This is a genomic window from Aquibium sp. ELW1220, assembly GCF_030398385.1.
Classification (GTDB): Bacteria; Pseudomonadota; Alphaproteobacteria; order Rhizobiales; family Rhizobiaceae; genus Aquibium.
This window is the reverse complement of record NZ_JAOAOQ010000035.1, coordinates 1-57,671: the sequence shown is the minus strand read 5'-3', so window position 1 is coordinate 57,671 and position 57,671 is coordinate 1. Positions and strand designations below refer to the sequence as shown.

At 66.4% G+C, this 57,671-nt stretch carries 43 protein-coding genes and 9 pseudogenes (1 of these 52 running past the window's edge); 21 read left to right on the top strand and 31 right to left on the bottom strand.

Annotation, left to right across the window (positions count from 1 at the left end; translation table 11 throughout):
• The 3 genes and pseudogenes from N1F91_RS23945 to N1F91_RS23935 form a co-directional block, all read left to right on the top strand.
• Positions 1–1,250, top strand: a pseudogene (locus N1F91_RS23945) (IS66 family transposase) (it extends 325 nt beyond the left edge of the window).
• A gap of 71 nt (positions 1,251–1,321) precedes the next feature.
• Positions 1,322–1,852: a UPF0149 family protein gene (locus tag N1F91_RS23940; RefSeq protein ID WP_289995951.1), complete on the top strand. Its 531-nt coding sequence runs from the start codon at positions 1,322–1,324 to the stop codon at positions 1,850–1,852.
• A gap of 52 nt (positions 1,853–1,904) precedes the next feature.
• A pseudogene (locus N1F91_RS23935) lies at positions 1,905–2,087 on the top strand (IS630 family transposase); the annotation flags it as partial.
• Positions 2,088–2,190: 103 nt separating this feature from the next.
• On the opposite strand, the pseudogene N1F91_RS23930 reads toward N1F91_RS23935, so the two are convergent.
• The 7 genes and pseudogenes from N1F91_RS23930 to N1F91_RS23900 all read right to left on the bottom strand — a co-directional run.
• A pseudogene (locus tag N1F91_RS23930) lies at positions 2,191–2,396 on the bottom strand (hypothetical protein); the annotation flags it as partial.
• Positions 2,397–2,475: 79 nt separating this feature from the next.
• The gene (locus N1F91_RS23925; protein ID WP_289995947.1) at positions 2,476–3,660 is read right to left on the bottom strand and encodes an O-antigen ligase family protein; all 1,185 of its coding nucleotides are present in this window, start codon (positions 3,658–3,660) and stop codon (positions 2,476–2,478) included.
• 113 nt (positions 3,661–3,773) lie between these two features.
• On the bottom strand, positions 3,774–4,991 hold the full coding sequence (locus tag N1F91_RS23920; protein ID WP_289995946.1) for a hypothetical protein: 1,218 nt from the start codon (positions 4,989–4,991) through the stop codon (positions 3,774–3,776).
• Positions 4,921–7,290 (bottom strand): polysaccharide biosynthesis tyrosine autokinase, encoded by a 2,370-nt coding sequence (locus N1F91_RS23915; RefSeq protein ID WP_289995944.1) that lies wholly within the window; start codon positions 7,288–7,290, stop codon positions 4,921–4,923. Before N1F91_RS23915 ends, N1F91_RS23920 begins: the two co-directional genes overlap by 71 nt.
• 27 nt (positions 7,291–7,317) lie before the next feature.
• Positions 7,318–8,094 (bottom strand): polysaccharide biosynthesis/export family protein, encoded by a 777-nt coding sequence (locus tag N1F91_RS23910; RefSeq protein ID WP_289995942.1) that lies wholly within the window; start codon positions 8,092–8,094, stop codon positions 7,318–7,320.
• Entirely contained in the window at positions 8,094–8,897 is an 804-nt protein-coding gene (locus tag N1F91_RS23905; RefSeq protein ID WP_289995940.1) for a CpsB/CapC family capsule biosynthesis tyrosine phosphatase, read from the bottom strand. Before N1F91_RS23905 ends, N1F91_RS23910 begins: the two co-directional genes overlap by 1 nt.
• A 114-nt stretch (positions 8,898–9,011) precedes the next feature.
• Entirely contained in the window at positions 9,012–9,485 is a 474-nt protein-coding gene (locus tag N1F91_RS23900; RefSeq protein ID WP_289995939.1) for a hypothetical protein, read from the bottom strand.
• A gap of 437 nt (positions 9,486–9,922) precedes the next feature.
• Here N1F91_RS23900 and N1F91_RS23895 point away from each other — a divergent pair, with 437 nt between their 5' ends.
• Positions 9,923–10,186: a hypothetical protein gene (locus N1F91_RS23895; RefSeq protein ID WP_289995937.1), complete on the top strand. Its 264-nt coding sequence runs from the start codon at positions 9,923–9,925 to the stop codon at positions 10,184–10,186.
• A 732-nt stretch (positions 10,187–10,918) separates the two neighbouring features.
• On the top strand, positions 10,919–11,644 hold the full coding sequence (locus tag N1F91_RS23890; protein ID WP_289995936.1) for a hypothetical protein: 726 nt from the start codon (positions 10,919–10,921) through the stop codon (positions 11,642–11,644).
• Between the two features lie 138 nt (positions 11,645–11,782).
• Here the strand turns inward: N1F91_RS23890 and N1F91_RS23885 are convergent, their stop codons facing one another.
• The 3 genes from N1F91_RS23885 to galE form a co-directional block, all read right to left on the bottom strand.
• Positions 11,783–12,178 (bottom strand): VanZ family protein, encoded by a 396-nt coding sequence (locus N1F91_RS23885; RefSeq protein WP_289995935.1) that lies wholly within the window; start codon positions 12,176–12,178, stop codon positions 11,783–11,785.
• 73 nt (positions 12,179–12,251) lie between these two features.
• Complete coding sequence (locus tag N1F91_RS23880; RefSeq protein ID WP_289995934.1) at positions 12,252–12,803, bottom strand: transcription termination/antitermination NusG family protein; 552 nt, start codon at positions 12,801–12,803, stop codon at positions 12,252–12,254.
• A gap of 1,516 nt (positions 12,804–14,319) precedes the next feature.
• The gene (galE, locus tag N1F91_RS23875) at positions 14,320–15,303 is read right to left on the bottom strand and encodes a UDP-glucose 4-epimerase GalE (RefSeq protein ID WP_289995933.1); all 984 of its coding nucleotides are present in this window, start codon (positions 15,301–15,303) and stop codon (positions 14,320–14,322) included.
• A gap of 328 nt (positions 15,304–15,631) precedes the next feature.
• Here galE and N1F91_RS23870 point away from each other — a divergent pair, with 328 nt between their 5' ends.
• Positions 15,632–16,975 (top strand): UDP-glucose/GDP-mannose dehydrogenase family protein, encoded by a 1,344-nt coding sequence (locus N1F91_RS23870; RefSeq protein WP_289995931.1) that lies wholly within the window; start codon positions 15,632–15,634, stop codon positions 16,973–16,975.
• A gap of 2,154 nt (positions 16,976–19,129) precedes the next feature.
• Here N1F91_RS23870 and N1F91_RS23865 read toward each other — a convergent pair.
• From N1F91_RS23865 to N1F91_RS23855, 3 genes are read right to left on the bottom strand one after another with little or no spacing between them, the layout of a single operon-like run.
• The gene (locus tag N1F91_RS23865; protein WP_289995929.1) at positions 19,130–19,804 is read right to left on the bottom strand and encodes a hypothetical protein; all 675 of its coding nucleotides are present in this window, start codon (positions 19,802–19,804) and stop codon (positions 19,130–19,132) included.
• A 35-nt stretch (positions 19,805–19,839) separates the two neighbouring features.
• Positions 19,840–21,396, bottom strand: a complete 1,557-nt coding sequence (locus tag N1F91_RS23860) for an AAA family ATPase (RefSeq protein WP_289995928.1) — start codon at positions 21,394–21,396, stop codon at positions 19,840–19,842.
• A gap of 12 nt (positions 21,397–21,408) precedes the next feature.
• The gene (locus N1F91_RS23855) at positions 21,409–21,750 is read right to left on the bottom strand and encodes a DUF6634 family protein (protein WP_289995927.1); all 342 of its coding nucleotides are present in this window, start codon (positions 21,748–21,750) and stop codon (positions 21,409–21,411) included.
• A gap of 182 nt (positions 21,751–21,932) precedes the next feature.
• Here N1F91_RS23855 and N1F91_RS23850 point away from each other — a divergent pair, with 182 nt between their 5' ends.
• Positions 21,933–22,193 (top strand): helix-turn-helix transcriptional regulator, encoded by a 261-nt coding sequence (locus N1F91_RS23850; RefSeq protein WP_289995925.1) that lies wholly within the window; start codon positions 21,933–21,935, stop codon positions 22,191–22,193.
• Positions 22,194–25,120: 2,927 nt separating this feature from the next.
• Here N1F91_RS23850 and N1F91_RS23845 read toward each other — a convergent pair.
• The 12 genes and pseudogenes from N1F91_RS23845 to N1F91_RS23795 all read right to left on the bottom strand — a co-directional run bounded on the left by N1F91_RS23845 (position 25,121) and on the right by N1F91_RS23795 (position 36,773).
• On the bottom strand, positions 25,121–25,573 hold the full coding sequence (locus tag N1F91_RS23845; protein WP_289995924.1) for an aldolase/citrate lyase family protein: 453 nt from the start codon (positions 25,571–25,573) through the stop codon (positions 25,121–25,123).
• On the bottom strand, positions 25,537–26,919 hold the full coding sequence (locus N1F91_RS23840) for an aldehyde dehydrogenase family protein (protein WP_289995950.1): 1,383 nt from the start codon (positions 26,917–26,919) through the stop codon (positions 25,537–25,539). Before N1F91_RS23840 ends, N1F91_RS23845 begins: the two co-directional genes overlap by 37 nt.
• Before the next feature lie 19 nt (positions 26,920–26,938).
• A pseudogene (locus tag N1F91_RS31175) lies at positions 26,939–27,124 on the bottom strand (aldehyde dehydrogenase family protein); the annotation flags it as partial.
• A gap of 44 nt (positions 27,125–27,168) precedes the next feature.
• Positions 27,169–28,626, bottom strand: a pseudogene (locus tag N1F91_RS23835) (dihydroxy-acid dehydratase); the annotation flags it as partial.
• A 185-nt stretch (positions 28,627–28,811) separates the two neighbouring features.
• Positions 28,812–29,603, bottom strand: a complete 792-nt coding sequence (locus N1F91_RS23830) for an alpha/beta fold hydrolase (RefSeq protein ID WP_289995923.1) — start codon at positions 29,601–29,603, stop codon at positions 28,812–28,814.
• A 9-nt stretch (positions 29,604–29,612) separates the two neighbouring features.
• Positions 29,613–30,299: a carboxymuconolactone decarboxylase family protein gene (locus N1F91_RS23825; protein ID WP_289995922.1), complete on the bottom strand. Its 687-nt coding sequence runs from the start codon at positions 30,297–30,299 to the stop codon at positions 29,613–29,615.
• An 11-nt stretch (positions 30,300–30,310) separates the two neighbouring features.
• Positions 30,311–31,321 carry an acyl-CoA dehydrogenase family protein gene (locus tag N1F91_RS23820; RefSeq protein ID WP_289995921.1) on the bottom strand — a complete coding sequence of 337 codons (1,011 nt, stop codon included), beginning with the start codon at positions 31,319–31,321 and terminating at the stop codon, positions 30,311–30,313.
• A gap of 2 nt (positions 31,322–31,323) precedes the next feature.
• Positions 31,324–32,490, bottom strand: a complete 1,167-nt coding sequence (locus tag N1F91_RS23815; protein WP_289995919.1) for an acyl-CoA dehydrogenase family protein — start codon at positions 32,488–32,490, stop codon at positions 31,324–31,326.
• A gap of 3 nt (positions 32,491–32,493) precedes the next feature.
• Complete coding sequence (locus tag N1F91_RS23810) at positions 32,494–34,632, bottom strand: acetate--CoA ligase family protein (protein WP_289995918.1); 2,139 nt, start codon at positions 34,630–34,632, stop codon at positions 32,494–32,496.
• Entirely contained in the window at positions 34,629–35,816 is a 1,188-nt protein-coding gene (locus N1F91_RS23805) for a CoA transferase (protein ID WP_289995917.1), read from the bottom strand. The genes N1F91_RS23810 and N1F91_RS23805 overlap by 4 nt, the downstream gene beginning before the upstream one ends.
• Before the next feature lie 51 nt (positions 35,817–35,867).
• Positions 35,868–36,314: a MaoC family dehydratase gene (locus N1F91_RS23800; RefSeq protein ID WP_289995916.1), complete on the bottom strand. Its 447-nt coding sequence runs from the start codon at positions 36,312–36,314 to the stop codon at positions 35,868–35,870.
• Between the two features lie 15 nt (positions 36,315–36,329).
• Complete coding sequence (locus N1F91_RS23795) at positions 36,330–36,773, bottom strand: MaoC family dehydratase N-terminal domain-containing protein (protein ID WP_289995915.1); 444 nt, start codon at positions 36,771–36,773, stop codon at positions 36,330–36,332.
• 158 nt (positions 36,774–36,931) lie between these two features.
• Between N1F91_RS23795 and N1F91_RS23790 the strand changes: the two genes are divergently transcribed.
• Positions 36,932–37,846 (top strand): LysR family transcriptional regulator, encoded by a 915-nt coding sequence (locus tag N1F91_RS23790; protein ID WP_289995914.1) that lies wholly within the window; start codon positions 36,932–36,934, stop codon positions 37,844–37,846.
• Here N1F91_RS23790 and N1F91_RS23785 read toward each other — a convergent pair.
• On the bottom strand, positions 37,843–38,625 hold the full coding sequence (locus N1F91_RS23785; protein ID WP_289995913.1) for an alpha/beta hydrolase: 783 nt from the start codon (positions 38,623–38,625) through the stop codon (positions 37,843–37,845). The genes N1F91_RS23790 and N1F91_RS23785 overlap by 4 nt on opposite strands.
• Positions 38,622–39,500, bottom strand: a complete 879-nt coding sequence (locus tag N1F91_RS23780; RefSeq protein WP_289995912.1) for an MBL fold metallo-hydrolase — start codon at positions 39,498–39,500, stop codon at positions 38,622–38,624. The genes N1F91_RS23785 and N1F91_RS23780 overlap by 4 nt, the downstream gene beginning before the upstream one ends.
• A 237-nt stretch (positions 39,501–39,737) precedes the next feature.
• On the opposite strand from N1F91_RS23780, the gene N1F91_RS23775 reads away from it, so the two are divergent.
• Genes N1F91_RS23775 through N1F91_RS23745 form a run of 7 tightly spaced genes read left to right on the top strand, consistent with a single transcriptional unit; the run spans position 39,738 to position 46,199 of the window.
• Entirely contained in the window at positions 39,738–40,511 is a 774-nt protein-coding gene (locus N1F91_RS23775; protein WP_289995911.1) for an ABC transporter ATP-binding protein, read from the top strand.
• 4 nt (positions 40,512–40,515) lie between these two features.
• Positions 40,516–41,388 (top strand): branched-chain amino acid ABC transporter permease, encoded by an 873-nt coding sequence (locus tag N1F91_RS23770; RefSeq protein WP_289995910.1) that lies wholly within the window; start codon positions 40,516–40,518, stop codon positions 41,386–41,388.
• Positions 41,385–42,428 (top strand): branched-chain amino acid ABC transporter permease, encoded by a 1,044-nt coding sequence (locus N1F91_RS23765; protein ID WP_289995909.1) that lies wholly within the window; start codon positions 41,385–41,387, stop codon positions 42,426–42,428. Before N1F91_RS23770 ends, N1F91_RS23765 begins: the two co-directional genes overlap by 4 nt.
• 43 nt (positions 42,429–42,471) lie before the next feature.
• Entirely contained in the window at positions 42,472–43,671 is a 1,200-nt protein-coding gene (locus N1F91_RS23760) for an ABC transporter substrate-binding protein (protein WP_289995908.1), read from the top strand.
• A 5-nt stretch (positions 43,672–43,676) separates the two neighbouring features.
• Positions 43,677–44,432, top strand: coding sequence for an ABC transporter ATP-binding protein (locus tag N1F91_RS23755; protein WP_289995907.1), 756 nt, complete (start codon positions 43,677–43,679; stop codon positions 44,430–44,432).
• 13 nt (positions 44,433–44,445) lie between these two features.
• Positions 44,446–45,219 carry an enoyl-CoA hydratase/isomerase family protein gene (locus N1F91_RS23750; protein WP_289995905.1) on the top strand — a complete coding sequence of 258 codons (774 nt, stop codon included), beginning with the start codon at positions 44,446–44,448 and terminating at the stop codon, positions 45,217–45,219.
• Between the two features lie 11 nt (positions 45,220–45,230).
• Positions 45,231–46,199: a D-2-hydroxyacid dehydrogenase family protein gene (locus tag N1F91_RS23745; protein ID WP_289995903.1), complete on the top strand. Its 969-nt coding sequence runs from the start codon at positions 45,231–45,233 to the stop codon at positions 46,197–46,199.
• Between the two features lie 111 nt (positions 46,200–46,310).
• Here N1F91_RS23745 and N1F91_RS23740 read toward each other — a convergent pair whose 3' ends face one another.
• The gene (locus N1F91_RS23740) at positions 46,311–48,401 is read right to left on the bottom strand and encodes an ATP-dependent helicase (RefSeq protein ID WP_289995901.1); all 2,091 of its coding nucleotides are present in this window, start codon (positions 48,399–48,401) and stop codon (positions 46,311–46,313) included.
• A 467-nt stretch (positions 48,402–48,868) separates the two neighbouring features.
• Between N1F91_RS23740 and N1F91_RS23735 the strand changes: the two genes are divergently transcribed.
• Entirely contained in the window at positions 48,869–49,795 is a 927-nt protein-coding gene (locus N1F91_RS23735; protein ID WP_289995900.1) for a sensor domain-containing diguanylate cyclase, read from the top strand.
• 294 nt (positions 49,796–50,089) lie between these two features.
• Positions 50,090–51,697, top strand: a complete 1,608-nt coding sequence (locus N1F91_RS23730) for a BCCT family transporter (protein ID WP_289995899.1) — start codon at positions 50,090–50,092, stop codon at positions 51,695–51,697.
• 94 nt (positions 51,698–51,791) lie between these two features.
• Here N1F91_RS23730 and N1F91_RS23725 read toward each other — a convergent pair.
• Positions 51,792–52,066, bottom strand: a pseudogene (locus N1F91_RS23725) (transposase); the annotation flags it as partial.
• A 48-nt stretch (positions 52,067–52,114) separates the two neighbouring features.
• Between N1F91_RS23725 and N1F91_RS23720 the strand changes: the two are divergent.
• From N1F91_RS23720 to N1F91_RS23705, 4 genes and pseudogenes are all read left to right on the top strand, one after another.
• Positions 52,115–52,243, top strand: a pseudogene (locus N1F91_RS23720) (transposase); the annotation flags it as partial.
• Positions 52,244–52,343: 100 nt separating this feature from the next.
• A complete protein-coding gene (locus N1F91_RS23715) occupies positions 52,344–53,759 on the top strand; it encodes an SH3 domain-containing protein (protein ID WP_289995898.1) in 1,416 nt (471 codons plus the stop codon).
• 663 nt (positions 53,760–54,422) lie between these two features.
• Positions 54,423–55,676 (top strand): caspase family protein, encoded by a 1,254-nt coding sequence (locus N1F91_RS23710; protein WP_289995897.1) that lies wholly within the window; start codon positions 54,423–54,425, stop codon positions 55,674–55,676.
• Positions 55,677–55,822: 146 nt separating this feature from the next.
• Positions 55,823–56,422 carry a hypothetical protein gene (locus tag N1F91_RS23705; RefSeq protein ID WP_289995896.1) on the top strand — a complete coding sequence of 200 codons (600 nt, stop codon included), beginning with the start codon at positions 55,823–55,825 and terminating at the stop codon, positions 56,420–56,422.
• A 112-nt stretch (positions 56,423–56,534) separates the two neighbouring features.
• Here the strand turns inward: N1F91_RS23705 and N1F91_RS23700 are convergent.
• Both N1F91_RS23700 and N1F91_RS23695 read right to left on the bottom strand, forming a co-directional pair.
• Positions 56,535–56,783 (bottom strand): annotated as a pseudogene (locus N1F91_RS23700) (ISL3 family transposase); the annotation flags it as partial.
• Between the two features lie 357 nt (positions 56,784–57,140).
• Positions 57,141–57,552 (bottom strand): annotated as a pseudogene (locus N1F91_RS23695) (ATP-binding protein); the annotation flags it as partial.
• Positions 57,553–57,671: the final 119 nt, after the last annotated feature.

Below are 57,671 nucleotides of genomic sequence, written 5' to 3'. Positions count from 1 at the left end.
AGAGCACGACCTGCTCCTGCTGCGGACTTCAACTCCATAGCATCGGCGAGGACGTCAGCGAGGCGCTCGATATCGTTCCTGCCCTTCTGCGGGTGCTCCGCACGATCCGGCCCAGATATGCCTGCCGGGCCTGCGAAGCCAACGTCGTGCAGGCGACGGCGCGCCCGCGGGTGATGGATGGTGGCATGGCGACGACGGCGCTGGTGGCGCATGTGGTCGCCTCCAGGTTCGCCTGGCATCTTCCCCTCTATCGCCAGGCGCAGATCTTCTCGGGTTACGGCGTCGAGATCGACCGTGGAACGCTTGGCGGCTGGGTCGGACGGGCAGCCTGGTGGCTGAAGCCGCTCTACGAGCGGCTGCTGGCCTTCATCCGCTCGCAGCCGCGTGTGTTCTGTGACGAGACGCCTCTGCCGCGGCTCGACCCGGGGCGCAAGCGGACGAAAGTCTGCCAGTTGTGGGCGCAGGCGGTCGATGATCGGCCCTGGCAAGGCCCGGCGCCGCCAGCGGTCGGCTATGTGTTTGCCGAAAGTCGCGGGACGGGAGAAATCGAGACGCAGCTGTCAGCCTTCGGCGGCATTCTCCAGGTCGATGGCTATGCTGCTTACAAGAGCCTGGCCAAGCGGCGGCGCAAGAGCAATGCTGCTCCCTTGCAACTTGCCTTCTGCCTTGCGCATGCGCGCCGCAAGTTCGTCGAGGTGGTCAAGACGACGGGCTCGAGCGAGGCTTTGGCGGTGGTCGCCGCCATCGCCGAGATCTACCGGATCGAGGAACGCATCCGCGGCATGAGTGCTGCCGAACGCCTGTCGGCGCGCAAGGCCGACAGCGCTGCTGTGATGGCGGCCCTGAAGGCGCGGCTCGAGACACTGATCGATGAGGTCTCGGCCAAGTCGTCACTCGGCAAGGCCGTCATCTACGCACTGGCGCACTAGCCGGGACTGACAGCCTTCCTCGACGACGGCCGGATCGAAGTCGACAGCAACATCGTGGAGCGCTCGATCAAGCCGGTCTGCCTGACAAGGAAGAACAGCCTCTTTGCCGGATCGGCCCGCGGCGGCGAGACATGGGCTGTGCTGGCATCGCTGGTCAATTCGGCAAAGCTCAACGGTGTCGATCCCGAGACATGGCTCGCCGATGTGCTGGAGCAGATTGTCTCAGGCGCCGTGCCGGTCAATCGGCTCGACCAGCTTCTCCCGTGGAACTGGAAAGCAAGCCGCGAAAAGCGGGGCCAGGCAGGGATGATGGCGGCATGATCGCACGTCCGCCCAAAGGGCCTGTTGTCGCTGCGCCCGCCGCGGCTTCCCCGCTTCCGCCGTCGCGCCCGATGCTGGACGATGCGGCCTCCGAGGCGTTCCTGCGCAAGCGGCGACCGCATCCGCCGGTCTTCAGCATGTCAGGGCTCGACGGCTATCTGACGGCCCTCATCATTGGACCGCGCTTCATCGACCCGCGCCACTGGATTGGCTTGATTGCGGGCGAGCAGGCGATGATGGCGCTCGAAGGCACGACCGGGGCGCTCGCGGTTCAGACGCTGGTCGCGAACTACAACCGCATCTCGACCGGGCTTGCGGAAACGCCGCAGACATGGCGTCCGCGCCTTGCGCGACGCAAGGACGGAACGTTCGACGCCTTCGCGTGGTCCACTGCCTTCCTGCTCGCCACCGGCTACGCCCAAAGGCTCTGGCGCCCCGTTCTCCACGGCCACCCCAGCACCGGTGACATCATTGCCCCGATCCGGGACACGACCACCGCGGATTCCCGGCTCGACGAAGAAAGTGCCGCCGCCATAGCCAGGGCCGTCGTCGCCATCCGGTCGCACTTCATGCCGAACCGAGCCAAGGCGGCTCGCAGCTGAGCAGGCGCTCCTGTCAACTCGGAAAAACCCTGTGGTGCTAATCCCGCTTACGCTGAACCCGGTCGAGAACGTCTGGCAGTATCTGCGCAGCAACTGGCTGTCGAACCGCGTCTTCGCCGATTACGAGGCCATCATCGAAGCCGCCTGCGACGCCTGGCGCAAGCTCCTCGCCCAGCCGCACACGATCACGTCGATCAGAATGCGGGACTGGGCACTTGTCGGTCAGGGGATATGACAGTTGGTGTAAATGGGTGCCTCGAACTACTGGCTACTCCGGCGCGTGAGGATCGCAGCGATTGCGGCGCGGTGATCGAGCGCGGCGCTGATGAGACCGGCCCCGCCTCCAGGCCGATCCGCGCCATCGCAGTCCCGGGGCGATCAGCGCCTCCGGCTTGCTCAGGACCCTGGCCTCGCGCACGACGCGCCCCGAGGCCTCCACAGCGCACACGCTGGTGCTTTCGAGCGACACGTCCAATCCGGCACAATGTTCCTTGGTCGTCCCTCGATGATGCTTGGCGCGCGCGACAGCACGACGCCGGTTGATGGCCCCATCAATCTGAGGGACAACCGCCACTCCCGCCAAGCTTCTGGCGGGGAAGGCTCGACGGCCGCCCGTTACCCCCCTAAAGACGCGCGATCGGAGCGAGTATGGTTCCGCCATTGTGCCGCACCTCAAGCGCTTCGCTCCGCAACAGGGGCTTGAATAGCGGTATCCGGTGAAAGTAGATGCCGTTCAGGAACGCGAACGTCACTGCGATCGCCATGGTCCGAAGCGGATAGTCGACCGTGGAGTGCAGCAGGACGAAGACAATCGAGAGGAAGGCAGCACGCTGCAGCGGATCGAGCCGATGGCGCATCCGCAGGACAAACAGCAGCACGTACAGCGCCATCAGCGTCATCGCGAGGATGCCGCCCTCGAAGGCGACTTCGAGAAAGTCGTTGTGAACGTGATTGACATATGGACGATAGATCATCTCCTCCCGCTCGTACGGCCCGTACCCGTCCAGGAAGTTTCCGTAGCCGATCCCCCAGACCCAGTTTTCCTTCAGGCCTTCCAGGGTCGTTCGCATGAACTCGATCCGGCCGAAGGCCGGATCGAGGTCGCCGACAAACTTCGTCGTGACGCCGAAACTGTAGATGCCGAGACCCACGAACAGCGCGCCTGACGTCACGGTCCCGGCGCGTGAGCGCCATGCGAGGAAGAGGAACGACAGCATGGTGATCGCAAGGCCGATCAACACCCCTGCCCGCGACCCGGCAGCCAGGAGGATGAGCAGGATAGCCGGGATGGCGAGGCTCATGAGCACGCCGCGCCCGACGAAAAGCCCGTAGTATACGATGAGCGGGATGCTCGCGAAGAGAAGCGTCGAGAAGTGGTTCACGTTCGCAAACAGCCCGGCCGCGATAGTGTAGGGTAGCCAGCTCTGCAGGCTCGTGTCCTGCGCCATGGAAAACTGCATGGCGCCCGCAAGCATGTTGCAGGCCACGCCGATGAAGAAGAAAGGCAGCAGGCCCCGCACCTGCTCGCCGCGGAGCTTCGACACCGCCAATGCGAACAGAAGAGCTGAAATGGCGAAGGCCGTCGCCTCCATCGTTCGCCCGACGCCGAGGCTCACGAAACGGAATGGGCTGTCGCCGTCGGACTGCATGAAGATTTCGGGCCGGCTGCCGGTGAAGAGCCAGGCCGGGAGGGGCAACACCTGCAGAACGCATGCGATGGAAATCAACACGAGGAAGGTCAGCAGCACAGGCGCGGCAGGCAGGGACGTCTGCGCCGTGAGCACGAATGCGACTGCCACGACGATCATCGCCTGCAGGAGTGAATCCGTGAACAGTCCCGGCCCAGCGCCACCGCCGAAGATCAGGGCGAAGAACAGGACGACGCCCAGTCCTATCTTCTGTCGCGTATCTGACGTCGGCATCAGCTGTCGCTCTTGCGGATCTGCAGCCTCTGGACCACGACGCTGCCCGTGTAGCGATCCTTCCAGCTCTCCGCGATGACGGCTGTATGGATCGAGACGTTCTGGAGGGGGCAGTCGTCGGCGGAAAGAACGAACCGTGTCGCTGCCACCTTGTTCCGGTAGCTTCCTTCGGGGATGTCGAGGCGGGCAAATTCCCGGCTCGACGACTGGCAGCGCAACGACCAGTAGAGCCCCTTCGGAAGCTTGGCATTGGCAGCGGTGAGGTCCGCGGAAAGTTCGTACTCGCCTGGCGGAAGATGCAGGACCTGGCTTGCCTGCATGTCCTTTACCGGCGTTCCGTTGAACTGAATGAGGAGCCCGGACTGGACGCTTCCGAAGGAAGGGTGCGGCAGCCTTTCCACAGTATGCCCGGATCGGCTGCGGATCTGCCAGTCGAACGGCTTGTTGCTTTGCCCGCCCTCAAAACCGGAGTCGTGAATGTAGCCGGCGAGCGCCGCCTCTGCGGTCGACTGCGTGCCAAGGAAAAGGCTATATGCTTCCAATGCCCGTCCTTCACGGATTAGTGCCTGGATGACCGTAGACAGTCCCCAGTCTCCGACAGGCGCACCCGCCTTGTGCAGATCCGTCAGAAGCGATGCCCCTGCGGCCAAGCCCGCGGGATCCGCGGCAATCTGCCGAAAGACGGCGGCGCCCCACGGCGGCCCCACCATCAGCCGTCGACGGAGTTCCGCATAGCCGTCCTTCGTCATCACGATCGCGGCGAAGATGCTTCCCAGGTCCCTGATCTTCCAGGGATGGCGGCGCAGCAGAACGTCGATGTTCTCGAGCGCACCAACGACGTCATCGGCTTCGATCGACCAAGCGATGGTTCGTTGCAGTGCGACGCTCTCGGTCTTGGAAAGCTCAAGGGCGCGCCTGAAATCGTTGGCGGCGCCGTCACGGTCCCCGGCACGCAGCAGGATTTCGGCGCGAAGGCTCTGAAGACGGGCATGGCCGGCATTCAGCGGAATCGCTTCGTCGACCAAGTCTTCAGCGATCTCCATATCGGCCCCCGCCTCCTGCCCGTCAAGCAGACGCTCGACAAGGGTGGCCGTCGCGTCGACATTGAAGGGGAAGAGGGCGATCGCCAGGCTTGGATCCGTCTCCTCAACGAGCCTGCTTGACGCGTGCAAGGAAAGCACCAAAACGGCTACGGACGCCGCGAGCCATATCGCCAAGCGTCGGATCCTGACCAACGTCTTCCTCCTCCACGCGACCCGTCGTGCCGGCAAGCCTCGGGGTCTCGGCTCCATACGAGTAGTAGTCGCTGTTGATGTACCTGTAAGCGTAGTTGTAGTCGAGACGGCTCACCGAGAACTTCGAAAGCGTCGTGCCGAGGACGCTCGCGCCCGCAGCGCGCAGCCGCTTCAGGGCATTGGTGGCGGACTTGCGCGTCACCTGGTTCGCGGATACGACCAGCAGCGACCCGTCCGCGAGACGGCTGAGGATCGGCGCGTCGGACAGGCCCACGATCGGCGGGGCATCGATTATGACGAGGTCGTACCGCTTGGAGAAGCCGCTGAGTGCAGCGGCCATTCGCGACGAGGAGAGCAGGTCCGCCGGGTTCGGCGGGATCGTGCCCGACGTCAGGATTGAGACGTTGGGATACTTCGTCTGACGCAGCAGCTTCGGATAGTCTTCCCTGCGGATCGTGTTGGTGAGCAGGTTGCTCAGACCAAGGGTGTTGTCGAGCCCGAAGAGGCGGTGCAGGTTCGGCTTGCGCATGTCGGCGTCCACCAGGAGGACGCTCGTGTTAAGCGAAGCGAAATCCTGGGCCAGCTTGAAGGCCGTCGTCGACTTGCCTTCCGACGGCTCCGAACTCGTCACCAGCAGGGTCCGCGGCATGCCTTCGGTACCGGAGAACTGGAGAGCCGTCCTGAGGGACCGGTAGGCTTCCGAAAGCCCCGACCGCTGGTCGGCCAGCGCTGCCACGATCTCCTTCTCGTCCACCGAAGGCAGGATGCCAAGGACGGGAAGCCCGAGTTCCGTCTCTACCTGTTCAGGGTTGGAGAACGTGTTGTTCAGGAGTTCTAGGATATAAATCAGCGCCGCGCCCAACACCGCGAAAAACGCCAGCGCCAACGCGACGTTCCTTGACATGCTCGGTGAGTAAGGCCCGCCCGGGAGGACGGCCAGATCGACGATCGCCGCATTCTGGTTCTTCAGATCCGCGCCGACGCCGATATCGTTCAGCTTGTCTATCAGGCTCTCGTACTGCGACCGGTAGGACTCGACGTCGCGCTTGAGGATGGTGTACTGGATGTTCTTGTCCTGGTAGGCGGCCTGCTCCGCTTCGAGTTCGGTGAGCTTCGCCCGCAGGTCCGCGACCTTGGTCTGCGTCTCCTCGTGCTTGAGCCGGATCGAATCGGTGATCACTGCAATGCCGTTGTCCGCCTGCTTTCGAAGTTCCTGGATCTGGGACTCCAATTGCTTCATCTCCGGGAAGCCAGGCTTGAACAGCGACAGCTTCTGCTGGTACTCGGCACTCAGGTCGGCGATCCGGCTGCGGATTTTCCCGAGGCCCTCGCTTGCCAGGACCTGCTCCAGGCCATCCCCACGTCCGGCCTCGATCTGCTGCACCAGGCGCCCGTATTCGAGGTTCTCCTCGATGGCCTTGGCGAGGGCTCCGTTGATCGCCGTCATGTTGGCGGAGATCAGCGAGTTCTCGTCGCCGGTCACGGTGATCCCGACTTCCTTGGCGTAGTCGACCAGCGCCTTCTCCGACTGCTGCAGGCGATCCTTCACCTGCACGACCTGCTCCTGGATGAACTGGCGAGCAAGACCGGAAGTCTCGCTGGTCTGGTCGACCCTCTGGTCGATGAAGCTCTGCGCGATCTGGTTCGCCACGGTCTGCGCATAGAGCGGCTGCTGGTCGCTGAAGCTGACCTTCAGCAGGCTGGTGTTGGTGACGAGATCGACCGAAAGGTTCTCCATCACCCGGCCGATGGCGATCGCCTCGCGCTGCTCCGGTGAATAGCTGTTGATGTCGGTCGTGCGGTCGATGCCGAAGGCTCGCGAGAAAAGGTTTACCGGCGAGAAGTCCGGCTTCGGGAACAGGAAATCCTCCCGCTCCGTCAGGCCGAGTTCGTAGACGGCCCGCTGCGCAAGCGCCCGGCTCTTCAGCTTCTCGCGGGCTGTCAGAAAAGAACGAACGTCGGTTCCTTCGGACACCACCTCGATGTCCTGGAATACCTTCGCCGACGGGACCAGCACCTCCAGCTGCGCGGTCGCCCTGTATCGGGGCGTCTGCATCATCGTGAACACTGCCCCGGAGACCAGGCCGACGGCGAGGAGAAATGCGATAAGCCAGCGATACCGCAGGACGTAAAGCAGCAGAGTTAGGGGGTTGAACGAATCAGGCTCCGGCTCCGCCTCGCGATACCCATAAGGCGCATATCGATGCGGCCCGTCGTACAGAAATTCCGACGGCGGCGGATACGCCGCCCCCTGTCCACCGGGCTGGATCTGTCGGTTCATCTCAAGCAACTCTTCGCAAGCGCCAAATCATGGAATGATCGCAAGCCTCGAAGCGCTGGTCGCTATGCCCAGCGCCTCCTTCAGGTTCTGCATAGCGATTTTGGACTGCGAAGTGAACACGATGACAACGTCGCCGCCGTAAATGCGTGGATTGGCCCGCTTTCCCGTCCGGATTTCAGCGACGTCGAAGTTTGCGACCAGCTTCTGGCTGCCGATGTCGCGATACACAAAGACCTTCGACTGGTCCGCGAGCGGGCGAAAACCGCCGGCCAGCGCGACCGTTTCGAGCAGGGTGGAACTGCTGGTAACCGGATAGACGCCAGCCTTCGTCACTTCCCCGTCGATGGTGACCCGCTGCCCGAAGGACTCCTTCAGGAAGATGGTCACGTCCGGGTTCTGCAGGTAGTTCCGGCCATAGGCGGCCTCGATCTCCTGTTCGAGCGTCCTGACGCTTTTGCCCGCCGCGTCCACCGCACCGATCAGCGGCAGGTTTACCCGCCCCGCGGCGTCGATCTGCACCGTCCGGTCCAGCGAATCAGCCTGGAAGACATCGACCTCCAGGACGTCGTTCAGAGCGAGCGGCTGTTCCTGCCCGTTATGGGTGTTGATCGGCGGCGGCAGGTCCCGCACGACCTGCAGTCCTCCGGCCCCGCCTGCCGCGCCCTGAAGCGCCAGCACTCCCTGCGTGGAGGCATCGGTCGAGGAGACGGGCATTTCGGTTGTCGAACAGCCCGACAACACCGCCACGGCGAAGGCCGCGGCTGCGCATCCGAGATATCGAAGATCAAGTCGGGTCGCGCGCATCAGCTATCCGTCCGTCGGAACAGTCTACCTAGGAAACCGCGTTTCTCCGGTTCCCCCGGCCCTGCTTCCAGATGCCGGCCGACCGGCTGTATCAACCTGTCCAGGAGAACCGCGCCGGGCCTCGTCTCGACCATGGCACGGGCCTCGGCTTCCCCGACCCTGAGGGCGATGGCATCCCGAGCGCGCGTAAGCGTGGGGCGTCGTCTCCCGATACCGTGCGCGTCCGAGGCGACGATGTCCACCCTGCCCTCGTCCAACATTTTTTCTGAGTAATACAACGGCACCTTTCCGAATTCGCCCAGCACGGAACCAGCAGTAATCTGCATCAGGCATCCGATTTTGTTCAGGCCCTGGATCACGCTGAACGAGGTCCTGATCCAGTGGAGCCTTTCCGGATGCGTGATTATCGGGATGAAGCCGGCGCCAATAAGGCGCTCTGCGAACTCCTCGAGCCTCGGCGTAAGGATCGTATGCGATGGCTCGAGAAGAAAGTAGCGCGAACCATTCAGCGTCGGAACGACGCCGGCCGTCAGCTTGTCGGCGAGATCGGGTGCGACGTGGACGTCGGCACCGGGAACTATCTCAAGCGGAACAGCCGCGGCAGCAAGCGCCGCACGCAGCCCCGCGATCGCGGCTCGGATACCTCCTGCCGTGTTCTCGTACATGCCGGGCAGGATGTGCGGCGTACAGGCCATGCACGTGATCCCGTCGGCAACCGCGATCCGGGCCATTTCAACCGACGTTGCCATGTCCGGAGCACCGTCATCGATGCCCGGAAGGATATGGGAGTGGATATCGATCACCGGTACGTCGGCACCACCAGCGTCACAACCACCTGCCGCTAACGGAACGATCCAGATGGATCCGAGGACCGAATGACGACTGCACTGGGACAGACTGAGGGCTGGCCGCCCTCGTTACTGTTGGCTGACCGAGATTTTGTCGTCATCCTGGCTGAACACGATCACGCCCCCCACCAGAAGCGCCGTGCCGGCTAGCGCGCCGACGGCAGCCGCTGTGGTGTTTCCGGTCGGAGGCGCCTCGTTCCTTACCGCCGCGCAGATGTTCCCGCTATCCTGGGCAACCAGCGTCATTGACTGATTGGCCCCGAGTTCCACCCGGCAGTCGTTGCCGAGCAGGAGCCTCGTGGAGCTGTTCGCACCCACGATGATCGTCGCACCCTTCTGGAGAGCCGTCTCGTCCTGCACCGGCGAGAAGCCCGCCGCCTGCGAGATCCGCACGTTGCCTTCGACGCTCTCGACCTTGCCGATGATGTTTGCGGTCGCGGAAACGACGCACTTGCACACCTGATCCTGCGCAAAGGCGGCCCCGGCGGCGAATGTCATTCCTGCGGCCATGACTGCAGCATTAAGTGTCGATGTGATCCGCATCACTTCCCTCTGTTGCTAGAAGCATTAGACTGTATGCAACCGCTATCACAGCACTCCCTCACATTCAACCAGCTACGGACCGGACCATTGTCCGTCCGATCAATAATTGTGACGCCTGGAGCGACCATGCCAACAGTCGACAAACAATCGCGCTTGGATGACGAAAAGTGCTTCTGTCAAAACAAACGACCTTGCGTGTTGAATCGGGTGGATGCCCTAAAGGCAGATTTGAGAGTAACTATGAGGGATACGGTTCAAAAGGAGCAAGCGTGCCGGAAAAGTTCCTGCAACTGACATCCTCAGGCGGAGACCCGAAGGCAGCGGCAATAGAGATATCCCGCTGCGATCTAACGGAGCAGGCGCACCAAAGATCATGCCCGCTTGGAGCGACTTCCTTAATACGACATGGAGGCCACTCGGCCGCGACATCTTACCGCGTGAAGCTGACGCTCGGTGGCGCCGATTCGAGCCTGCGGCAAGACGGGCATTGCTTCAATCTCGACAACAACACGGTCTTCGCAGCCAGCGGGCGCGGGCTGCAGCTCTCGCGGGCGATGCCGCGAAAGCTGCCGCGCCTACCGGCCCGCAACCCCTGTGTAGGCGAAGCCCAACCGGTGAAGCAGCTTGAGGACGCCGCCTTCGAGCAGCCGACCGAAAAACGATCCTCGATCAGCTCGACCACCGCCGCCGAGCTGGCTTAGCAGCAGTCTGCGAGCGCGAAGCAAGCGCGCGCTCCTGCGTGCGCGACAGCTTGCTTCGCCATCGCCCCGGCCGAAGACCCGCAGAACGGCCACTCCGGCGGCGGCGAATTGCCGGTGCCGGCCGCCCACAGTGTAGTCGTCGAGCCAAGACCCTTGGTGACGGTTCCGCAAATCATGCTGTCGTCGAGCGGCAGGATCGCGCTCGTCCTCCGAGCCGCGCCATGCTTCTCGCTCGGACGCCACACCAACACTTCGAAACATGCCCGCCCTTCGGCCGAATGGGACCCGCCTCGAATCATGCACCCAGTGGAACAGCGCCGAGCCACCGCGTCATCCCCGTTGTTCCGTTCGCCGGGGAGATGGGGCACACCTTACGGGAGATGTTCACGTCCCCAGGGCCCGCCCGAACCGCGCCGTCGCCGCATGTCCGACATGTCCCGACCGAAAGGCTTCAACCGTGAAGACGCTGAACGGAGAATCTTTGCTGCCCAACCGCAATCGCCGTAGTAGCGATGCTCCGCCGGGACTTGCTTGATGGCAACATGGGAATCGAGGACTGGACACGGAGAACTTCCTGCCGCCTACCGTCTGCATTCAATGGTGACAGGTCTTTCGGCTCGGCCGGCTCCGGCCGAAGGACTTCCGCGGCGGGCTCACCTATGCGTCAGGTTGAAGAGCGGCCGCGGACATAATAGCTATGGACGGCAACCGATGAATCGGGAGACGGGACGGATGAGGTTCCTGCAGCCTGGCCGATCGTCCACCGGCGTGGAGCGATCGGAGACGGCAAGCCTGGCGGCGGCAACGACGCCTGCGACCGCCTCGGCCGACAGTGCGGAGGCAAGGCCTGAACATGCGTCCGCCGGCGGGCGCGTCGATGGCCAACCGCGCCCATCGGAGGGCCTGCGGATCCTTCTCGAGCGGATCGACATGCTGACCTCGAGGCTTCTGGCCTGCGAGGAGACCATCCGGCGGTTGGAGCAGAGCGAGTCCGAACTCATCGAACGCCATGCGGCGGAGAAGCTCGACCTGGAGGAACGTCTGCGCCGGCAGGTCGAGCGGCAGTTCGCCGACCTCGCTGCGGAGACGGAACAGCGCCAGAAGGCCTTCGCCGGGAAGCAGGCGAAGCTTCTGGAACTGCTGGCTTCGGAACTCAGCAAGGTGCGGTCCATTGCCGAAGCCGGTGCCCGGCCCCATACAGGCGAGCCGGCCGGCAGCCGAGCCGAGCCGCAGTCGTATCGGCGGCGGACGCCAGAGACGGCCCCGGAACTTGATTTCTTCGAAATGGAGGCAGGAGCCACCGGACAATCCGGGCGCGGACCGTCGGTGCGTCCTGACCGGTCCCGCGAGGAGTTCGAGTTCTGGGACTGGCTTGAATCGCTTCCGCCTGAGCCCGGCCACAAGCCCGCCGACGACGCCGACATGCTGATCGATCTGGACGAGAACGACCTCAAGTAGGGTAGCGCAGCGCCGAAGCCCGATCCGGTTCGTCCCGCCTTTTCGGCGGACGCCGTGTGCAGTCCAGGCGATGCCCTCGATCTCCCGGGCTGTGAGCCATCGGGAACAGGCCTGTCTCTGCGATACGGGCGGCCGTGTTCAGGTGCGCCTGACACTCCCGAGCAAGATCGGCCAGAGCGCGGCCCCCAGCGCGACGCCCGCCGCGACGCCCGCGACTGAGGCCGCGAAGTCGGCGAAAGAAGCCGTCCGATCCGGCACGAACGACTGGAGTATCTCGATGCCACCGGCCACAGCGCAAAGCCCGGCGGCGGTCGCCGCGGAGGTGCGCAAGGCTAGCGAGGCCGTCATTCCGGCCACACAGAATGCGAGCGCATGAGCCATCTTGTCGCTGAGCATCACGAAGGACTGGATCTGCGTCTGGTATTCTCCGCCGACGGACGCGAACCAGGCGATGCAGCCGAGTTCCGCCAGAAGCGCCAGCCCGGCCCCGACGCGCAGCCGAATGGACGCCACGCGGTCCTGTGGCCGTGTCAAGCCGCCGCCGCATCCATCGCGGGACCGGAGGCGCATGGCGGCGGAAACCTCCGTCCGGGTTCGGTCATTTCCCTCACAATGCTTCCAGATCGTGGCCAGCCATGCTGACGGCTCGCTCGCCGGACATGATTTCCAGGAGCACCTTCGCGCGGCCGGAATTGTCCAGCCGGTCCAGCGTCCCGACGAGATCGGCGAATGGCCCCGTCTTTACCTTGACCTTCTGGCCAGGCCGAAGCGTCGAACGGGTGTCGATCACGCCGTCCGGATCGGCCGCCTCGACCAGCCGCTCTACGAGGCCTCTCGGACAGGCGACGGGTCGCTCGGCCTGCATGATCAGTGACCGGACGCCGCGCGTACCATTGATCGACCGCCACCGGTCAAGATCGACGTCGATCCTGACGAAAAGGTAGCCCGGAAAGAACGCCCTGCTCTTGGTCACCAGTCGGCGCGCGTGGCGGACTGTCCTGATCTCGATCGGATTGAAGGTGTCGAACCCCTGGTTTCGCAGATGGGCATCGGCCTCCTTCTCACGTCCGGTGAACGCGTGGACCACGTACCAGCGTCGGCCGTCCGACCCGATCGGTAGCGCTTCCGGATCACTGCTGATCGCGGCGTGAATTCCCATGTCGCGTAGCCTTCAGTGAATGTGTTCAGGCTGTGCGCATGCGGGCTCCAGGAAGAACCGCGCGCGGACGCGTGCAACGTCGAAGCGATGTATGGGAACCATGCAGCGGAAAAGAGGCAGGGACCGCGAACAGGCCGTCATTTCATCAAACGCGCCCCCGGTGCTCCGGTCCGTCACCGGGGAACAGACAGGACGAACGCCACGCGGCGGCTGCGGGTCAATCGCTTCAAACTTGGCTTGCATGGAATCTCACGGTGAAGTCTCGAAGGAACATAGCACCTTCAGCCAACTGAATCCGGCGCTTCGGTGGCAGCGGCCGTGGATTCCCCATTTCTTTCTCGCGCCTTTGTCACCATCGCGGATCTGCTCCACCAGACGAGATACAGGCCGCCGATCGAAACGACCGGCACCTCCCTTCTTCGTTCGGACTCTCGCAACTCAGGGTACCTTTTCAGCTTCAAGGTCCCACCAGGGAGGCGCATGCGGATGCTCATCGGAGAAATCTCCACAACCATACAGCAAACTGTGACAATCTAGGATAGGAGACAAGTTTCTCCGTTGCAACGCAATATTCTTCAGAGTTGCCTAATGTTCGGTTTTTTCAGCACCCTCCATGAACATGCCGAGATTCAGAAAGCTGTACGGCAAACGATTCATCAATATCGAATGGCCTCTGTGCCATCGCCTCCTTGGTACCCGCAGACTTCGTCCGCCAGTCGGGGTACAAATTAATCCTCACCATATGTTTCAGGCGCAGCTATTTTTAAAGCGACAGTGAGGGCGACAGTTCTCGTCGATCCTCGTCGAACTGCAGATCGGCTCACGCCTTCTTTTCTTGCGTGTCGCCCGGACGCAGCGAACGCGCGACCTCAAGCCACCTCGCCGGGAACTGCCTCATATTGCTTCTGCCGCTGGTGTTCGGGCACGCAGATTGCTGCAATGCAATACAGACCGCGACGACAAATCGGGTGACGCTGATGGTGCGTCCCGGTGAGCTGCAGCATGGCATTGGAGCCTGGAGCATCGGAACCGGCTTCGTCGGCGCCGAGCCTGCCTCAGACCTTGGCTCCTTGACCCGCATGCACGTCCAGGTGACAGCACGGCCGGCACGATCGTCTGACGCGACTTCGTTCGACACCCCAAGACGTGCGAGTGCCTCCCGCGCGGCTCGTCCTTGAGGCATGGCGACCAGGCGGTGGCTGCCTTTCCGTCTCGCATCATCCCGGAAGCTCCCGCAGTCGGCCGGCAGAGCGCGTCCTTGCTGACGACAGCGATGTGAAGTCCATGCCGGGATCCGGTTCGGGACGTGGTCCCCCGGAACCGGGAGTAACGTGGCGCTCAGGCTTGGAACGAGAGTGTTGCGGTGCCTGATCGCGGAAGTGTCGGCACCCGTCACGGGAGGAACATTTTGCGCGAGGGGACAGCGCATCAGGGCTGATCCCTTGCCAGCGGCGACGTTCCTGCACTGTTCGACGACGCGCTGCTACGCATAGGGCCGCTTGGAGCCGAAGCCGCCCTACCCCGTATTGCGGCTTGAATGCCAGCGCCAGGCGCTCGTCACGATGTCCTCGATCGAGCGCTTCGGCTCCCATCCGAGCAGGGCCTTCGCCCGCCGGTTGTCGGCCACGAGCGACGGCGAGTCGCCCGCCCGCCTCGGTCCGCGGGCGACCGGGACATTGCGTCCGCTGACCGTCCGCACGACGTCCAGAAGTTCCAGCAGCGACGTGCCCGTGCCGGTGCCCAGGTTCACCGTCGCGCTCGTCCCGCCGGCCAGCAGGTGTTCCACCGCGCGCGCGTGCGCGTCCGCCAGGTCCATCACGTGGATGAAGTCGCGGATGCAGGTGCCGTCGCGCGTGTCATAGTCGCTGCCGTTGATCGTGAAACCGGCGCGGCGCCCCATGGCCGCCTCGATGGCGACCGGAATCGCATGCGTCTCCGGATCGTGCCACTCCCCGATCCGCCCCCCCTCGTCGGCGCCTGCCGCATTGAAGTAGCGCAGGACGACCGACCGGAAACCGCGCAGTGCGTCGAGGTCGGCCAGGATCTGCTCCACCATCAGCTTGCTGCGGCCGTAAGGATTGATAGGTACCTGCCGGTGGTCCTCCGCCATCGGCGTGGCTTGCGGCACGCCATACGTGGCGCAGGTCGACGAGAAGACGAACTTGTCGATCCCGGCCTCGGACGCCGCCGACACCAGGCCGATCGTTCCGCCCACATTGTTCTGGTAGAAGGAAAGCGGATCGGCCAGCGACAGTCCGACCTCGATCAGCGCCGCGAAGTGGATGATCGCGGCCGGACGGTGTCGGTCCATCACCTCGCGCAGCCGGCTCCGGTCATGCAGGTCGCCGATCTCGAGCGGCCCCCATTGCACGAACGACTCATGCCCGTTGGACAGGTTGTCGTAGACGACCGGGCGATGCCCGCGGCCTGCGAGATCCAGACAGCAATGCGCACCGATGTAGCCTGCGCCTCCCACGACAAGAATCGTCGCCATATGCATGTCCCCTTGCAATGCCGCGGTCCCGCCATGCCTATGAACGGATTCGACCGTTGCGCGTTCTGTCAGGCTCCGCGTCGGAAGTCACGGCGCTACGACGACATCTGGAGGATAGCCGGACCGGCGGGCAAAACAATCCCAACGATGCTGAAGCCGAAGGAAGAGGACGGCCTTTCCGCGAGAGCAACCGCCGGTCGGCCTGCATTGTCGAGTATTCATGGAAACCGGCACCCACAGATCTTGATCGGACTGCCTCGCCCACAAGAAGTTGCGCTTCCTGGCGCGGCGTGGGATATGCGCCGTCGCCACGAACCCACAGGGAACGAAACAAGTGCGGATCACGATTTTCGGAACTGGATATGTCGGTCTGGTCCAGGCGGCGGTCTTCGCCGAGGCGGGATACCAGGTGCTCTGCGTCGACGTCGACGCGGCCAAGGTGGCGAGGCTCGAGCGCGGCGAGATACCGATCTACGAGCCCGACCTGAAGAACCTCGTCGTCGAGAACGGCGCGGCGGGGCGGCTGCGGTTTACCACCGACGCCGCAAGCGGCGTGGCGCATGGCGACATCCAGTTCATCGCCGTCGGAACGCCGCCGGACGAGGACGGGTCGGCCGACCTTTCCTACGTGCTGGCGGTCGCCGACACCATCGCAGCCCACATGGCGTCCGAGCGGCTGGTGGTCGTGAAGTCCACGGTTCCGGTCGGGACTTCCGACAAGGTACGCGCCAAGATGGCGGAGCGGCTGGCGGCGCGGGGCCGCGAGGACATCGCGTTCGATGTCGCGTCGAACCCCGAGTTCCTGAAGGAGGGGTCGGCCGTTGCAGACTGCACCAGGCCCGACCGGATCGTCATCGGCGTAGCGAGCCGACGCGCCGAAGAGCGGCTGCGCGAACTGTACGCGCCCTTCAACCGCAATCGCGAGAAGATCATCGCGATGGACATCCGCAGCGCGGAACTGACGAAGTACGCCGCCAACTGCATGCTGGCCACCAAGATCAGCTTCATGAACGAGATCGCCAACCTCGCCGACCGGCTGGGCGCGGACATCGAGCACGTCCGCCACGGCATCGGCTCGGACCCGCGCATCGGCTACAACTTCATCTATCCAGGGGTCGGCTATGGCGGATCGTGCTTCCCGAAGGACGTCCAGGCGCTGATCCGTACCGCCGACCAGATCGGCTTCGACGCGACGCTGCTCAAGTCGGTCGAGGAGCGAAACAACCGCCAGAAAAGCTTCATCGTCGAGAAGATCAACGGCCATTTCGGCGCAGACCTGCAGGGCCGCACCTTCGCGCTCTGGGGTCTTGCCTTCAAGCCCAACACCGACGACATGCGCGAGGCGCCTGCGCGCGTCATCATGGAGGCGCTCTGGGCAGCGGGCGCCACGGTGCGCGCCCATGACCCCAAGGCCATGGAGGAGTGCCGCCGCATCTATGGCGACCGGCCGGACCTCGTGCTCTGCGCCGGCCGCGACGCCGCGCTCGACGGCGCCGACGCGCTGGTCCTCGTCACCGAATGGAAGGCCTACAACATCATCGACTTCGAGGCGGTGAAGGCGACGCTGAAGCAGCCGGTCATCTTCGACGGCCGCAACGTCTACGACCCGGCCGCAGCGAAGCGCCACGGCATCACGCTCTACGCCGTCGGCCGCGGCACGCGAAACGCCGTCTCCTGATCCGGGTCCTGCCCGCACCGGACAGGGCGGGAGATCGAGACGTCGGGGAAGCGATCGGTCCCTGCCGCATTGACCGGAGAACGCAGGGTGTCGCGCCCCGCCTAGGTAGGGGCAGCAGCGGGCGGTGCTGCTGGGTTCGGAAGCCGCTCGCTCATGAAGGAGGCTTCGGCTGCGCAACGGACTTGTAAGTTATCACGTCCTAAGGACGCCCGGCGACCGGCAGTGCGCCCGCGCGGGCCTGAACGCGCTGAGCTTTGTCTGGGAGACGCGATCGCCACGAGCGGTGAAAGCGCAGGCGGGGAGATCCGTCCATATCTGGCACTCCGGCAGGCCGCACGAACGGACATCGTGTTCCTGTCCGGCGGGCCATCGCGGTAGACCGGCGGCCGGAGCTGGACACGATGGAATGCCCGCTTCATGGAAACGTGACTGTGGAGCTGCCCTTGGGCACCACGTGGACCGCGGACTACCGCGATCTCATTGGCGCCCATTGTTGCTGACGCTCGCCACACACGGCTTCAGCTCGCTCTCCGCAACCGTTCCGGCTCCCCGCCCGTCGCAGGCTGGCAGGTAGAACGTGCGGTCCCGGCTCGTTCCCGGGTTCGCCTGTGTGGACGCCGCCGCCTGGTCATCTTTGCGGCATCGCCGTGCGTCGTCATGCCCGCCCCAGCGGATCGCTCCACGAAAGGTCCCCCTCGATCCCCTTGCGTTCGTTCGCTCTCTCCTCCGCTGTCCGCCGTGGGGCAATTCCTGGTGACGCCAAGGGGGAAGTTCTTCGCGACGCGCGACACGAAGGGGGCCGGCCGTTCCGCGATCGCCTGCATTCATGCCGGACCCCGGCCTGCAGGCCGACCTTCCGCCGGCGCTTGCAACCGGTGCGTTTACGAGGCACCCTTGCATGGAACACTCGCGCGAAAGGCCCTGCAGTGACCTGCAAATCCGATCCCTTTTCCGTCAAGTACCGCCTCCACTCCCAGGGTTCCCGGCGATCGCGCTCCTGCAGTTCCTCGCCTCCTGAAGGAGGGCGAAGTAACTCGCCAAGGCATGGCTACGACTTGGCGAAAGGTCCGGCGGCCGTTCCGGTCGCCATGGCATCGAACTCCTCGCGGCGGACCTGGCGGCGCATTCCCGCCAACCGGACGGTCCGCGGCAGTCATGGATGGCGGCGCGGTGCGGAGTGGCGGACATGACCGAGCACGAGTCCGACGACCGGGAGACGCCGCCGCCACCGTTGCCCGGCGAGACGCCTGCCCAGGCGCTGGCGCGCCGTACCGCATGGATCAGGGATATTCTTGGTCCCGAGTCCGCAGCCAGATACGCTGCGAGGATGTCCAGGGAGCCTGACTGACGGCTTTAGCCGCCAGACGCGGGATCCAGAACTAGCCCGAAAGTGCGCGCAGGCGTGAGCACGCCGGGAAGCTGGCGACGCGAGGCATAGGTCGGGTCTGACGCCGGACCATGGTCGGCTGAAGCCGACCTCATCCGGGCATCGGGCTCCTCTGGCGCACGTCCGCTATTGAATAGACAATACCTTGAGATCGGCTGCCTTGGCCATTGCTCCGCAGCGCCTGGTATCTCTGGCCTCGTTGATCGGACCGGACCCGAACCGGCAGCGAGAAGGCCGCCATGGAGGTGCGAACGAATGGAAGCCCTGCGGAAATGGTAGCATCACCAGGCGGCGGGTATCGGATCGCCCCCGACCTCCGCGGAAATTCGGAAGTCAAGGCAGCGCCTGCAGCCCGCATCGCGACGATACGGGGGGAGGGAGGGCGTGAATACCGATCTTCTGATGTTGCAACTCACTTCCGGACGCGCGACACGGCGGCCGCTGGCACTCGACGCAACAGTTCGTCCAAAGCCTTTCATGCCGGAGGCGAACTTTCGATGGTAGGTATTTGCATTCGGCAGCTGAAGGATGCCCCCGAACCTTCAGCCCGGCCTCGGACTTCCATCAAGCTCGCCTCATGGACCTGGCGTCCCGTTCGCGCTTCCCGAGCACATGGGATGCCCGACGTCGCGCATGTCCTTTCCAGGCCGGCGCCTGCCGCCCGCCTGTTGCAGAGGCCGCGCTGCGACATGGAGGCGGCCTCGGGACGACTGGTCGCTGAAGATGTACCGCGTGTTCGACATGCAGATCGAAGAAACATGGCTTCCTCACTTGCCCAGCCACTTGAGCGCCCGCCTCTCGACCTCTTCAAGAGCCGTCGCGAGCATCGGCCCTTCAAGTATGCGGTGGTTCATGAGGACGTCGGCGAGGTATCGGATGGCCTCCTCCTGCTTCCGGACCATTAGCTTCGCGCCGGCGTAGGCGGACCGAAGGCGTCCGTGTACATGCTCCGCGAGTTCGGGATCGATGGCATAGAGCGTTGCGCGGTCGGTCGCCGGGCGGTAGAGCAGCGGCCATTTCCTGCCGAATCCCAGCACCGTCTCCATGCGGAAAGCGATATCGTTCGCCGCCGCAAGGGCGCTGTCAGTCCCGCCGTCACGATGAACCGCGCAGTCCCCGAGCATCATCTCCTCGGCAGCGCGCCCCGTGAGCAAGGTCCATAGCTCGAGTTCCAACATGAACTCGAGAGGCTCGTCCTGGACGTCGATGCGCCACCGGACGCTGCCGCCCTCCGGGCCGTCGATGGTGATCCTTTCCAGGATTCCCATCTGCAGCTGGTGGCGGATGACCGCATGTCCCGCCTCGTGGACCGCGATCCGGTACAGGAGCTCCGGTGATCGCTCCGGGCCTTGCGGTGGCGACGGAGGCCGGCCGGCCCGAACCCGATCGCGCTTCGCCCGGCTGCGCTGTCCCCTTCGGCGCCCCTTGCCCGACGGAGGCATGCGATTGCCGCCAGAAGGCGGAGATGCAGGTACCTTCATTGCCGTGACCTCTCGTGTTCGCGGGCCTCGATCAGGCCCTCCAGGAGTCTCGTCAGCCCGCGGATCGACCCGCCGCCCCAGGCAGCGGAAAGCGCTTCCACTTCGAATGGCTCGAGCGGAGCGGCCCAGCGCGGATCGTGGCCGGATCGGGCGAAGAGGTCCCGAAGGATAAGCGGTGCAAGCGCCGCCAGGCGTTCCGGACCGGGCACCGGGAAACGGAGGATGCGGCAGCGGTCTCGCAGGACCGCGGGGATCGGCTCGGCGGAGTTCGCCGTCATCAGCCATGTCACTGCGGCGAGGTCGCAGTTCGCCTCCGCATAGGGGTCGAACCAGCGGCTTGCGGTCTCGCACTCCAGCAATCCCAGGAGGACATCGTGCGCATTCCCGTTATGGCGGCTGGTACCGGTCTTCTCGATCTCGTCGAGGATGATGACGGGTCCCGCGCAGCCGTGCTGCCGGATGGCCGCGAGAGGAAGGCTCGGCTCCCCCGTCGTCCAGCGGCGGGGCGTGCCGCCGATCGCGCCGTCGCCCATGCCGCCGCAGGAGACCGGCACGAAGGGTGCCCGCAGTTCCTCCGCAAGCCGCCGGGCGAACCGCGTCTTGCCGCAGGCCGGCGGTCCGAGCAGGATCGTCGGATGGAGCCACACATGTTTCCGTCCGGCCAGGCCGCCAAGAAGGGTATCGACGAGCGCCGGGGCATAGGGGAACTCGCCGGCGAGCGCGGCACGGACCGGCGCCAGGTCCGGCACCTCCCTCAAGGGCAGCGGCCGGTTCAGGACGTCGGCGAACTCCCTGCCGACGCGCTTGCCGTCGGCGGTGACGGGATTGCCGATGGACCTGAGAACCACCACCCCCTTCCTGGAGGATGGCTCTTCCCCAGCGCCATGATCGCCGAGCGAGGAGACAGCGGTTCCGCCTGCCGGATCCTGCCGCCCGGGCGCGGCAGCTTCATCCGGAACCCGCCCCGCTTCGTTGATCGCGCGCTCGAAGAGGTCGCCGATACGCATGGCCTCCTGCGCGAGATGACGGTGGAGAGACCGGGTCGCGTCACGTCCGGGACGGGCGAGAACCTCCTGGTCACATGTGGCCGCTGCCCAGCCGAGCGAGAGGGACATCGTGTCGGGGCGCGCCCCGTTCATGATGTCGTCCAGCGCCAGCCGCGCCATCTCGCCCGCCAGCCGGCAGCCGGCGACGGTGAAGTCGAGATGGGCGAGATAGATGCCGCACCGCATCCGGCAGGCGTCGACCGGGAACGCCTTGCCGCGGGGCAGCGTGTCGAGCAGGGATTCGAGCAGCATGATCCCTTCCGCGTCGGCATCTACGGTAAGCTTGTCGAGGCATTGCACGACGGCGCCGAGATCGGGAAGCCTTCGCTTCTTCGCGCGGCTGCCGAGCCTCTTGGCGAACTCGCGGATGTCCGCCGCCAGCGATTCCCGGAAGAACGGCATGCCGCGCAGCAGTTCCTCCTCGCTGGGAAGACGCAGGCCCTGCACCACCGCCTCGCGGCGTCGCTGGAAATGGCGGGTGGGCGAAGGCGGGCGGTTCGCGCTCAAGGATTCGTCCCCTCAGGACTGAAGATCGGCTTCGCCGAAGGGGCGGCCGAGCCGGTACCAGCGCGACAGCGTCCGCGCCCAGGTGCGGTCCTCCGACATCATCCACACGGCGGAGGTGCCGATCATCCTGTTCTGGCCGGGCAGGAGCGGGTGCCCGGTCGAAAGGCCAGCCAGAGATGGCGTCGCCTTCAGCCCGAGCATCCAGCGGTCAAGGATGGGGGCGTCGCCGCCCGCCAGCCGGTCCGGCGGGATTCCCTGGCGGATCCCTTCCATGTCGGCCAGCAGCCGGGCGAGGTGTTTAACCTCTGTTTCATACTCGGAACCTAGTTTCTTGCGGGGATCGAACGTCAGCATCGTCAGGCTCCATCTCGCTGCTGAAGGATTCCGGCGGGTGGCGGCGATCCCCGGTGATTCGGCAGGCTGGTAACCTGCATACGGCGCCGGATGTGCGGCGTCCATCCGACCACGGTGGCGTCGCGACGCCTTTGCGTGATCGCATGCTGGACCGCGCTGCGGGCGCTCGCTAGAACCTGCGCATGCAGGCTCCGTACGACCTCCTCCGCGCCGCCCGGGTGGCGCTCGACATTCCCGCGGCCGAGCTTGCCAGGCGCGCGGGCATCAGCAACCGTTCGCTCGTCCGCATCGAAGCTTGCCAGCCAGTCACCCTCGAGGTCAGCCTGAGGGTGCAGAAGGCGCTGGAGCAGGCGGGCGTCACGTTCCTGCCGGAGAACGACACTGCGGGGCCGGGGATACGGATCCCGAAGGACGCCGTCAGGAAGGTCGGCTTCCAGATCTGATCGCCTGCCGCGGATGACCGGAAAGGCAGCGGGCTTCCGGGCGCCTTCGTCGCGTACGCAGCCGGATGGCTGCCATCATCCCTGCGCTCGCCGCGAGGCTTTGGGAGGGACCGGAAGTTCCGGTCGACGAACTCCCGTCCCCCGACGCGGCAGCAGCGTCACCGCAAGCCGGTGTCCGGGTACCCTCATGGCGCCCGGCGGAGGGACGCTGCCATCTCGCCACGTATCCGCGCCCGGTACGCGGCCGGTGAAGCCGCGGCGGCCAGCGGAGGAACATCGCGGCCGGAGCGAACAGGAGCAGCGCCCGACCTTCGCCGCGCCACGTTGGCTGTCTGCCGGCGGCGGCGCCGAAACCAGGCTCCGGCGGTTGCCGGGAGACAGCCCGGATCCCGCCTCAATCGCCATGCGTGCCGTCCGTCCGCATCACCCGGCCGGACCCAGGCGGGCTGGACCGCACCAGCTGCGAAAGCGTGGACGGCAATGACATGAGCCCGGCTGCGCCGTTCCCCGCGTCGGCTGTCGCTCCTCATGGAAAACTGCCGCCGCGGCGCCAAGAGGAACTGCCCCCCTTGGAAAACCGAGGAGAGAGCAGATGAACGGGGAACGAACCACGGCAAGCCCCGTCGTGGAGTGATCCACGGGGGGCAGGTGATGGAGACGCCGGACGACGTGGCCGGGATGCTGCGCGCGAAGGCGTGCGGGTGCGGCTCGGCCGGCCGACGCGATCCGGGCAGCCAGCCCTTCGCTTTCCCGCCCCGCCTGGCCGCTAGCGCCGAGGGCAGCCGGGCAGCCGATGACCGGCTCCGAGCAGACTGAGCAGGCGGCCGGACCGGAAGGAAGCGCGGGATGGCTTCGTCTCCGGCAACCATTGTGTCGCGTCCGTTCTGCCCGGCCCCGAGCCGGCCGTCGGCGCGGGGTCCGTCGCCGTCGGCCAATGATGGCCACGGCCTGCCTTGGCCTCTGCCTCGAGGGACCCTACCGCTCGTTGCGACCTGCCGGTCCCCGGCACGTAGCGCGCTGCTGCGGAGGCCGCTGCCCTTGCACGGCGTCCCGGCCGTCCCGCCCGGCACCGTGGCGCCTGAACCGGTGGGGACAGGCCTGCGACGCGGCATCGACGCTCGCCTCTCCCGCGATGGGGAACCGGGGGGCGCCGGCTGCAAACGGGGTTTGATGAAGTAATGGGGAGAGAAGGGCAGGAGATGTGCAAACGGTGTTTGCCAAAAGGCGCAATCCGGGAGAGCCCGCAAGCCGTCCTTCATCAGGCCCCGGCACCGCAGAGGGGCGCCCGAAAGAGGCGCCGCGTCGGCAGGCGCGGCTGCGTTCCTGGCGGTCGGAGGTGCCGTTGAGGCGCGGCCAGGGCCTGGCTCGGAAACTCTACGCATGGCCGGCTTCCTCGTGATGGTGGAGACGGCGCGCACGATGGCCGGTTCCTCATCGCGGGCGCGGTCTCAGGCCGAACGGATGGTCCCGCCGGACACGGCCGGCGCCGCCGCCCGCCCACAGCGCATGCCCGTCTCAATGGCGCGGAGCCGTTTCCAGCGGTTGCGCAGCCTTCCCGCACGGGAAAGCTCCCGTTCTACCCCGAAGCCGCCCGCGCGACCCGGAAGCCGCGGCGGCCAAACGGCCTCCTCTCCCTGTGAACATGCGCCCTTGCCTGCCGTGGCCGGTCGCCGCCGCCGTGCCGGGCGCCTCAGGCTCCCGCCACGTCGGCGTTCCCGCCGTCGACGGGCTGCGCCGGGAGGACCGTCCCCTTCCGGTGCCCCGGCCCGCTCGCCGCACCGGCGAATCGCCTGCCCGCAGTTCTGAATCGGCGTCGCAGGATCCGGAATCGGATCTCCCGTATCCTGAATCGTCTTCCCCGATCCATGAATCGGATTACCGCAAATCGAGATGATGCACTCCAGGTTGCGGGCACGCCGAAACGGATGGCGCGCACGTCACCGACACGGCAGATCACGCCTTCAGGCCCTTGATTCCGCGCATGCCGATGAATCGGTCGGTCATGTCGTGCCCGCACCATGCCGTGGCCTGTGCCCTCCCACGGAATTGGCCCGGCCGGCACGAGCGGCAACCGGCCTCCGTTCGGAGTTCGCCCCATCCCCCGTTCCTGGCGCGACCTCGGACCGGCCGGCTCCGCGTCCCCGCCCATCTCCGGCGGCGTCCGCTGCCCGACCGGCGCGTGCGTGCGCCAGTCCCGGCCGGGGAACCTCGTTTCAGCCGGATGGCAGGCAGGGAAAGCGGCAGCGCCGGTCGACAGGGACACGAAGGGTTTCTTGCGGGAGCCTGCCGGAGCCGGCGCCTGCTGTTTCGGCATTGATCATGCCGACGAGAACATCCGCGCGGTCCCGCCGGTTGCCCAAGGCGTCGTCGGCTTCTGGCGGGTCAGGGTGACCGGCCCCTGGATGCCGGAAGGTTCTCCCGAAGCGGCCATGGACCGCAATCGTTGCCCCGGGCGTTCCCGTCGACGGCCTGGCCGACGCTGCCGGGGCAGCGCGGTTTCCGCTACGACGCCTGACGTAGCGGAAGGATGCTCCCTGCGTGGAAGCGCAAGCCCCGGCCCTCGGCGCCTTGCCCGGCAGCGCGCTTCCGCAGGTCTCGAGGCACGGTGCGAGCATGCGCCGCGTCCCCGGTCCTTCCGCTTCGCGGCGACGGGACCGTCGTTCCGCGCGGGGCTCGTGCCAGGGCTCCGTTCCCCGGTCTGGGCGCCGCATGGCGCCGTATTTCAAGCGAACGGCGACACGCTACTCCGTCCGCTGGCGAAACGCGGAAAGGGAGGCCTTCGCCCCCGCCTCGATGAACCTGGCATCGGAAACCGATCGTGGCCAGCGCGAAGCCCTGTTCTCCCATCCGGCGCGCGTAGCCCGGTTCGCCGCAGTGGATGCAGGCGGCGATCCCGTTGGCCGCGCAGGCAAGACGGATGCGCTCGATCATGGCCAGCATCTCCGGCTCCCCCTGTCGAAGGCAGGCGCGAAGCCATGCGCGAGCGACAGGTCCGCGGGACCGACATAGAGGCCGGCGAGGCCGGGCGTCGCGGCGATCGCGTCGAGGCTGTCCATGGCCGCGCGCGTCTCGATCATCGCGATGGGCAGGATCTCGCGGTTGGCGGCGGCGGCGTAGCCGTCCCCCCAGGCAAGGCGGGCGCGCACCGGGCCGAAGCTGCGTCCGCCGTCGGGCGGATAGAGGCAGGCGGAAACCAGCCGGCGGGCGTCCGCCGCAGTCTCGATCATCGGCGCGATGACGCCGAGCGCCCCCGCGTCGAGCGCCCGCATGACGGCGCCCTCGTCCAGCCAGGGCACGCGCACGAGCGCAGCGGCGCCGCTGCGCTCGATCACGGGGAGCAGCGTCAGGAGGGCAGCGTAGTCGGCCGTGCCGTGCTGCATGTCGACGGTGACGGAATCCCAGCCTGCAGCGACCAGCGCCTCGGCCGACCGGACCGAGGGGCAGGCAAGCCCGGGCGTTGGCGGCGGTCCGGCCCTGCGACCAGGTCCGGCGCAGCGGGTTGACGAACCCGTCCATCGTCACTCGGCCACGAAGTGGGCGAGCTTGACGTCCAGGTAATCGTTTGTCGCCTGCCTGCCCCCTTCCCTGCCATGCCCGAATGGCCGATCCCGCCGAAGGGCGCCTCCGCATGGGCGATCATGAAGGTGTTGATCCCGGCCATCCCCGCACGCAGGCCGCGGCTCAGCGCCTCGGCTTTCTTCTGGCTGGCGGTGAAGCCGTAGGCGGCAAGCCCGTAAGGGGTCGAATTGGCGCGTTCGAGCGCGTCGTCCAGGTCGCAAAACACGGCGATGGGCGCCAGGGGCCCGAACGGCTCATCGCGCATGATCCGCGCCGTGTCGGGCACGTCGGCGAGCGCCGTCGGCTCGAAGAAGAAGCCCTTGTTGCGGTGGGCGGGCCTTCTGCCGCCGGCAAGGCAGCGCGCGCCGTCCGCGACGGTCTCCGCGCACAGCGCCTCGACCCGGTCGCGCTGCGAGGCAAGCGTCAGCGGCCCCATGGTCGTCCCCGCGTCCTGGCTGTCGCCCAGCACGAGCGCGCAGGCGGCCTCGACCATCCGTTCGGTGAAGCGGGACGCGACGTCCGCGTGGACGTAGAAGCGGTTGGGCGCGATGCAGACCTGCCCCGCGTTGCGGTACTTGAAGACCGCGCACTGGGCGGCCGCCGCGTCGACGTCGGCGTCCTCGCAGACGACCACCGGCGCGCGGCCGCCGAGCTCCATCGACGCCCGCTTTGCCGTCTGCGCCGCCTGCGCGAGCAGCAGCTTGCCGACGCGCGTCGATCCGGTCAGCGAGATCTTGCGCACCTCTTCGGCCGCCATCAGCAGCGGGGTGACCAAGTCGGCCGGACCGTGCAGCATCTGGACCACGCCGGCGGGAGCGCCGCCCTCCATGCAGGCGTGCGCGATCAGCATCGAGGTGAGCGGCGTCTGCTCGGACGGCCGGCAGATGACCGGGCACCCCGCCGCCAGCGCGGGCGCGATCTTGCGGGCGATCAGTTTGACCGGAAAGTTCCAGGCGGTGAAGGCCGCGACGATCCCGACCGGCTCCGGAACGGCCTGGAGCCGTCCGCTCTGCCGCGAGGGGATGGTCTCGCCGAAGAGCCGCTCCGCCTCGCCCGCGAACCATTCGAACTGCTCGATCGCGATCGCCACCTCGCCGTCGGACTGCGCGATCGGTCGGCCGATCTCCAGCGAGAGCGCGCGGGCGATCGCGGCCTTCCGCCGCTCCAGGGTGCTGCTCGATGCCGCGCAGCACCCTGGCGCGTTCCCATCCGTGGACGGCGGCCCATTCCGGCAGAGCTTCCCGCGCGTGGCAGAGCGCCTCCGCGACCTCCTCCGGCCCCGCCGCCGGCGCGGTCCAGAGTTCCTCCTCGGTGCACGGGCTGACCACGCGCGTGCGCTGGCGGGACGTTTCGCTGCGGAACGTGCCGCCCATCAGCAACGCCGGTACCGTTTCGGTCATGTCTTCCCCTCCGCCAGTCAAAGGATTGCCGGTTCGCCCGGGCTGGGTCCGAACCCGGTTTCCAGGAAATCGAAGTCGCAGCCCTCGTCGGCCTGGCCGATATGGCGCGAGAACATCCATCCGTAGCCGCGGCCGAAACGGGTTTCCGGCGCCTGCCAGGCCGCGCGGCGGGCCTCGAGTTCGGCTTCGTCCACGAGCATGTCGATGCGGCGCGCGGAAACGTCCACGGCGATGGCGTCGCCGGTGCGCACCAGCGCCAGCGGCCTGCCGACATGGGCTTCCGGCGAGACGTGCAGCACGCACGCGCCGTAGCTCGTGCCGCTCATGCGCGCGTCCGAGATGCGCAGCATGTCGCGCACCCCCTGCCCGAGCAGTTTCCGCGGGATAGGCAGCATGCCCCATTCCGGCATGTCCGGACCGCCCTGCGGGCCCGTCCCGCGCATGACCAGGACCGTGTCAGGCGTCACGTCGAGGTCGGGATCGTCGATCCGCTGCTTCATCTCTGCGTAGGAATCGAACACCAGCGCCGGGCCGGCGTGCTTCAGGAGCCTCGGATCGGCGGCCGACGGCTTCATCACGCAGCCCCGCGGGGCGGTGCTGCCGTAGAGGACGGCCATCGCGGGCTCGGTCGAGACCGGACGGCCGAGCGGCCGGATGACGTCGTCGTTCCACACCGGCGCGCCCGCGTAGCCCTCGCCGATCGGCCTGCCCGACACGGTCAGTGGCGCCGGGTCGAGGAAGCCGGACAGCCGCTCCATCGGGCCGAGGATCCCGCCCGCGTAGAAGAAGTCCTCCATCAGCTAGCGGTCGCCCGGCGGCCTGACGTTCGCCAGCGCCGGAACCTGCCTTCTGGCCGCCTCGAAGTCCGCAAGCCCGATGTCATGGCCGGCCCGCCTTGCGAGCGCTATCAGGTGGATGACGGCGTTCGTCGAGCATCCCATGGCCATGGCTACGACGATGGCATTCCGGAAGGCTGCGCGCGACAGGATGGCCGACGGCCTGAAGTCCTCGGCCACCATCTCCACGATGCGGCGGCCGCACGCGCTCGCAAGCCGGATGTGCCCGGCGTCCGCTGCCGGAACCGACGACGCGCCCGGAAGCGTCATGCCCATCGCCTCGGCGATGGCGGTCATGGTGCTCGCCGTGCCCATGGTCATGCCGTGGCCGCAGGAGCGCGCGATGCCGCCTTCGACCGCCTGCCATTCCGCCGCGTCGATCCTGCCCGCGCGGCGTTCGTCCCAGTACTTCCATGCGTCGGAGCCCGAACCCAGCACATGCCCGCGCAGGTTGCCGCGCAGCATGGCGCCAGCCGGGAGGAAGACCGCGGGCAGGTCCATGCTGGTCGCGCAGAGAAGAGGTCCCGGCGTGGTCTTGTCGCAGCCGCCCATCAGCACTGCCCCGTCGACCGGATGCGATCGCAGCAGTTCCTCGGTCTCCATCGCCAGCATGTTGCGGTAGAGCATCGTCGTCGGCTTGACGTGCGCGAGGGGCCCTTGCGCCCGGAACAGCTCTGCCCTTCGGGCTGCCTCGCCGTCAGCTACATCGGAGCGCTCTGCGAAATCATCGCCGGCCCGGCGCTCACCGAAGACAAGCGCTGGCCGGTGCTCGGGGCGCCAGTCGCCGAAGCGGCTGCAGCGGACGCCGCGAAGGGTCCCCGGCCTCAGTCCCCGAGGAACGGGACGAGGGCGTCGGCCACCACCCGCGGCGACTGGATGGACATGAAGTGACCGCCCTCCAGCGTCGCGAACGACCGCTGCGGCAGCGCCGACGTCCCGGCATCGAGTGCCTCGGGCGTGCCGAAGGGATCGTGCCGGCCAGCCAGGACGAGCGTCGGGCAGGCGACGCGCGCCAGTTCGGGGCGCAGGTCCTGGTCGATGAGGATGCGGTAGTTGGCGGCATAGCCTTCCGGATCCGCGCCGAGCCAGCGCGCCGTCGCGAGCGACCTGGCTTCGGCCGACGGCCAGAGCCCGTCCGGGAAGGCGCGCGGCAGGACGGCCTCGGACAGGGCGCGCATGCCGTCGGTCTCGATCCGGTCCGTCAGGGCACGCGCGGCCTCGCGCCGCTCCGCCGGCACGCCGAGCGCGGGGCCGACGAGCGCGAGCTTTCCGACCCGGGCCGGGAACCTCGTCGCCAGGCGGACGGCGACGGCAGCCCCCATCGCCGCGCCGACGGCGACCGCCGGGCCGTCGATGCCGAGAAGGTCGAGCAGGGCCGCGACGTCGTCCGCAAGCACGTCGAGGTCGTTCGAGCCGCGCACCTTCTCCGACATGCCGGCGCCGCGGAGGTCGTGGCGGACGATGCGCCATCCCCGGGGCAGGAGCGGCACGAGGCCGGTCCAGCTGTCGAGGCTGCCGCCGAGCTCGTGTACGAGGACCAGGGCGCGCGGCCCCTCGCCGTCGACGGCGAAGCGGCAGGCCGCGCCGTTGATCTCGGCGAACGTTACACCGGTCATGTCAGCCTCCTATTCGACGAACTTGCCATCGAGCACGTCCTGGAAGCCGGGAATGCCGATGGTGCAGGTGTGGATCGAAAGCGCGGCCGAAAGCTGCAGGACCGCATGGATCTCGCGCGGGGTCGCCCCCTGCGCGAGCGCGCCGCGGACGTGATCGCGTATCCCGTCCTCGAAGAGCGCGGTCGGCGCCGCGCAGACCGCAAGCGACACGAGTTCGCGCTCCTTCGCCGACAGCGGGCCGCTTTCGGCCGCCGCCGCATAGGCCCGGTAGGTGGCGCCAAGCGCTGGATCGACGTCGTTCATCAGGGAAGCCGTCCCGCGTTCCGGCGGGAAGCCCGGGACTTCTTCGGCCAGCACCTTGAGGCCGAGGTCGATCGGCTGCCGCGCGGCGATGACCGTCGTCAGCAGGATCACCTGGAGGACCTCTTCGGGCGTGGCGCCTGCCTTCAGGGCATGCTCCATGTGGCGACGCGCGCCTCGCTCGTACATATGGTTCACGGACAGGTCTATGGCGATGTAGACGAACTCGCACAGCTTCCGCGGAAGGACGCCGGAATCCGTCGGTCCCGACTGAAAGCCGAGGTATGCTTCGAGGAAACGCGGCGCGCGCTCGAGCAGGACGTCATGGAAGCGGGCCCAATAGCCCCGTGCCTCGATGATCCTGTCCTTCAGCGCTGCCTTCTCGGCGATGTCCATGGGGTCCTCCGTCAGTCGATGAGATGGGCGGCCAGATCCTCCCGGCCATTCCTGACGGCGGCGAGCGTCGCCGTACGGAAGAGGATGCGCCGCAGCGGCACGTGCAGTCCGTAGTCCCAGGTGAAGGCGATGCCGCCGTGCATCTGGACGCAGCGTTCGGCGATGCGCTTCCCGTGTTCGCCGACATACGAAGCGGCGGACCACAGGGCGGGCGACGCTTCCCCGGCCGCTTCGGCGTCGTCGCCCGCCGCGTCGAGGGTCCAGGCCGCGTATTCGACGGCCGCCTTCATCGCCTCCAGCGACACCGCGCAGTCCGCCGCCATGTGCTTGACGGCCTGGTTGCTTCCGACCGGCCTGCCGAACTGCTTCCGCTCCGCGACGTAGGCGACCGTGCGGGCGAGACAGGCGTCGGCTGCGCCGACGATCTCGGCCAGCGCAAGAAGCCTGAGCGCGCGGTCCATCGAGGCAGCATCGGCCCCGCCGGCGGCCGGCACGGACGCGCCATCGATTCTCACCCGCGCCGCGCCTGCGGTGATGTCCATCGTGTCGGCAGGCGCCATCGTCGAGACGGACGGGTCGAGGAGCACCCAGTCGCGGCCGCCCTCCCCTCCTGCGGGCACGAGCAGGAAGTCCGCCGCCAGTCCGTGGGTTACGACCGCGTCGCCCGACACCTGCGTGCCGCGGCGCACCAGGCATCCGTCTACCGCAACGCCGGGAACCTCGCCTGCAGCCAGCCTCGTCGCGAGTTCGGCCCGGCCGCGCGACAGGGAGACCGCGATCGCGATCGCCTCCGTCGCGGGCGCGGCGACGAGCGACCGGCCCGCCTCGATGGCGACGGCCGCCGCATCGACGTACCCGAGCGGCGAGCCTTCGCCGAACAGTCCCAGTCCGGCCAGCCCTTCCAGGACCTTCCTCGGCTCGTATGACCCAGGTGCGGACTGCAGGAAAGGCGGGATGGACCTGAAGAACCGCCCGGTGCTGTCGGCGAGCGTGGACTGTTCGAAGGAGAAGTCGAAGTGCATCGCTACCTTCCCAGTCCGAGCATGCGCTCGCCGACGATGCTGCGCTGGATTTCCGATGTTCCGGCGTAGATCGTCTCGGCCTTTATGTGCAGGTACAGGAACCGGAACCGTTCCGCTTCCGGCAGGTCGAGGACGAAGTCCTGCGCGAAGACATCCGAGGCGAAATCCATGATCCTCTGGTGCATCTCGCTCCAGAACAGCTTCACCACGCTCGCCTCGGAACCGATTTCGCGGCCGTTGACGACACGGCTGACGACCTTGAGGTTGAGGAGCCGGTGCATGCGCAGTTCCGCCAGGAGCGCGCCCGCGCGCTGCCTGAGCACCGGGTCGGATGCCTGGCCCGGCCGCGACTTCAGGCTCGAGACCAGCTGGAGGAATTCCGACATGAAGCGGGACTGCCGGTAGAGGCGCGCCGTCGCCCGTTCGAAGCTGAGCACGCCGACCGCCGCGTTCCAGCCTTCGTTGACGGCGCCGAGGTGTGCATCCAGCGGGATGCGGACATTCTCGAAGAAGACCTCGTTGAACTCGCTGCGGCCCGTGATCTGGCGCAGCGGACGCACGGTCACGCCCGGCGTCTCCATGTCGAGCAGGAAGAGCGTCAGCCCCTTGTGCTTCGGCGCTTCCGGATCGGTGCGGGCGAGCAGGATGCACTTGTTCGCATGGTGCGCGAAGCTGGTCCAGAGTTTCTGTCCGTTGATCACCCAGCGGTCGCCGTCGCGCGAGGCCCTCGTCCGCAGGCCGGCCAGGTCGGAGCCCGCGTCGGGCTCCGAGAAGCCCTGGCACCAGATGTCGTCCAGCTTCAGGATGCGCGGAATGATCCGGCGCTTCTGCTCTTCGGTTCCGAGCGCCAGCACGATCGGGCCGACCAGTTCCTTGCCCAGCGTATTGATGCCCTCGGGCGCCGAAACCCGGCCGAGTTCCTCCGACGCGATGAGATGCTCCAGCAGGCTCAGGCCCTGGCCGCCATAGGCCTCCGGCCAGTGGATGCCCTGGTATCCGGCGGCATAGAGCCGGCGCTCCCAGTCGATCTGGAACCGGGCGTTCTCGGCGTCGTCGTCAGGCCCCGTGTAACGCGGGCCGCCCCAGTCGGCCGGAAGGTTCCCCGCGAGCCAGGCGCGGACGCCGGCGCGATAGGCCCGCTGCGTCGGCGTGAAGGAGACGTCGACCATGGTTCATTCTCCCCCGCGCAGCTGAAGCAGCAGGTCGACCGCTGCGCCGCCGTTGGGCAACGCGACGAACGGGTTGACCTCCAGGCTCTCGACCGTTTCGCGGTTGGCGGCCGCGAACCGGGACACGGCGACGATCGCGCTCGCCAGCATGCCGCGATCGACTGGCGCGGAGCCGCGCCAGCCCTCGAGGAGCTCGTGTCCGCGGATCTGGCCGATCATTTCGCAAGCCCTCGCCATGTCGACCGGGGCCGGCGCGAAGACGACGTCCTTCAGGGCCTCGGCCATGGTTCCGCCGAGACCGAACATGACGACCGGGCCCAGGTCTGGATCGTTCTGCGAGCCGATGATCGTCTCGACGCCGCCCGTCAGCATCGGCGAGACGGTGGCGCCGGAGATGCGGGCGCCGGGCGCGAGCCGGGCGGCGTCTGCCATCATCCGCGACCAGGCATGGCGGAGCGCGTCCTCGTCGCGGATCGCCAGATGGACGCCGCCCGCTTCCGTCTTGTGCCGGATGTCGGGCGAGTCGATCTTCAGCGCGACGGGATAGCCGGCCTCACGTGCCGCGGCAGCCGCGGCATCCGGATCGGCGGCCCGGCGAAGAGGCACGCCGGGGATGCCCAGAGCGGCGAGCAGCGCAGCGGCGATGGCCGGATCGGCGGCGGCCTTCTCCAGTTCCCCGGGCGGCATCGGCGGAATGACCTCCTCCGGCACGCCGGCACGGGCGAAGTTCCTGGCGAAATGCACGAGCGCGCCGACTGCCGCGACCGCGCGGTTCGGATCCTCGAACACGAGGAAGCCGGCCTCGGTCATTTCGGCGCGGAAATCGTCCGAGGCCCGGGTGACGATCGCCATGACGCGGTCGGGATACCGTGCCGCCACGTCGCGCAGCATCGGCTTCAGGAGTTCGGTGACGGCGGGCGTCTTACCCATGTGGGCCATGAAGATGAACAGGATCGGGGCGCCGGAACCGGTTGCGACGATGTCGATGACCTGGCCATAGAGGCGGAAGTCGTTCGATACCTGCGCCGTCGTGTCGAGAGGGTTTCCGGTGCTGGCCAGCGGCAGCAGCGCCCTGACCTGCGCGGCGACCTTCCCGTCCGGCGCTGGCAGCGCGAGCCCGGCCGCCACGCAGGCGTCGGCCATCATGATGCCGACGCCGCCCGAGGGCGTGATGATCATTGCCTCGCGGCCCGACGGGAACTTGCCCGTGCAGCAGGCAAGCGCGAGGTCGACCGCTTCCTCCATGCCGGTCGCCGGCCACGCGCCGTAGGCCTTGAGGACCGCGTCGAAGACCTGCTTCGAACCCGCCAGCGAACCGGTGTGGGACTTCACGGCCGCAAGCCCTTCGTCGCTGGCGCCCGGCTTGATGGCGATGACGGGCTTGCCCGCCCGGCGGGCGGCCTCGAGCGCGCGCTTCAGGCGGCCGCCGTCGCGGCAGCCCTCGATATACGCGACGATGACCCTGGTCTGCGGATCGCAGGCCATCCATTCTATGCAGTCGGCGACATCGACGTCTGCCTCGTTGCCGGTGGCGATGAAATGGCTGAAGCCGACGCCGGCCTCGGCGGCGAGCGCCATGATGTAGGTGCCGACCGCGCCGCTCTGGCTGGCGATGCCGACGCTGCCCTTGCGCGGCCAGACATTGTCGAGCGCCGCCGAGAAGGTGGCGTAGAGCCCGGTGTGGAAATTGATGAGGCCTAGGCTGTTGGGACCGAGCAGCCGGGCGCCCGAAGCACGGCAGCGGTCGGCCATCCGCTCCTGCGCGGCCAGGCCGGCCGCGTCGACCTCGCCGAAGCCGGCGCTGAACAGGACGATGGACCTGACGCCTGCGTCCAGGCACTCCGCCACGGCGGCCTCTGCCTGCGCGGCGCCGACCGCGACGATCGCCATGTCGGCGGGTTCCTCCATGGCGCCGATCCGCGGGACGGACGGAAGCCCGAGGATCTCCGGACGGTTGGGATTGACCGGCCGGATGCTGCCCGCGAAGTGCGCCTTCATCAGCGCCACCGGCTTGCCGCCGATCTTGGCCGCGTCCGACGACGCGCCCACGACCGCGACGCTGCGCGCCCGCATCATCGCGTCGAGCCGCGCGAGCCCGGCTCCTCCGGATGCGGCCGGGACGCGTCCGCCGGTCCCGCTCATGCCCGCTTCCCTGACAGTTCGGCGACCTCTTCATTAGAGAAGCCGGCCTCGGCCAGGACTTCGGCGGTGTGTTCGCCCGGTTCGGGATAGCCTCGCGTCATGCGCCCCGGGGTGGCATGAAGCCGGAAGGGAGTGGCGACGTAGCGGTCGCCGTTCTCGCCGAAGCGGAAGACGCCGCCCACCGCCTCGAACTGCGGATGTTCGGCCGCCTCGCCGATGCCGAGCATGATCGAGACGTTGACCTTCGCCCGGCTCAGCCGGTCCTGGATCTCGTGCTTGCTCATGCCCCGCGTGACGGAAGAAATCGCTTCGATCACGTCCCTGCGCAGGCGCAGGCGCTCCGAGGCCGTGCGGAACTCCTCGGCGCCGAGCGCGACCGGATCAAGCGCCTCGACGAGCCGCTTCCACATCTCGTCGGACGGCGCGATGATGACCACGTAGCCGTCACTGGCGGGAAACGCCTGGTTGGGTACGCTGAGATGGTTCGCCGTGCCCATCCGGCGATGCTCGTTCCCGGTCAGCCAGTAGTCCTGGTAGAAGTAGCTCATCAGGTGAGCGGAGGAGAGCAGCAGGGACGTGTCGACCCGCTGCCCCTCGCCGGTGCGTTCACGGTGGAACAGGGCCGCGAGCACGCCGCTGACGATGGCGAGGCTCGCATGGAGGTCGACGATGGCGCTGCCGGCGCGGGCGGGCGCGCCCCCCTCCTCGCCGGTTATGCTCATCAGCCCGGAATGGGCCTGGAGCGCGAGGTCGTTGGCGCCCACCTGCGCCAGCGGTCCGACCGGGCCGTAGGCGTGGAAATCGCAGTAGACCATGCGCGGGTGCTCGGCGCGGAGATCGTCATAGCCGATTCCCCACCGCTCCATCGTTCCCGGCCGGAAGTTGTTGACCACCACGTCGGCGCTCAGCATCAGTCGCCTGGCCGCCGCGCGGCCGGCGTCGCTCGCCAGGTCGAGGACTATCGAGCGCTTGTTGCGGTTGAAGGAGCGGAAGGACGGGCTCGGCGCGCCGATCCTCTCGAGTTCGGCCTCCGTCACCCCCAGGAAGCGGCACTCGTCGCCGCCGCCGGGGCTCTCGACCTTGACGACGTCGGCGCCGAGGTCGCCGAGCAGCTGGGTGGAATCCGGACCCGCGAATATTCGCGAGAAGTCCAGGACGCGGATACCTTCAAGGACCTGGCTCATCGTTACTCCCGCGCCGCGACGACCGTCATGCGTCCCTGCCGGCCGCCGGCGTCACAGGTAGACCGTCGCTTCGCCGACCGTCAGCTTCGTGCCGGTGTCGTCCTCGCACCAGACGTCCAGCCGGCACGCCCGCAGCCCGTCCCCGGCCGGCGCGACGTCGACGACGCGGGCGCGGGTGATAACGGTCTGGTCCTCGTAGATGGGCGCGACGTACTTGGTGCGGAGCCTGCAGCGGCCGGCAACGCCCTCGCCATAGACGTCGATCAGCAGGCCCAGGATCCAGTTGGTCGAGATCATCCCGTCGGCGATGATCCCCGGCAGTCCCTGCCTGCGGGCATAGTCGTCGTCGTCGTGGATGGTCGGCTCCTGCGTATGGATCCGCCCGTCGTCCGCCGCGATGGTGGGCTGGGCGTCCACGTACCAGCGCATCCGCTCGCGCGTCATCGGCCGCGGAGCCAGCGCGAACTCCGAACCGGGCTTCGATATCTCGGCGTTCATGGTCAAACCTTCCGCTCAAGCGGCCCTGGAAGCGGAACGGTAGGCAAGGATCACACGGTCGAGATACCGCATGACGAGCCTGCCCGTATCGACGTTGGTGAGCTTCATCTCGAGCACGGCGTACTCCCGCCCGTTCTTGGCGTAGCGGTCAGTGATCTCGCCCCTGACGCTCAGCCGGTCGCCGACGCGTACCGCCTCGAAGACCTCGGCGTCGTATTCGAAGTGGATGCGCGCGCTGGCGCCGGTGCCGCCAGGGCACGCGTGGCGATAGAGGCGCAGCTTGTCGAGGTGAATGAGCGTCGGCGGCATCACGAGGTCGCCCTGGCGCCCCTGGAAGCACGGATGATGCATCTCGACTGCATGCGAGTACTCGCGGACCACGAAGGGACTGAGCGTGTACTCCACGGGGCCGAGCACGTCGCCCTTGTCGAGGTCGCTCACAACGCCGCCTGTCGCCATCCCGCATCTCCTCCGCAGAAACCGATGGGCGAGCACTACCACTTTGCCCGGGGCGGCTGAACGCCCAGCAGGCAAAGCCCACCTTTTCGGAATTTGAAAAGATAACGCGTATGGAGTACCGGATGTACTCGTGGATGGAGGGCTTCGGGAGGGCCTGCATGGAGTGGTTCCTGACTTTGCGCTCCTTCGTGGGCGCCGTGCAGCAGGGCACGCTTTCGGGTGCGGGTCGGCTGCTGGGGAGTTCCCCCGCCTCCGTCTCGCGCCACATCACCTCGCTTGAGGAGCAGCTTGGAACCCAGCTGCTGAAGCGGTCCAGCCGCAACATGGCGCTGACGGAGGCGGGCGAGCTCTACTATGCCCAGGTGGAGCAGATCCTGCAGCAGCTGGCGGAGGCCAACCGAAGCGTCAGCCAGCTCCAGGCGAAGCCTGAAGGCGTGCTGCGCGTCCACTCGCGCATGCTGGTCGGGCAGTTGATCATCCTGCCCCACCTGCGCCAGTTCATGGCGCAGTACCCCGACATCCGCCTGGACCTTGTCCTGTCGAACAGCATCGCGCCCGTGATGGACCAGAGCATCGACGTCGACATCCGCATCGGCAAGCTCGAGGATTCGTCGCTGATCGCGCGCAAGCTGACGGGCAGCGAACGGGTGGCGGTCGCCACGCCCGCCTATCTGGGCGGCCGGCCGCCGATCTACTCGCCACAGGACCTGCGCAACCACAACTGCCTGACCTACCGTATCAACCTCGGCACGCCGGTCTGGCGCTTCATGGACGCGGAGAAGCGGATCGAGGAGGTGCCGGTGCGCGGCTCCGTGCAGACCGACTTCGGCTATGCGCTCGTGGAACTGGCCAAGGCCGACGTGGGCGTCGCGCTGCTGCCGGACTGGTCGGTGCACCGCGAGCTGGCCGACGGCCGCCTGGTACGGCTGCTGCCGGGCTACAAGGTCAGCCACGTCGATTTCGAGAACGGCGTCTATGCCGTGTTCCCGGCCAGCCGCCAGACCTCCTTCAAGCTGCGGCTCTTCGTCGACTTCCTGGCCCAGACCTTCAAGAAGGAACTGGCGCCCCTCTAGGAAAGGCCCCCGGGCGTGCTGGCGGCGGCGAAGCGGCGAAGCTCGGCCACGAAACGTCCCGGCGCCTGGAAGGGGATGAAGTGCGCGACGTCGTCGAAGCGCACCACCCCGGCCTGCGGGACGAGGCTGCGGATGACTTCGGTGCTGTCGGCCGGCATGAGGACGTCCTGTCCGCCGGGAATGAGCAGGACCGGACACCGGACGTCCGGCAGGATTGGCCGGATGTCGATGTCAAGGAAGCCGAGGACCGACAGCGCATAGGCTTCCGGGTCCTGGGCTGCGTAGCGCTCGACATAGCGGTCGAACCGCGCGTCGCGAGGCATGGAATGGAAGGACTTGTCGGCCGCGCCAGGCAGCAGGACGCCCATGCCCTGCGCGCGGACCTGGCCGACGCGGTCCCGCAGCATGTCCTTCACGCCGTCGGCGTTGCGGACGCCCGGATTGGTCATCACCAGCCCGGCGCAGCGTTCCGGCGCGGCGGCGGCGGCGACCGCGGCCACCATGCCGCCTATGGCACAGCCGGCGAAGAAAGCCCGTTCCACTCCGAGGTCGTCCAGCAGGCCGACCAGATCGGCGGCATGCTCCTGCGCCGTGACGGGCGCGGCGGGATTGGGCGTGCGGCCGGAGGCCCGGAGGTCGGGCACGATGCAGTGGAAGTCGCGGGCGAGTTCCGCCACCGCTTCGTCCCAGAAGCGGCCATCGGTGCCGAGCGCATGGACGAGCAGGAGCGCCGGCGCTCCGGGCTGGCCATGCGTCTCCGCGCGCAGGCGCGCGCTCACAGCACGTCCGGGGCCGGCTCGAACCGGTACCCGCTCCCGTCGCGGCGGGCGAAGCCGCAGAAGGGCCGCCCGTAATGCGACGGCAGCAGAAGGGCGCCTTCGTCGGCCGCGTGTTTCAGGACCTTGGCCCTTGTCTCGCGCGCCATGTCCTGGTTCTCGCAGAACTTGCTGTTCCATTGCGGGTAGAGCACCTGCAGCGGCTGGTGCATGACGTCCGTGATGAAGACCGCCTCCTGCCCCTTCGAGCGGACGCGAAGCCCCATCATGCCCGGCGCATGTCCGGGGATCTGGATCATGTCGAGCCCGTCGCCGAGGCTCTCCGTCCCTTCCACGACGTCCACGAGCCCCGCGTCGAGCACCGGCTTCACCGCGTCGAGGTATGTGTTCCACGAGGCCGGCGGCTTCGACGCCGCACCGCGCCCGGGATCGCGGGCTTCCAGTTCCCTGGCCGAGACGAGATACCGCGCGTTGGGGAAGGTAGGCACGAAGCGATCGCCCTCGAGCCTCGTGTTCCAGCCGACGTGGTCGACGTGCAGATGCGTCAGGAACACCGTGTCGACCGCCTCGAAGTCTACTCCCGCCGCCGCGAGCCCCCGGTCGAGATGACGCTTCTGCATGTGGAAGCGCGGCGACAGCGGCCTGTCGCGGTCGTCGCCGCCGCCCGTGTCGACGATGATCGTGCGGTCGCCCCTGCGGAGGATCCAGCAATGGATCATCGAATAGAGGACGTGGCGTTCCTCGCTGTAGAAATTCGGGACCATCCAGTCCCGGTTCGCCGCGATGATGCTGTCGTCCAAGCCGCCGAGGAGGTCGGTCGGCTCGTCGAGCACCACTTCCTCGACCCGCGAGATCCGGAAATCGCCAATCTCGATCATGTCGTCCTCCCTTTGCACCGGCTGGCACTATAGCGGTCTATATGGCGTCGGAGTTTGCGTTATCTGCAACGATGGTTTGCAGATGCGCCGGTTATACGGGTTCCGCCGCTCCGATAATGTCGGTCGCGTGAGGGTCCGAGATGGCCCATGGGAGGAGCCTGCAGACTTCGGGCGGCAAGACGGACGGCCACGGCCGCCCGGCCGTACGTGTCGGCAGGGCAAGTCAGACGGGATGGTATGGCTACCGACATTCTGGACGTGGCTGGCGTCAACGTGGCGTTCGGGGGGATCCGGGCGCTGTCGGACGTATCGCTCCGGGTCCCGGAACGCTCGGTCACCGCAGTGATCGGGCCGAACGGCGCCGGAAAGACCACGCTGTTCAACGTCATTTCGGGGTTCTACCGCGCGCAGTCGGGAAATGTCATGTTCGCCGGCGCCGACCTTCTGTCGCAGCCCGCCCATACCCGGTCGGGCGTCGGCATATCGCGCACCTTCCAGAACATCGCGCTGTTCCCCGGGATGACCGTGGCGGAGAACATCAAGCTCGGCGCCCACGCGCAGCTTCGCGCCAACCTGTTTTCGGCCATGCTCTATCTCGGTTCGGCCGCAAGCGAGGAACGGGCCATCGAGCGCCGCATCGACGAGACCGTGATGACCCTCCTGGGCCTCGAGGAATTCCGCGACAGCTCCGTCTCCGGCCTTCCCTACGGCACGCAGAAGCGCATCGAACTGGCGCGCGCCCTGATCTCGCAGCCCCGGCTCCTGATGCTGGACGAGCCTTTCGCGGGGCTGCCCACGGCCGAGAAGGCGAAGATGGCGGGGCAGATCCGCAAGGTCGTCGCAGAGACCAGCGTCACGGTGCTCCTCATCGACCACGACATGGAATCGATCATGAACATGTCGGACCAGGTGGTGGTGCTGAACTTCGGGCAGGTGATCGCAGCCGGCACGCCCGGCAAGGTCCAGGCCGACCCGGCCGTCATCGAAGCCTATCTCGGGGCGGAGGAGTGACGCGATGAACCTCTTCCTCGAGTTCAGCCTCATCGGGCTGGCGTCCGGCGGCATCTACGTCCTCGCCGCGCTCTCCTTCGTCATCGTCTACAAGGCGACCAACATCTTCAACTTCGCCACCGGCGAGATGATGATGTTCGGCACCTACTTCTTCTACCTCTTCGACACGCAGCTGGGTTTCGGCTGGGTTGCCGGGCTCGGGATGGGGCTTGTTTCCGCCGCGCTCCTGGCGCTCGCCATCGAGCGGACCATGCTGAGGCCGCTGCTCGGGCGCCCGCACATCGTGCTGGTCATGGTGACCTTCGGCGTCGGTTCGATCCTGCGCGGCTTCGCGGGCCTGTTCTGGGGACCGAACGTACGCCAGCTTCCCGAGATACTGCCCCGGAAACCCATATTCCTCGGCGACATCCTCGTCCCCGGCAAGCTCGCCTGGGGCTTCGTCACGGTCGGGGTCATCGCCGGGCTGTTCATGCTCTACTACAGGTACTCGCGCGCCGGCACCGCCATCCGGGCGACCTCGATCGACCAGGTGACGGCAGAGAGCCTCGGCATCAACATCCGCGCCGTCTTCCTGCTGGCCTGGGCGCTGGCGGGGCTGCTGACGGCGGCGTCGGGCATCATCACCGCGTCGGTGAACGGCGTCACGCCGCAGCTCGGCCTGGTGGCGCTCAACGTGCTCGCCGTCGTGATGCTCGCCGGGATGACCAGCGTCGGCGGCGTCGTGATCGCCGGCCTCTTCGTCGGCTGGATGGAAACGATCGTCGGCGCCTATCTCGGCGCCGCCTGGCAGAGCTTCATTCCCTACCTGGTGGTGCTGGTCGTGATGTTCGTCAAACCCTCCGGCCTCTTCGGCGAGCAGAGGGTGGAACGGATATGAGCGCCCAGGTCTCCGCCGCGCCCGCGGCGTCCTTCGGCCGGAAGGCTCTCGATCCGCGGATCGAGCTCCTTTCCTGGATCCTGCTCGTGCTGGCGATGGTCTCCGTGCCCCTGTGGGGCTCGGTCTATGCCGTCTACATGGCCTGCCTAATCGCCATCAACGTCATCGCCACCGTCGGCCTCAACATCACCGTCGGGTATGCCGGGCTGCTCTCGATCGGGCATTCGGCCTTCCTCGGGGTCGGGGCCTACGCGAGCGCGCTGATGTGGCTGCATCTCGGCACGCCGCTCGCCTTCAACCTGGTCGTGGGCGCGGTCTCCGCCTTCGCGGTCGGCCTCGTCTTCGGCATTCCGGCGCTTCGGATCAAGGGCGTCTACCTGGCGATCGCGACGCTCGCGGCACAGTACTCGCTCTACTTCGTGTTCCAGCAATGGACGTCGGTTACGGGCGGCGACCGGGGGCTGTCGCTGCCGAAGATCGACGTGTTCGGCTACGGCGACACGGGCTTCTACTATGTCGTCGCCTTCGTGGCCCTCGTCGCCACGCTGGCGGCGCGCAACCTGTTCCGCACCAGGATCGGCCGCTCCTTCATCGCGGTGCGCGAGAAGGACTATGCCGCGCAGGTCCTCGGGATCAACGTGGTCGTGACCAAGCTCGTCGCCTTCGGCATCGGGGCGGCCTATGCCGGCGTCGCGGGGGCGCTGCTCGCGGCCTTCCTGCGGATCGTCAATCCCGACCAGTTCACGCTGGTTTCCTCCGTCTTCTTCCTGGCGGCCGTGGTCGTCGGCGGACGCGGCTCGATACTCGGGTCGATCCTCGGGGCGCTGTTCATGACGATGATGCCGGACCTCCTGCGCGAGGTCATCGCGCATTTCAGCAGCGAAGGGGCCGATCTCGCAAGCCTCCTGTCGCCGGTGCGGGAGATCGCCTTCGGACTGCTGATCGTCCTTTTCCTGATCTTCGAGCCGCGCGGCCTTGTCGGCTTCGTCGACCGCGCGCTCGGCCGTGCCGAAAACGTCGAGGCACGGCAGGAGCACTGAAAAGCCACGGACGAAACCGGAAACGAAAATGGAGGAACGCGCAATGATGAAGATAGTGAGGAGACAGGTACTGGCCCTGGCCGGCGCCGCGGCGCTCGCCGGCGCTGCCGGATTTGCCCACGCGCAGGAAGGCGACCTGAAGTTCTGGGTACCGCTGCCGCTCACCGGTCCGCTGGCCGTCACCGGCCAGGCCCAGCAGGTCGGCTGGCAGCACGCCGTCGACTGGATCAACAAGGAAGGCGGCGTGAAGGGACGCAAGATAGCCATCGAGTTCTACGACGACGAGTACAAGGTGGAGCTCGGCGTCGCAGGGTTCAAGAAGGCGGTCGCCGATGGGGACGTGGTCTTCTCAGGCGGCGACGGGACCCCCTTCGTGCGCGCCATCTCGCCCGAGAACAACGAGACGTACAAGGTCCTGATGTCGTCCACGGGCGCAGCGTCCGATCTGGTCGACACCGCGAGGTACCCGCTGCACTTCCTCGTCGGCTCCAACTATTCCGACCAGATCCGGCAGCTCTTCGGCTACATCAAGAGCAAGGGCGCGGGCAACAAGGTCGCCATCGTACACTCGGCCTCCGAGTTCGGCCGCGATCCGCTGGAGAACGCCCGCAAGTACGCCGCCGACATGGGCATCGACATCGTCCTCGAACAGGAGACGAAGTTCGTCGAGGTGGACGTGACCTCGCATGCGATCCAGGTGCGCCAGGCGCGGCCCGACTACGTGATCTTCCACGGATACGCCGCAAACGTCTGGCCCGAGATCGTCAAGCTCCTGCGCGACTACGGCGTCGAGGCGCAGATGATGGGCACGATCTTCGGCTCGCATCCGGACGTCGTCTCGACGGTCGGCGAAGCGGCCAACGGCTATCTCGGCACCGTGACCGTCAACCTCCTGACGGAGCAGACCGACACGCCGATGATGAACATCGTCGACGACTACCTGAAGACATGGACCGACAAGCCCTACACCGGCTACGCCAACATCGGCTACATGCAGAGCTGGGCGACCGCGCTTCTGCTGCGCGAGGCCATCGGCTCGGCCATGGACAAGAAGCTGGAGCTGAACGGCTCCAACCTCATCGCCGAGATGGCCGCCATAAAGGACTTCGACGGCGACGGGGTGTTCGGCGCGCCGATCGCCTTCGAGAACAACCGCATCCCCTACGGCGTGCTCTACCGCTACAACATCGAGGGCGGCAAGCTGACCGTGACCGAGGAAACACCCTGGGGCCGGATCGAATAGAGCCCATGACCGCAGCGCTGGAAATCTCCGGACTGAGCGTCCTCTACGGACAGGCTATCGAGGCGCTGGACGGCGTCTCGATCACCGTCCCCGAGGGAGGCTTCGTCGCCTTGCTCGGCGCCAACGGCGCCGGCAAGTCTACCACCTTGAAGGCGATTTCCGGCCTGCTGCGGTTCGAGAACGGCCGCGTCGCCCGCGGCACAATCACCTATCGCGGCGACGATGTCGCCGCGATGCCCTCCTACCAGCTTGCCCGCAGGGGAATCCTGCACGTGCGGGAAGGCCGCTTCGTGTTCCCGACGATGACCGTAGAGGAGAACCTCGAGGCGGCGCTGTTTGCGCGCGGCAGCCGGGGCCCGGCCCTGCGGCGTCGCGACTACGACGAGGTGTTCCACTATTTCCCCGCCCTCAAGGCGCGCGCTAAGTCGCAGGCGGGCTACCTTTCGGGCGGCGAGCAGCAGATGCTGGCGATCGGCCGTGCGCTGTTCGCGCAGCCCGAACTCCTCATGGTCGACGAGGCGTCGCTGGGGCTGGCGCCGAAGATCGCGGCCGACATCTTCTCCATCCTTCACGCCATCAACCGGGACCGCCGGCTGTCCATCCTCGTCGTGGAGCAGAACGTCACGCTCGCGCTGCGCCACGCCAGCCATGGCTACGTTCTGGAGAATGGCCGCGTTGCGGCTGACGGGCCGTCGCAGAAGCTGCTCGACCGCGACACGCTTTCCCGGCGCTATCTAGGCGGCGGCGCCGACGTTCACTGAAGGAGGAAACGCCATGGAACTTGAGACCCTCAGGCTCGAGGTCGAGGACGGCATCGCGGTCGTCACGCTCGCGCGCGCGCCGGTCAATGCACAGAACCGGCGCATGCGCGAGGAGATGATCCGGGTCTTCGACAGCCTGTCGGACCGCGACGACGTGCGCGTCGTCGTCATGACCGGCGAGGGCAGGACCTTCTGCGCTGGCGCCGACATCAAGGAGCGGCGCACGATGGTCAGGGAGCCGGGCGACTACATCAGCCACAACCGCATCACCCGCGAGTGCTTCTACGCGATTTCCGACTGTACCAAGCCGGTCATCTGCGCGGTCAACGGGCCGGCGATCGGCGCGGGCTTCGTGACCATGCTCTACAGCGACATCATGATCGCCTCGGAGGACGCATGGTTCAACATGCCCGAGATAGACGTCGGCCTCGCCGGCGGCGGAAAGATGATGATGGAGCACCTGGGACGCTCCTGGGGCCGGCTGCTCTACTTCACCGGACGGCGCATCACTGCCGCCGAACTGCACAGGCTCGGCGTCATCAGCGCCTGCGTGCCGGGCGAGAGGCTGATGGAGGAGGCGATGGGCATAGCCCGCGAGATCGCGGCAAAGAGCCCCTACGTCGTCAAGGAAATCAAGCGCGGCTTCCAGGCGGCGGAGCAGATGCCGGTACGCGACGCCTATCGCTACGAGCAGACCATCACGCACGCGCTGTCGACAAGCGCCGCGACCCGCGAGGCGCAGGCCGCCTTCGTGGAGAAGCGCAAGGCGGATTACTCCGGAACGTGAGGGGGCCTTCGATGCCGATGTACCGATGCGCCATCCTGGACGACTATCAGGACGCCGCCCTTGCGGCCGCAGACTGGCGATCGCTCGGGAACGACTTCCATGTCGAACGGATGCGAGATCACATCGGCGACCGGGACGAGCTCGCGAGCCGGCTCGCGGCGTTCGAGGTCGTGGTTGCCATGCGCGAACGCACGGTCTTCGATGCCGGACTGCTGTCACGGCTGCCGACGCTGAAACTGCTGGTGACCACGGGAATGGTCAATGCGTCGATCGACCTGCCTGCGGCCCGGCGTCAGGGGGTCACGGTCTGCGGCACGCGGGGATCGGTCGGGCCGGCGGCGGAACTCGCGTGGGGCCTGCTGCTTTCGGTGATGCGCGGCATTCCCGCCGAGAACGCCAACTTCCATGCCGGAGGCAGCCAGTGGCAGCTCGGCGTCGGGCGCGACCTGATGGGCAGGACGCTCGGCGTCGTGGGGCTCGGCAAGCTCGGCCAGCGGGTAGTCCGCTACGGCCAGGCCTTCGGGATGGACGTGATAGGCTGGTCCAGGAACGTCACCCCGGCGCGCTGCGCCGCCCTCGGCATCGGCTTCGCGCCGACCCTGAACGACCTGCTGGCCAGGGCCGATGCGGTGTCTCTGCACCTGACGCTGAACGAAGGCACCCGTGGCATCGTCGGGGCCCCGGAGCTCGCGGCCATGAAGCGGGACGCGGTCATCGTCAACACGTCGCGCGGCCCGCTGATCGACGAGGCGGCGCTGGTGCGTGCGCTGCGCGAGGGGAGGATCGGAGGCGCAGGGCTGGATACCTTCGACGAAGAGCCCCTCCCCCCCGACCATCCTTTGCGGGGGATGCCCAACGTCGTCGCTACGCCGCACCTCGGATACGTCACGGCGGAGACCTATCGCATCTATTTTCAGGACGCCGTGGAGGACATAGCCGCCTGGGCTGCCGGAACCCCGGTCCGGGTGCTGGCCGACTGAGTCCGGAGTGCGGGTCCCGACGTGACCGGCAGCCCATCGGATGCTGCCGGCCCCCGGAATCGGCTCCCCGATGTGCGGATTGACGTCGTTCTCGCCCTTCCGTTCAGGACCTCACCGCCACATGCCGCGCATCTTCGCCTTCAGGTCGATCCGGACCTCCGGCACAGGTGGACGGCCTTTGGATACGGCCGACGCCAGGGGCCAGGATGTCCTTTCGAAGCGGTCGAGGACATGGTCGGGTATGAACCGCGTGCGCGAGGCATAGACGTGGCGGTCGCCACGCGAAGCCTGCCCGTGCACGAAGAAGCGCTGCGGCGTGATCAGGTGCAGCGAATCCTTCGCACGCGTCATTGCAACGTATAGCAGTCGCCGCTCCTCCTCGATTTCCTCCCTCTCGCCTGTGGCGAGGTCTGACGGAATGCAGCCGTCGACTGCGTTGAGCACGAACACCTTGGCCCATTCCTGCCCCTTGGCGGAATGGATGGTGGAGAGGATGAGGTAATCCTCGTCACGGTGCGGCGGCCCGGCCTCGTCGCTGGTCGCGTCCGGCGGGTCGAGCGTGAGGTCCGTCAGGAACCGTTCGCGCGACGGATAGCCCGCCGCGATCTGCTCCAGCGTCAGGAGGTCGGCGCGCCGTGCGGCGGGATCTTCGTGCAACCGCTCCAGATGGGGCTCGTACCATAGCCGCGCCTGTTCCAGGTCGGCCGGCCATGCGGGCTTGGCGCGCAATCGCGAAAACAGCTCGACGAAGCCCGGCCAGTCCGCTTCAGCGCGCGCCGGCGGCCTGAAGAACCGCAGCCCGAGCACCGGATCGAGCGCACGCTGCATCGCCTCCACCGCAGCACCGGCCGCGGACGGCCCAATTCCCTGCATGATCTGCAGGACCCGGAACCCCGCGACCCGGTCGCGCGGGTTCTCTGCAAGTCGCAGTGCGGCAAGGATGTCCTTCACGTGCGCGGAATCGAGGAACTTCAACCCGCCGAACTTCACGTACGGGATGCTGCGCCGCGTGAGCTCGACCTCCAGCGGGCCGGAATGATGCGATGCGCGGAACAGCACCGCCTGATGCTTTAGGAGCGTCCCGCTTTCGCGCTCCCGGAGCACCTCCTCGCAGACATGCTCGGCCTGCCCGGCCTCGTCCCGCACGGTGACGAGCTGCGGCTTTTCGAAAGAGCGCCGGTCCGTCCAGAGGTCCTTCGTGAACCGCTCGGATGCCTCGCCGATCACGGCATTGGCTGCGGCAAGCAGCGCGTCGGTCGAGCGGTAGTTGCGGTCGAGCGTGACGATCTCCGCGGGCTCGCTGAACAGCTTTGGAAAGTCCAGGATGTTCCTGACTTCCGCCGCCCGGAAGGAATAGATCGACTGGGCGTCGTCGCCGACCACCGTCAGGCCTCGTCCGTCCGGCTTCAGGGCGGTAAGGACTGCAGCCTGCAGGCGGTTCGTGTCCTGGTACTCGTCGACCAGGATGTGGTCGAAGCGGCCGCCCAGGTGCAACGCGATCGCGGGCTCGGCGCACATCTGCGCCCACCAGAGCAGAAGGTCGTCATAGTCGAGCACGTTCTGTGAATGCTTGGCCTCCACGTAGCCTGCAAACAGCGTCTTCAGCTCCTCCGCCCAGCCGACGCACCACGGAAAGCTCCTGGCCAGCACCGGCTCCAGTTCGGCCTGCGCGTTCACCACGCGCGAATAGATGGAGAGGCAGGTGGCTTTGGTCGGGAAGCGGCCCTCGGTCTTCGAAAGCCCGAGCTCGTGCCGGACCAGGTTCATGAGGTCGGCCGCATCCTCACGGTCGTGGATGGTGAACGCGGGATCGAGACCTATCTCGGGAGCATAGTCCCGCAGCAGCCGCGCGCCGACCGCGTGGAAGGTCCCGGCCCAGGTGAGGCCTTCGGTCAGGACGGCGGCCTTGTCGCCCATGACCTCGGCAGCGATCCGCTCGACACGCTTCGTCATCTCCGCCGCCGCGCGGCGCGAGAAGGTCATCAGAAGGATCCGGCGCGGATCGACGCCCTTGACGATCAGATGCGCGACCCTGTGAGCCAGCGTGTTGGTCTTCCCCGAGCCCGCGCCGGCGATGATCAGCAGCGGCGCCGCGACAGCGCCGTCGCCATGCTCGACAGCGGCCCGCTGCTCCTTGTTCAGGCGAGCGAGGTATTCCTTCGGCTCTTCCACGGGCGGCGAATCAGGTATCCGGAGGTCCATGGGCCGAATGAACTCCGTTTCCGTTTCGTTCGCAACTCGTAGAAAAGTGATCCCGGCCGGTCCGAGACGTCGGCTGTTCGTGTCCTTGCGGGGGGCGTGTCCTGAAAGCGGTCGCCGGCGTCATCTCCCCGCAGCGCACCGCCCGCGGGGTCGTCATCGGCACTGCCCGTGACCCACCCGTTCCGCAGTTTAGGTTGTGAAGTCAACGGCCTCCGAAACCCGGCCGCGAGGTCGACTCTTGGCTCTGGCTGGCCCCCGGGGTGCGCCCGGAGAGCCGCTCGCGCTCAAATTGCGCGATCGACAAGGATGAAGAGGCCCGGGTCGGGGAGTAACGGTTACTTTAGTGGTTGGCGCTACAACTGAAGCTAGCATGCAAGGAGCTGGCGTCGGGAGGCTGTCCGAGAATGCGATCACCCAGCAAGCGCGCGGAGCACGCCTTCGCTGTCCGGCTTATCTAATACCTCGTCGTGCCCACGTTCGTGCTCGACCCGGGCGGCCGCGTCATCATCTGGAACCGGGCCTGCGAGCAGCTTACGGGCGTAAAGGCATCTGCCGTGATCGGGACGAAGGACCATTGGTCCGGTTTCTACAGCGGGCCGCGGCCGTGCCTGGCTGACCTGGTTCTTGAAAGGAAATCCGGCGAGCTTCTTTACGAGCAGGTCGAAAGGCTAGGTCGGGACCGCACCGGGCTATCTGCCGAGAACTGGTGCGTGATGCCGCACCGCGGCGAAAGACGTTATCTTGCGATCGACGCCGGCCCCATTCACTCCGAAACGGGAGAGCTGTTGGGGGTCGTGGAGACACTCAGGGACATAACCGTCCAGCATGAGGCGCAACAGTCGCTGATGGCATTGGCAAGTCTGGATGGCCTGACGGAACTGGCCAACCGGCGTACCTTCGATCAGACCCTCGAAACGGAATACCGCCGCACACGGCGCGCGGGTCATCCACTGTCACTGCTGATGATCGACATCGACCACTTCAAGATGCTCAACGACCATCTTGGCCATCAGGCGGGGGACGACTGCCTGAAACGGGTTGCATCAATCCTGAAGGGTGAAGTCCTGCGGCCGGGAGACTTTGCAGCTCGTTATGGAGGCGAAGAATTCTGCGTCATCCTGCCGATCACTTCCGTACAAGGCGCGGAGGTTGTCGCTGCCCGCCTGCTCGAGACGATCCATTCGCTTGCGGTCCCCCACCCGCGCTCGCCGTTCGGTCGGGTGACGCTCAGCATCGGGATATCCTGCGCGCACGGCAAGAGGAACGCAGCAGATCCGGATGACCTCGTGCGGCTTGCGGACCAGGCCCTTTACCGCGCCAAGGATGACGGCCGAAACCGCTTCGCCACTGCCCCGGTTTCAATCACCGGCCCGGTCCACGCGCGCGCATCGTAGGCGCACGGAAGCCGCGCGGACAGGCAGGTCTGCAACCCGGCGATCAACATAAGAGCGCGTACTGCCTCATCCGGGAATGTTCCTGAGGTGTCGTGTCGTGTGGCCCCGGCTCGACGCCCCGGAGAGCCTTCGTGCCCTTCGGCCCGCGCCGGCTGCGGAAATGCCGGTGTGGCGCGCGTGAATGCGGCGGCCAGCAAGGGCGAAAGGCGCGCGCTGAACGATTCTCCGCCAGCAGCGTTACTCGCGCGGAAGCGCGCGCCAGCCGGCCGGCTGACCCAAGCGGGGATGGCACATATGGAAACAATCGTCCGACGTCTGGGTTTGCGCACGGACCCGTTCATCTTCCTCGGCTCGGCCGGGCTTACCCTGGTGTTCGTGCTCGCGCTGGTCATCGCGCCCGGTCCGATCGGAAGTGCCTTCGCCGACGGCCGGGCGTGGATCGTCACGCATCTCGGCTGGTTCTTCATCCTCGGCGTCAATGTCTGGCTGGGCTTCCTGATCTGGGCGGCTTCCAGCCTGCACGGCCATATCCGGCTGGGCGGGCGCGACAGCCGCCCGGATTATTCCGATCTGTCGTGGTTCACGATGCTGTTTGCCGGCGGTATCGGCACGGTTCTGATGTTCTGGGGCGTGGCTGAGCCGATCAGCCATTTCTCCCGGCCGCCGCTGTCTGGCGTCGCGCCCTTCAGCCAGGAGGCGGCGCGCGACGCGATGGCCGTCTCGATCTATCATCTGGGCCTGCACACCTGGACGATCGTCACGCTGCCGGGGCTCGCCTTTGCCTATTTCATCCATCGCTACGACCTGCCGGTGCGCGTCAGCTCCGTTTTCTACCCGCTGCTGCGGGAGGGCATCCACGGCCCCGTCGGCAAGGCCATCGACATCGCGGCAGTGCTGGGGACGCTGTTCGGCGTCGCCGTCTCGCTTGGGCTGGGTTCCTCGCAGATCGCGGCCGGCCTGTCGGCGCTGTTCGGCGTCGACGACAGCGTCCCGCTGACCGTCGCGATCCTGGCCGTGCTGACGGTCGTGGCCGTGATCTCGATCGTGGCGGGGCTCGACAAGGGCGTGAAGTTCCTCTCGAACCTGAATATCGCCTTGGCGGTCGCCCTGATGCTCTTCGTGCTCGTGGCAGGATCGACGCTGTTCCTGTTGCGGGGCATCGTGGAGACGATCGGGATCTATCTGTCGAACCTGCCCCGGCTGGCCTTCTGGAACGACATGCTGGCCAACAACGACCCCGATGGCGACGGCTGGGGCTGGCAGGGCGGTTGGACCGTGTTCTACTGGGCATGGACCGTCACCTGGTCGCCCTTCATCGGCATCTTCGTGGCGCGCATCTCCAAGGGCCGCACGATCCGAGAATTCGTGTTCGGTGTGCTTTTCGCGCCGTCGCTCTTCACGCTGGTCTGGTTCGCCATCTTCGGCTGGCAGGCGATGCAGTTCGACGGCATCGGCCTGGCGCGCGAGGCCCTGGGCGAAAGCGCCGGCACGATCAGCCGGGCGGTGGCCGAGTCCGTGCCGCTTGCGATGTTCGCCTTCTTCGACAACCTGCCCTTCGTGCAGCTGACGCAGGGCTTCGCCATCGTCATCGTCGCCATCTTTTTCGCGACCTCGTCGGATTCGGCCTCGCTGGTCATCGACATGCTGTGCACCGGAACCGAAGAGCCCGGCCCGGTGCGCCAGCGCGTCTTCTGGGGCGTGTCGGAAGGACTGGTCGCCGCGATGCTGATCGTGCTGGCCGGCGAACTCGGCCTTATCGCGCTTCAGCAGGTCATCACGGTGGTCGGGCTACCCATCTTCTGTCTCGTCTTCATGATGATCCCATCTCTCATCAAGGGATTCCACCTCGAGGACATCGACCACGTAACGGTCGGCAAACGCCCCGAACTGACGGAGTTCTGATAAGCGCGGAGGTATACAGTGCCAAGTCCGACGCCGCCAGCGACAGACTGACTAAACCCGGCGGCCTGCCCGCGGCACAGGCTGAGCGCCGGATGCGGCGCGGCATCGCGTCGGCCTGCCGAAGCTCCCGGTTCTCCCGTTCCAGGGCATTGAGCTTCGCGGCCATGTCGGTTGGCACACCGGCCCGCTTGCCGGCATCGACCTCGGCCTTCTTCACCCACTCGTTCAGCGTCTGGCCCGTGCAGCCGATCTTGGCTGAGATCGAAAAGATCGCCGCCCACCGCGACGGATGTTCATGCTCGTGATCCAGCGCCAGCCGCCGGCGCGCTGGCGCACTTCCGGAGAAAACTTGTTCGTTGTCTTGCTCATGATGGCTCCACCTACTCAGGAGTTGGAGCCTCCGGCAAACCCGGGGCGGTTCACTTCCTCCGGGACGCGCTTGATTACCTGCCCAAAAAACATCGCGACGACTGCCTGCAGGAACTGCGCTGGCTCTACGACCGCCGCGATCTCGCCGAGGCCAAGGCCGATCTCGTCGCCTGGCTACTCAATCGGCTCGGAAACGGGGCTCTGACGCAATCTCGATGGTCAGTCGGCACCGATCAGCCTTGTTGCAGGAGGTCGAGATTCCGCAACCGGACATCTGTTGCTCGACAACTTCATCCTGGCGACCCATTATGTGGGGGTAGTGAACCAGGGTGCAGAGATGAAGTTCACAAGCGGTTGTGTCCTGCTACTGTTATTGCTCTGCGCAGGCACTGCGTCTGCGGCGACCCTGAAATCTTCGGCGTTGCCTGGTTGCGATTATGAACTCGTGGGCGATATCACCACCGCCGACGCGGAGAAAGTCGAACGGATAGACACCGAGGTCGATGGTGGGGTCACACTTTGCCTGAACAGTCCCGGTGGCAGCGTGACCGGGGGCTTGAAGCTCTTCGAGCTCCTCCCGCGGAAGAACATTACCACTCGCATTCCGCCAGATTGGGTCTGCGAGTCGGCTTGTGCGGTAGCCTTTATGGCGGGGCGGATCGAAACCGGCTTGGGGATGGGCATCGCCCATGCGTATGCCGGACACTCGATGGAGCCGGGCGGGACGCTCGGCTTTCATGCGCCGGGCCTGAACCTGCCTACCGACAGGCAGTACTCCGGAGAGGAAGTCGACGCGGCCTTCCGCATCGCACTCACCGCGGCCCAGCGCTATTTCCGCGCCAGCCTGACAGAAGAGGGCGAATGGCGCGCCTTCAACGAGTACCTTCTTGCGCGCATACTCGAAACGCCCGCCGACAGCATGTATCGAATAGAAACCGTGGCAGACGCGGTGCTCGGAGGCATCAATCTTAGTCAGGTACGACTGCCGGCGCGAGTGGGTGATGCGGAGATCGCTAACCTGTGCGATGCAGCATTCATAGTCCGTGGGCCACTTGTTTACCGCGTACCGAAGTCGACAGCTATCGAATCTTACCGGCGTGTCCGAAACGAAGGGGAGTTCAGCGACGAAGACCGGGCATTCTTCCGCACAGTTTCGACGCAAAGCCAGAACGGACGGATCGTCGGGCGCGTCGGGGGCTATGACGTACGGTCGGCCACAAGGGCGACAGGTTGCGAGGTCACGTTCGATCTCGTCCATCTCGAAGAGAGCTACGTATTCTCCCATTGGCTGGCAAATGGTGCTGAGATAAAGCTGATCACCTATGACCGATGGGACGATTCACATCCGCAGGATTGGTGGCGCCTGCCTGAAATTGAGGTCAATACATTCTGGGTGCCGCTCTGGTATCTCTACGCACCCGAGACCCCGCTTGTAGCTCTTTCTCCCGGAGGGACTGGGGAGCCGGCGGCGCCTTCAGCCGGCTTTGAGGCAACCCATGTCGTGGAGTCGCTCGACACCGGTTTCTTGAACCTTCGGCAAGGTCCTGGCAACGACGAGCCGGTGATTGCGCGGATGGATCATGGCGTTGCCGTCGCCGTCGGAGAACTGAACGCGCGCGGATGGGCGAAGGTGACATTGCAAGACGGGCGGCGCGGATGGGCTTACGCGCGGTACCTGGTGGCATCCGATTGAGGCCCACGGCGGCTCCGTGCCAGCCAAGGCTGATCCAATTTCGGACCTCCGATCAGTCCTGCGGGTGCAATGCGAGGCGTGCATTGCTGCTGTGGCGGGGGTAGCCGGTCATCTCGAATCACCGCTTGCCCTTGTTGGCGCAGAACCGACGAGCTCGAATGCCTCTTCTTCGAAGCGCCCCTCCAACCGGTAGGTCTGAGGGGACAGTTGGACCTGAAGATCCTCGCCTTGCCCTGGCAGCACGCTGGAGCACACGTTCCCTCGAACAGCAACGCTCGGGCATGGACCATCCCCGCAAAAATTGGCTTTGATGCAGAATAGCAGTGCTGCGCGCAGGGGTGCAGGATGTCCAATCAGGAAACTATTCGTTCTTCGAGGCACGCCACGGCGATAGCGCGCAGGTGCAGGAAAATGCCGTCCACATCGCAGTGAACATGCTCGGTGAAATCGACGGCCCTGACGCTGCCGGTCGTAAGCGCGCACGAATGCGATGCGAACCAGATGCCCTTGCAAACGGCACCTCCCGACGGCGCATCGTCTGGTAGACGAACTCGCGATCAGGGTCCGCCGCATGACCAGGTTGCCTTGCATGGCGACTCCGGGCGATAACTTCCAACCTATGTGGGTCCCGAGCCGGCTGGCCGAAACTCCAGGGGGTGGAAGATGGGGGAATCGATCCGGGTGCACGGTTCCGGTTTCGGGATGTGGGCGAGGCGATCGCTTTGGCTTTGTGTGATGATCGCTGCCGCGATGACGCTTGCTGCGAAGGCGCAGGCGGCACGCTTCGCCCTAGTGATTGGAAACAGCGCTTATGAACAGGCTGGTCGGCTTCCCAATGCCCGCAACGACGCCGACGTACTCGCCGCCGCGCTCAGGCAGGTAGGCTTCGAGGTCGAGCTTATGCACGACCTCGACCAGGACGAAATGGGCGATGCGCTCGACCGGCTTGCCGACCGCGCGCCGTCTCTGGAGGCCGCCCTATTTTACTACGCCGGCCACGGCATCCAGCACGAAGGACGCAACTACCTGCTGCCCGTGGACGTGCGGCTCAAAAGCGAGCGCGCGATCGAGCGGGAGGCGATCAGCCTCGAGTCGGTGCTCTCCGCGCTCGAGGAGGCACCTCTGAGCCTCATCTTCCTCGACGCCTGCCGCAACAATCCGTTCGCCGACGCGCTCGCCCAGGATGCCATTGCCGCCGGACGAGGCGCGCGCGCGCTACAGGGGCTGGCGGTAGTGCGCACGCTCGGCGACATGCTGATCAGCTATGCCACGCTGCCGGGCTCGGTCGCCTATGACGGCGGCTACGGCAATTCACCCTATGCACGCGCGCTCAACCGTCATCTCGCCACCCCCGACATCGAGGTGTCGGTGCTGATGAAGCGCGTCACCCGGAACGTAATGGAGGAGACCGGCGAAAGGCAGCGTCCACAACAGCTGTCCCAGATGCAAAGCGAGTTCTACTTCGTTCGCTCGGCGCACCAACCCGCCCTGGTCGACCGGGACCCGACGCTCTTTTCCGCCTATCCCGCATCCGTGACGACGGGTGACGAGGTCGCCCTTTTTGCGGATGTCCCATCCGGCTGCGATCCGGCATTTTTCGACATATCGCCATCGCGGCAAGTGACGCCGATTCCGAGTCACTTTTTTAGGACCTATGGTTTGTCGGGCGGCAACATCCGATTCGAGGTTTCGCCCGGCTCACGCTATGGCCTGGTGGTGCAGGAGGACGACGAACGCGGGACCCACCAGATTGGCTTCTTCTGCGAGTCGTCCGGCGCGCTCGACTCCGAGGCAAAGCTGCGGCTTGTCCAGTCGCTTTACCGCCGCCTGCAGCAGAAGGAATATTCGGGCGCGTTTGAGACCGGCCTAGGCCAAGCAGTCCTGTATCACTTCACCTCATATGAGATTCGTGATTGAAGGGGTACAGGATCGCGCGCTCCAGGCTTTGCCTGCGAACTGGAATTGCGCTCAGATGGTCGCCTTTCCGAAGGGTAGGGGCCGTGCGCTAACGGCGTCCGATCCGCGCCGAACTGCAGGCACGGCATGTAGGAGAAGACTGAAGGATGAGCGGACGCATAGCGGTTGGTGGATTGGTGGCGGTGTTATGGGGCTTGTTCCCGTCGACGGCGCTCGGTCAATCGTCGCTGTCCCTCGATGATTTTGGCGTTTCTCCGATTGCGCCGCGGACACCCGCCCAGCGTTTAGAGGCCTGCCTTGGCGACCCGTCCGCCTGCGCGCGCCAGGGGCAGAAGCGCCTGGAACTGTCGATCGAGAATGTCGTCAATCTCGGTATCGTTGACCGCCAGCCCGGAATGCCACAGCCGGCAAGTGGCGGCGCAACGGCGCGCAGCATCAAGGCGCTGCCCTCCATCGACATGAGCGCCTATCTTGTCGGGGAAGCGCCCGAGCGAACGCGCCGGGCCGAACTCGGTGAGTTGTCGGCGCTGCTGGCGCGCGAGGAATTGGCCGGCTATCGCGTGTCGATCGTGATAACGGGCGCAGACGACAGAAACAGCGCAACTGAGCGTGCCAAGGCGCTGGCAGACGCGATTTCAGGAATGTCCGGTGTCACCGAGGGCCGTGTCACGGTTAGCGAGGCTGGAACTGCCCCGGAACCCGCGGGAGAGCCGCGTCTGACGCTGGTGCTGATCCCGCTCGATTAGGTCATCCCAAATTGGTCGCGGCTCGTTCGCGAGCTCTTGTGCCCTTCAACCGACTGTGTGTTCCGGCGTGGAATAAGGGCTCTGACGCAGTCTTCTGATCAAGCGGCACGGATCAACTCGCTTGCAGGAGATCGAGCTTCCCGCGACCGTGCATCTGGCGCTTCACCAGCTTGAGCTTGGTGATCTGCCCTTCGGTCTGGCCGTTGGACCACGGCTCCTTGATGGCGGCAGAGACGGCTACGCGGTCGAGCAGGATGCCGCCGGCGAAAGACACGACCAGGCTCTGGCTGGCCTCCGTGATCCAAGCGTCCAGGTCGCCCGCGGACTTCGTCCGGATCATGGCCTGGAATCTGTCGATCAGACGTGGGCCTCGACCAGCATAGGCACGTCCGCGACAGCAGAGCGGGCATAGCCGACGCTCGGCAGCCGACCGTACTGAAACAACCATCATCCCTTCCTCCTCGGCGGCACTCTCGACAAGCAGCCCGGCCGGGATCAGAGACGGCAAACGTAGTATGCTCGCCATGACGCTGGTTCCCTTCGTGAAGCAGCGCGAGTCGGGCACGCAAAATCATCAGATTTGGGTCAGACCAGAAACGAGACTCTGGATAGGCGCCCAAAAGGGGACCCCTTCGTAGGGAGCGACATTCAGCGCTCGCCGGGCGGAGCTGGTCCGGGTTGCTCAGCTCGGCGGGCGCGGATCGGTTGGACGGGATAATCAGGCGCGGTTCTTGAAGCGCCAGGATTCGTTGCCGCTCCCGATGATCTCGCAGCGATGGTTGAGCCGGTCGAGCAGAGCGGTGGTCATCTTGGCGTCGCCAATGACAGCGGGCCATTCTCGGAAGGCGAGATTGGTGGTGACGATGATCGAGGTCTGTTCGTAGAGCCGGATGATCAGGTGGAAGAGGAACTGGCCGCCGGCCTTGGGCGAAGGGGAGATAGCCCAGTTCGTCGAGCACGACGAAGTCGAGGCGGGTCAGGTAGTCGGCGATGCGTCCCTGCTTGCCGGAGCGGTGCTCGGTCTCGAGCCGATTGACGAGATCGACCACGTTGAAGAACCGGCCGCGGGCGCCACTGCGTATGAAGGCGCGGGCGATCGCGATGGCCAGATGCGACTTGCCCGTGCCGGTTGATCCAGTCACATACTGCCCAGTATCAGGGTGAGGCAACGATCTACTATCGGTTTCACCCGCGCTATGGCGAGCGCTTTCAGATTGTTCGGTGCCATCGGTTCCGTGGCGCCAGGATG

Coding starts and splice junctions, on each gene's coding strand:
- N1F91_RS23910 (WP_289995942.1), bottom strand. CDS start 8,094: ATGCGCGCGACCCGACTTGATCTTCGATATCTCGGATGCGCAGCCGCG.
- N1F91_RS23765 (WP_289995909.1), top strand. CDS start 41,385: ATGAGCGCCCAGGTCTCCGCCGCGCCCGCGGCGTCCTTCGGCCGGAAG.
- N1F91_RS23925 (WP_289995947.1), bottom strand. CDS start 3,660: ATGATCGTCGTGGCAGTCGCATTCGTGCTCACGGCGCAGACGTCCCTG.
- N1F91_RS23705 (WP_289995896.1), top strand. CDS start 55,823: ATGAGCGGACGCATAGCGGTTGGTGGATTGGTGGCGGTGTTATGGGGC.
- N1F91_RS23915 (WP_289995944.1), bottom strand. CDS start 7,290: ATGAACCGACAGATCCAGCCCGGTGGACAGGGGGCGGCGTATCCGCCG.
- N1F91_RS23795 (WP_289995915.1), bottom strand. CDS start 36,773: ATGGCGACAGGCGGCGTTGTGAGCGACCTCGACAAGGGCGACGTGCTC.
- N1F91_RS23890 (WP_289995936.1), top strand. CDS start 10,919: ATGAGGTTCCTGCAGCCTGGCCGATCGTCCACCGGCGTGGAGCGATCG.
- N1F91_RS23805 (WP_289995917.1), bottom strand. CDS start 35,816: ATGAGCCAGGTCCTTGAAGGTATCCGCGTCCTGGACTTCTCGCGAATA.
- N1F91_RS23780 (WP_289995912.1), bottom strand. CDS start 39,500: ATGATCGAGATTGGCGATTTCCGGATCTCGCGGGTCGAGGAAGTGGTG.
- N1F91_RS23760 (WP_289995908.1), top strand. CDS start 42,472: ATGATGAAGATAGTGAGGAGACAGGTACTGGCCCTGGCCGGCGCCGCG.
- N1F91_RS23810 (WP_289995918.1), bottom strand. CDS start 34,632: ATGAGCGGGACCGGCGGACGCGTCCCGGCCGCATCCGGAGGAGCCGGG.
- N1F91_RS23800 (WP_289995916.1), bottom strand. CDS start 36,314: ATGAACGCCGAGATATCGAAGCCCGGTTCGGAGTTCGCGCTGGCTCCG.
- N1F91_RS23900 (WP_289995939.1), bottom strand. CDS start 9,485: ATGCGGATCACATCGACACTTAATGCTGCAGTCATGGCCGCAGGAATG.
- N1F91_RS23820 (WP_289995921.1), bottom strand. CDS start 31,321: ATGCACTTCGACTTCTCCTTCGAACAGTCCACGCTCGCCGACAGCACC.
- N1F91_RS23770 (WP_289995910.1), top strand. CDS start 40,516: ATGAACCTCTTCCTCGAGTTCAGCCTCATCGGGCTGGCGTCCGGCGGC.
- N1F91_RS23845 (WP_289995924.1), bottom strand. CDS start 25,573: ATGCAGCACGGCACGGCCGACTACGCTGCCCTCCTGACGCTGCTCCCC.
- N1F91_RS23710 (WP_289995897.1), top strand. CDS start 54,423: ATGGGGGAATCGATCCGGGTGCACGGTTCCGGTTTCGGGATGTGGGCG.
- N1F91_RS23775 (WP_289995911.1), top strand. CDS start 39,738: ATGGCTACCGACATTCTGGACGTGGCTGGCGTCAACGTGGCGTTCGGG.
- galE (WP_289995933.1), bottom strand. CDS start 15,303: ATGCATATGGCGACGATTCTTGTCGTGGGAGGCGCAGGCTACATCGGT.
- N1F91_RS23755 (WP_289995907.1), top strand. CDS start 43,677: ATGACCGCAGCGCTGGAAATCTCCGGACTGAGCGTCCTCTACGGACAG.
- N1F91_RS23740 (WP_289995901.1), bottom strand. CDS start 48,401: ATGGACCTCCGGATACCTGATTCGCCGCCCGTGGAAGAGCCGAAGGAA.
- N1F91_RS23815 (WP_289995919.1), bottom strand. CDS start 32,490: ATGGTCGACGTCTCCTTCACGCCGACGCAGCGGGCCTATCGCGCCGGC.
- N1F91_RS23865 (WP_289995929.1), bottom strand. CDS start 19,804: ATGCCTCCGTCGGGCAAGGGGCGCCGAAGGGGACAGCGCAGCCGGGCG.
- N1F91_RS23940 (WP_289995951.1), top strand. CDS start 1,322: ATGCTGGACGATGCGGCCTCCGAGGCGTTCCTGCGCAAGCGGCGACCG.
- N1F91_RS23730 (WP_289995899.1), top strand. CDS start 50,090: ATGGAAACAATCGTCCGACGTCTGGGTTTGCGCACGGACCCGTTCATC.
- N1F91_RS23850 (WP_289995925.1), top strand. CDS start 21,933: ATGCAGGCTCCGTACGACCTCCTCCGCGCCGCCCGGGTGGCGCTCGAC.
- N1F91_RS23830 (WP_289995923.1), bottom strand. CDS start 29,603: ATGACCGGTGTAACGTTCGCCGAGATCAACGGCGCGGCCTGCCGCTTC.
- N1F91_RS23750 (WP_289995905.1), top strand. CDS start 44,446: ATGGAACTTGAGACCCTCAGGCTCGAGGTCGAGGACGGCATCGCGGTC.
- N1F91_RS23790 (WP_289995914.1), top strand. CDS start 36,932: ATGGAGTGGTTCCTGACTTTGCGCTCCTTCGTGGGCGCCGTGCAGCAG.
- N1F91_RS23880 (WP_289995934.1), bottom strand. CDS start 12,803: ATGGGAATTCACGCCGCGATCAGCAGTGATCCGGAAGCGCTACCGATC.
- N1F91_RS23745 (WP_289995903.1), top strand. CDS start 45,231: ATGCCGATGTACCGATGCGCCATCCTGGACGACTATCAGGACGCCGCC.
- N1F91_RS23855 (WP_289995927.1), bottom strand. CDS start 21,750: ATGCTGACGTTCGATCCCCGCAAGAAACTAGGTTCCGAGTATGAAACA.
- N1F91_RS23825 (WP_289995922.1), bottom strand. CDS start 30,299: ATGGACATCGCCGAGAAGGCAGCGCTGAAGGACAGGATCATCGAGGCA.